At 68.3% G+C, this 57,198-nt stretch carries 48 protein-coding genes and 1 tRNA gene (2 of these 49 cut by a window edge); 18 read left to right on the top strand and 31 right to left on the bottom strand.

Translation table 11 applies throughout. The features are described 5' to 3' along the window. The 3 genes from MRBLWH12_RS02330 to rfbA all read right to left on the bottom strand — a co-directional run. A protein-coding gene (locus tag MRBLWH12_RS02330; protein ID WP_363545675.1) for an ABC transporter permease crosses the window boundary here: on the bottom strand, positions 1-464 show its 5' portion. 439 nt of this gene lie to the left of the window's left edge; only the first 464 of its 903 coding nucleotides appear in the window; it begins with the start codon at positions 462-464; its stop codon lies beyond the left edge, outside the window. Between the two features lie 118 nt (positions 465-582). Further along, positions 583-3,069: an FG-GAP repeat domain-containing protein gene (locus MRBLWH12_RS02325; RefSeq protein WP_363545672.1), complete on the bottom strand. Its 2,487-nt coding sequence runs from the start codon at positions 3,067-3,069 to the stop codon at positions 583-585. 76 nt (positions 3,070-3,145) lie between these two features. After that, positions 3,146-4,018 carry a glucose-1-phosphate thymidylyltransferase RfbA gene (rfbA, locus tag MRBLWH12_RS02320; RefSeq protein WP_363545669.1) on the bottom strand — a complete coding sequence of 291 codons (873 nt, stop codon included), beginning with the start codon at positions 4,016-4,018 and terminating at the stop codon, positions 3,146-3,148. A gap of 74 nt (positions 4,019-4,092) precedes the next feature. On the opposite strand from rfbA, the gene rfbB reads away from it, so the two are divergent. Further along, on the top strand, positions 4,093-5,091 hold the full coding sequence (rfbB, locus tag MRBLWH12_RS02315) for a dTDP-glucose 4,6-dehydratase (RefSeq protein ID WP_363545666.1): 999 nt from the start codon (positions 4,093-4,095) through the stop codon (positions 5,089-5,091). Continuing rightward, a complete protein-coding gene (locus MRBLWH12_RS02310; RefSeq protein ID WP_363545663.1) occupies positions 5,091-6,497 on the top strand; it encodes a bifunctional dTDP-4-dehydrorhamnose 3,5-epimerase family protein/NAD(P)-dependent oxidoreductase in 1,407 nt (468 codons plus the stop codon). The genes rfbB and MRBLWH12_RS02310 overlap by 1 nt, the downstream gene beginning before the upstream one ends. Positions 6,498-6,512: 15 nt before the next feature. Here MRBLWH12_RS02310 and MRBLWH12_RS02305 read toward each other — a convergent pair whose 3' ends face one another. The 8 genes from MRBLWH12_RS02305 to MRBLWH12_RS02270 form a co-directional block, all read right to left on the bottom strand. Then, positions 6,513-7,586 (bottom strand): glycosyltransferase, encoded by a 1,074-nt coding sequence (locus tag MRBLWH12_RS02305; RefSeq protein WP_363545660.1) that lies wholly within the window; start codon positions 7,584-7,586, stop codon positions 6,513-6,515. A gap of 89 nt (positions 7,587-7,675) precedes the next feature. Further along, positions 7,676-9,148: an LCP family protein gene (locus MRBLWH12_RS02300; protein WP_363545657.1), complete on the bottom strand. Its 1,473-nt coding sequence runs from the start codon at positions 9,146-9,148 to the stop codon at positions 7,676-7,678. Then, the gene (gene purE, locus MRBLWH12_RS02295) at positions 9,145-9,612 is read right to left on the bottom strand and encodes a 5-(carboxyamino)imidazole ribonucleotide mutase (RefSeq protein ID WP_363551281.1); all 468 of its coding nucleotides are present in this window, start codon (positions 9,610-9,612) and stop codon (positions 9,145-9,147) included. Before purE ends, MRBLWH12_RS02300 begins: the two co-directional genes overlap by 4 nt. 124 nt (positions 9,613-9,736) lie before the next feature. Further along, the gene (locus MRBLWH12_RS02290) at positions 9,737-10,861 is read right to left on the bottom strand and encodes a 5-(carboxyamino)imidazole ribonucleotide synthase (RefSeq protein WP_363545654.1); all 1,125 of its coding nucleotides are present in this window, start codon (positions 10,859-10,861) and stop codon (positions 9,737-9,739) included. Positions 10,862-10,973: 112 nt separating this feature from the next. Next, positions 10,974-11,528 (bottom strand): PH domain-containing protein, encoded by a 555-nt coding sequence (locus tag MRBLWH12_RS02285; protein WP_363545651.1) that lies wholly within the window; start codon positions 11,526-11,528, stop codon positions 10,974-10,976. A 57-nt stretch (positions 11,529-11,585) separates the two neighbouring features. Then, the gene (locus MRBLWH12_RS02280; RefSeq protein ID WP_363545648.1) at positions 11,586-12,380 is read right to left on the bottom strand and encodes a biotin--[acetyl-CoA-carboxylase] ligase; all 795 of its coding nucleotides are present in this window, start codon (positions 12,378-12,380) and stop codon (positions 11,586-11,588) included. A 10-nt stretch (positions 12,381-12,390) separates the two neighbouring features. Next, a complete protein-coding gene (locus tag MRBLWH12_RS02275; RefSeq protein ID WP_341975325.1) occupies positions 12,391-13,677 on the bottom strand; it encodes a CDP-glycerol glycerophosphotransferase family protein in 1,287 nt (428 codons plus the stop codon). 71 nt (positions 13,678-13,748) lie between these two features. Continuing rightward, positions 13,749-15,026, bottom strand: coding sequence for a CDP-glycerol glycerophosphotransferase family protein (locus tag MRBLWH12_RS02270; RefSeq protein WP_363545645.1), 1,278 nt, complete (start codon positions 15,024-15,026; stop codon positions 13,749-13,751). 51 nt (positions 15,027-15,077) lie between these two features. Between MRBLWH12_RS02270 and MRBLWH12_RS02265 the strand changes: the two genes are divergently transcribed. Further along, positions 15,078-16,148 (top strand): glycosyltransferase family 2 protein, encoded by a 1,071-nt coding sequence (locus MRBLWH12_RS02265; protein WP_363545642.1) that lies wholly within the window; start codon positions 15,078-15,080, stop codon positions 16,146-16,148. A gap of 12 nt (positions 16,149-16,160) precedes the next feature. Here MRBLWH12_RS02265 and MRBLWH12_RS02260 read toward each other — a convergent pair whose 3' ends face one another. The 3 genes from MRBLWH12_RS02260 to MRBLWH12_RS02250 are packed head-to-tail and all read right to left on the bottom strand — an operon-like array spanning position 16,161 to position 20,513. After that, positions 16,161-17,597: a CDP-glycerol glycerophosphotransferase family protein gene (locus MRBLWH12_RS02260; protein WP_363545639.1), complete on the bottom strand. Its 1,437-nt coding sequence runs from the start codon at positions 17,595-17,597 to the stop codon at positions 16,161-16,163. Next, positions 17,594-18,847, bottom strand: a complete 1,254-nt coding sequence (locus tag MRBLWH12_RS02255; protein ID WP_363545636.1) for a CDP-glycerol glycerophosphotransferase family protein — start codon at positions 18,845-18,847, stop codon at positions 17,594-17,596. Before MRBLWH12_RS02255 ends, MRBLWH12_RS02260 begins: the two co-directional genes overlap by 4 nt. 46 nt (positions 18,848-18,893) lie before the next feature. Beyond that, positions 18,894-20,513, bottom strand: a complete 1,620-nt coding sequence (locus MRBLWH12_RS02250) for a S1C family serine protease (RefSeq protein WP_341975330.1) — start codon at positions 20,511-20,513, stop codon at positions 18,894-18,896. A 100-nt stretch (positions 20,514-20,613) separates the two neighbouring features. Here MRBLWH12_RS02250 and MRBLWH12_RS02245 point away from each other — a divergent pair, with 100 nt between their 5' ends. After that, positions 20,614-21,816 (top strand): aminotransferase class I/II-fold pyridoxal phosphate-dependent enzyme, encoded by a 1,203-nt coding sequence (locus MRBLWH12_RS02245; protein ID WP_363545633.1) that lies wholly within the window; start codon positions 20,614-20,616, stop codon positions 21,814-21,816. Between the two features lie 155 nt (positions 21,817-21,971). Here MRBLWH12_RS02245 and MRBLWH12_RS02240 read toward each other — a convergent pair whose 3' ends face one another. Continuing rightward, on the bottom strand, positions 21,972-22,781 hold the full coding sequence (locus MRBLWH12_RS02240; protein WP_363545630.1) for a carbon-nitrogen hydrolase family protein: 810 nt from the start codon (positions 22,779-22,781) through the stop codon (positions 21,972-21,974). Between the two features lie 130 nt (positions 22,782-22,911). On the opposite strand from MRBLWH12_RS02240, the gene MRBLWH12_RS02235 reads away from it, so the two are divergent. Next, positions 22,912-22,985 (top strand) — tRNA-Met (locus MRBLWH12_RS02235). A gap of 35 nt (positions 22,986-23,020) precedes the next feature. Here the strand turns inward: MRBLWH12_RS02235 and MRBLWH12_RS02230 are convergent. The 3 genes from MRBLWH12_RS02230 to MRBLWH12_RS02220 all read right to left on the bottom strand — a co-directional run bounded on the left by MRBLWH12_RS02230 (position 23,021) and on the right by MRBLWH12_RS02220 (position 28,579). After that, positions 23,021-24,424, bottom strand: a complete 1,404-nt coding sequence (locus tag MRBLWH12_RS02230) for an FAD/NAD(P)-binding protein (RefSeq protein WP_363545627.1) — start codon at positions 24,422-24,424, stop codon at positions 23,021-23,023. A 111-nt stretch (positions 24,425-24,535) separates the two neighbouring features. Continuing rightward, positions 24,536-27,436 carry a UPF0182 family protein gene (locus MRBLWH12_RS02225; RefSeq protein WP_363545624.1) on the bottom strand — a complete coding sequence of 967 codons (2,901 nt, stop codon included), beginning with the start codon at positions 27,434-27,436 and terminating at the stop codon, positions 24,536-24,538. Between the two features lie 57 nt (positions 27,437-27,493). Then, positions 27,494-28,579 carry a YlbL family protein gene (locus MRBLWH12_RS02220; protein ID WP_363545621.1) on the bottom strand — a complete coding sequence of 362 codons (1,086 nt, stop codon included), beginning with the start codon at positions 28,577-28,579 and terminating at the stop codon, positions 27,494-27,496. A gap of 118 nt (positions 28,580-28,697) precedes the next feature. Here MRBLWH12_RS02220 and MRBLWH12_RS02215 point away from each other — a divergent pair, with 118 nt between their 5' ends. Further along, a complete protein-coding gene (locus MRBLWH12_RS02215) occupies positions 28,698-30,146 on the top strand; it encodes a zinc-dependent metalloprotease (RefSeq protein ID WP_363545619.1) in 1,449 nt (482 codons plus the stop codon). A gap of 808 nt (positions 30,147-30,954) precedes the next feature. On the opposite strand, the gene MRBLWH12_RS02210 is transcribed toward MRBLWH12_RS02215, so the two are convergent. After that, complete coding sequence (locus tag MRBLWH12_RS02210; protein WP_363545616.1) at positions 30,955-32,697, bottom strand: ATP-dependent helicase; 1,743 nt, start codon at positions 32,695-32,697, stop codon at positions 30,955-30,957. Beyond that, positions 32,694-33,653, bottom strand: coding sequence for an NAD(+) diphosphatase (gene nudC / locus MRBLWH12_RS02205; protein ID WP_363545613.1), 960 nt, complete (start codon positions 33,651-33,653; stop codon positions 32,694-32,696). Before nudC ends, MRBLWH12_RS02210 begins: the two co-directional genes overlap by 4 nt. A 64-nt stretch (positions 33,654-33,717) precedes the next feature. Here nudC and MRBLWH12_RS02200 point away from each other — a divergent pair, with 64 nt between their 5' ends. Next, positions 33,718-35,067 carry a hypothetical protein gene (locus MRBLWH12_RS02200; protein WP_363545610.1) on the top strand — a complete coding sequence of 450 codons (1,350 nt, stop codon included), beginning with the start codon at positions 33,718-33,720 and terminating at the stop codon, positions 35,065-35,067. Here MRBLWH12_RS02200 and MRBLWH12_RS02195 read toward each other — a convergent pair. Together MRBLWH12_RS02195 and MRBLWH12_RS02190 are read right to left on the bottom strand one after the other, a co-directional pair. Continuing rightward, positions 35,013-38,471, bottom strand: a complete 3,459-nt coding sequence (locus MRBLWH12_RS02195; RefSeq protein ID WP_363545607.1) for an ATP-dependent DNA helicase — start codon at positions 38,469-38,471, stop codon at positions 35,013-35,015. The two genes, MRBLWH12_RS02200 and MRBLWH12_RS02195, sit on opposite strands and share 55 nt — an antisense overlap. Continuing rightward, entirely contained in the window at positions 38,468-41,689 is a 3,222-nt protein-coding gene (locus MRBLWH12_RS02190; protein ID WP_363545604.1) for an ATP-dependent helicase, read from the bottom strand. The genes MRBLWH12_RS02195 and MRBLWH12_RS02190 overlap by 4 nt, the downstream gene beginning before the upstream one ends. Before the next feature lie 167 nt (positions 41,690-41,856). On the opposite strand from MRBLWH12_RS02190, the gene MRBLWH12_RS02185 reads away from it, so the two are divergent. The 3 genes from MRBLWH12_RS02185 to MRBLWH12_RS02175 are packed head-to-tail and all read left to right on the top strand — an operon-like array spanning position 41,857 to position 42,933. After that, entirely contained in the window at positions 41,857-42,081 is a 225-nt protein-coding gene (locus MRBLWH12_RS02185) for a DUF3107 domain-containing protein (protein ID WP_363545601.1), read from the top strand. A 7-nt stretch (positions 42,082-42,088) separates the two neighbouring features. Next, positions 42,089-42,376: a hypothetical protein gene (locus MRBLWH12_RS02180; RefSeq protein ID WP_363545597.1), complete on the top strand. Its 288-nt coding sequence runs from the start codon at positions 42,089-42,091 to the stop codon at positions 42,374-42,376. Positions 42,377-42,381: 5 nt separating this feature from the next. Continuing rightward, positions 42,382-42,933, top strand: a complete 552-nt coding sequence (locus MRBLWH12_RS02175; RefSeq protein WP_363545594.1) for a hypothetical protein — start codon at positions 42,382-42,384, stop codon at positions 42,931-42,933. On the opposite strand, the gene MRBLWH12_RS02170 is transcribed toward MRBLWH12_RS02175, so the two are convergent. Beyond that, positions 42,930-43,640 carry a ferritin-like fold-containing protein gene (locus MRBLWH12_RS02170; protein ID WP_341975345.1) on the bottom strand — a complete coding sequence of 237 codons (711 nt, stop codon included), beginning with the start codon at positions 43,638-43,640 and terminating at the stop codon, positions 42,930-42,932. The genes MRBLWH12_RS02175 and MRBLWH12_RS02170 overlap by 4 nt on opposite strands. Before the next feature lie 176 nt (positions 43,641-43,816). Between MRBLWH12_RS02170 and MRBLWH12_RS02165 the strand changes: the two genes are divergently transcribed. Then, on the top strand, positions 43,817-45,340 hold the full coding sequence (locus tag MRBLWH12_RS02165) for a DEAD/DEAH box helicase (protein WP_341975346.1): 1,524 nt from the start codon (positions 43,817-43,819) through the stop codon (positions 45,338-45,340). A gap of 42 nt (positions 45,341-45,382) precedes the next feature. Here MRBLWH12_RS02165 and MRBLWH12_RS02160 read toward each other — a convergent pair whose 3' ends face one another. Beyond that, complete coding sequence (locus tag MRBLWH12_RS02160; protein WP_363545590.1) at positions 45,383-46,258, bottom strand: PHP domain-containing protein; 876 nt, start codon at positions 46,256-46,258, stop codon at positions 45,383-45,385. 87 nt (positions 46,259-46,345) lie between these two features. Here MRBLWH12_RS02160 and MRBLWH12_RS02155 point away from each other — a divergent pair, with 87 nt between their 5' ends. The 3 genes from MRBLWH12_RS02155 to MRBLWH12_RS02145 all read left to right on the top strand — a co-directional run bounded on the left by MRBLWH12_RS02155 (position 46,346) and on the right by MRBLWH12_RS02145 (position 49,788). Then, a complete protein-coding gene (locus MRBLWH12_RS02155; RefSeq protein ID WP_363545587.1) occupies positions 46,346-47,368 on the top strand; it encodes an endonuclease/exonuclease/phosphatase family protein in 1,023 nt (340 codons plus the stop codon). Positions 47,369-47,404: 36 nt separating this feature from the next. Continuing rightward, positions 47,405-48,814 carry an aminopeptidase P family protein gene (locus MRBLWH12_RS02150; RefSeq protein ID WP_363545585.1) on the top strand — a complete coding sequence of 470 codons (1,410 nt, stop codon included), beginning with the start codon at positions 47,405-47,407 and terminating at the stop codon, positions 48,812-48,814. A gap of 65 nt (positions 48,815-48,879) precedes the next feature. Then, positions 48,880-49,788, top strand: coding sequence for a phosphotransferase (locus MRBLWH12_RS02145; protein WP_363545582.1), 909 nt, complete (start codon positions 48,880-48,882; stop codon positions 49,786-49,788). A 38-nt stretch (positions 49,789-49,826) separates the two neighbouring features. Here MRBLWH12_RS02145 and MRBLWH12_RS02140 read toward each other — a convergent pair whose 3' ends face one another. Genes MRBLWH12_RS02140 through MRBLWH12_RS02125 form a run of 4 tightly spaced genes read right to left on the bottom strand, consistent with a single transcriptional unit; the run spans position 49,827 to position 52,363 of the window. After that, a complete protein-coding gene (locus MRBLWH12_RS02140; protein WP_363545580.1) occupies positions 49,827-50,459 on the bottom strand; it encodes a hypothetical protein in 633 nt (210 codons plus the stop codon). Positions 50,460-50,479: 20 nt separating this feature from the next. Further along, a complete protein-coding gene (locus tag MRBLWH12_RS02135; protein ID WP_363551280.1) occupies positions 50,480-50,872 on the bottom strand; it encodes a VOC family protein in 393 nt (130 codons plus the stop codon). Positions 50,873-50,874: 2 nt separating this feature from the next. After that, entirely contained in the window at positions 50,875-51,537 is a 663-nt protein-coding gene (locus MRBLWH12_RS02130) for an alpha/beta family hydrolase (RefSeq protein WP_363545578.1), read from the bottom strand. 7 nt (positions 51,538-51,544) lie between these two features. Next, entirely contained in the window at positions 51,545-52,363 is an 819-nt protein-coding gene (locus tag MRBLWH12_RS02125; protein ID WP_363545575.1) for a general stress protein, read from the bottom strand. Between the two features lie 88 nt (positions 52,364-52,451). On the opposite strand from MRBLWH12_RS02125, the gene MRBLWH12_RS02120 reads away from it, so the two are divergent. The 3 genes from MRBLWH12_RS02120 to MRBLWH12_RS02110 are packed head-to-tail and all read left to right on the top strand — an operon-like array spanning position 52,452 to position 55,371. Next, on the top strand, positions 52,452-53,717 hold the full coding sequence (locus tag MRBLWH12_RS02120; protein WP_341975353.1) for a magnesium transporter: 1,266 nt from the start codon (positions 52,452-52,454) through the stop codon (positions 53,715-53,717). Continuing rightward, positions 53,717-54,253, top strand: coding sequence for a DUF1003 domain-containing protein (locus MRBLWH12_RS02115; protein WP_341975354.1), 537 nt, complete (start codon positions 53,717-53,719; stop codon positions 54,251-54,253). Before MRBLWH12_RS02120 ends, MRBLWH12_RS02115 begins: the two co-directional genes overlap by 1 nt. Then, the gene (locus MRBLWH12_RS02110; protein ID WP_363545570.1) at positions 54,250-55,371 is read left to right on the top strand and encodes an Mrp/NBP35 family ATP-binding protein; all 1,122 of its coding nucleotides are present in this window, start codon (positions 54,250-54,252) and stop codon (positions 55,369-55,371) included. The genes MRBLWH12_RS02115 and MRBLWH12_RS02110 overlap by 4 nt, the downstream gene beginning before the upstream one ends. Here the strand turns inward: MRBLWH12_RS02110 and MRBLWH12_RS02105 are convergent. Continuing rightward, positions 55,364-55,960: a hypothetical protein gene (locus MRBLWH12_RS02105; RefSeq protein ID WP_363545567.1), complete on the bottom strand. Its 597-nt coding sequence runs from the start codon at positions 55,958-55,960 to the stop codon at positions 55,364-55,366. The two genes, MRBLWH12_RS02110 and MRBLWH12_RS02105, sit on opposite strands and share 8 nt — an antisense overlap. 23 nt (positions 55,961-55,983) lie before the next feature. Further along, on the bottom strand, positions 55,984-56,376 hold the full coding sequence (locus MRBLWH12_RS02100) for a Sec-independent protein translocase TatB (RefSeq protein WP_363545564.1): 393 nt from the start codon (positions 56,374-56,376) through the stop codon (positions 55,984-55,986). A gap of 89 nt (positions 56,377-56,465) precedes the next feature. Here MRBLWH12_RS02100 and MRBLWH12_RS02095 point away from each other — a divergent pair, with 89 nt between their 5' ends. Next, positions 56,466-57,104 (top strand): O-methyltransferase, encoded by a 639-nt coding sequence (locus MRBLWH12_RS02095; RefSeq protein WP_341975358.1) that lies wholly within the window; start codon positions 56,466-56,468, stop codon positions 57,102-57,104. Between the two features lie 86 nt (positions 57,105-57,190). On the opposite strand, the gene MRBLWH12_RS02090 is transcribed toward MRBLWH12_RS02095, so the two are convergent. Continuing rightward, on the bottom strand, positions 57,191-57,198 hold the end of the coding sequence (locus tag MRBLWH12_RS02090) for a DUF3117 domain-containing protein (RefSeq protein ID WP_067122349.1). It continues 166 nt past the right edge of the window; only the last 8 of its 174 coding nucleotides appear in the window; its start codon lies beyond the right edge, outside the window; its stop codon occupies positions 57,191-57,193.

The raw sequence follows: 57,198 nt of genomic DNA, 5'->3' as shown, positions 1-57,198 counted from the left end.
CAGCCCATGAACAGGCAGACCACGAGCAGCAGGGCGAGCTGCGGGAGGAAGTGGATGAAGGCCACGACGACGGACGACACCGCGAACAGCTGACGCGGAAGGAAGACCTTGCGCACCAGAGGCGCGTTGTTCACGATCGAGGTCGTCGCGTTCTTGAAGGCCTCGGAGAAGAGGTTGATGACTACGATTCCGGAGAACAGATAGACCGGGTAGTTCTGGATGTCTCGGTTGAGGCTCAGGAAGAGCCCGAGCACGACCCAGAACACGAGGAACTGCGCCCCGGGCCGGACGTAGGACCAGGTCCATCCCAGGATCGAGTTGCGGTATCGCGTCGTGACGCCGGTCCGAACCAGGAGGTACAGCAGGTAACGCCAGCGCACGACATCGATCAGACCCCGGCTGGTGCCGGGAGTATCGAACTCGGAACGCGGGACGACGGCGAAAAGATCTCGGGTATCTGTCACTGGCCCACTCATTCAGCTGTGGTGGCGGTCGCCACGACGCATCCCAGTATCCTATGGCACCCCTGGAAGCAGGCCGAGGACACCCCGAAGGGTGCCCCCGCGCTGTCGGACACGTCGATCAGATGATCTGCCTCATGATCTGCCACCCCGCGTCGATGCGGGTCGCGCCCGCGGTCCAACCGCCGCGGCCATTGCCTCGGTATATGTACATGTCGCCCGTCGCCGTCACCGCGAGCACGTCGACGTTGCCGTCTCCGTTGAAGTCGCCCATGCTGGAGATCGATGTCATCCCGCCCCAGCCCTGGCCGATCGAACGGATGTTGCCCCAGTTGCCGTCGCCGGTCGTCGGGTAGAGCATGAGTATTCCGCCGGCGGTCCGGCCCATGAGGTCGGCCCTGCCGTCGCCGTCGAAGTCGCCCACGCTGAAGAGGTCGGTGAACCCGGCCCAACCCTGACCGATTGTGAGGCCCGTGCCGCTGGCCCATCCGCCCGCCCCGTTCCCTCGATAGAGCCGGAGATCGCCCCGGGCATCCACCGCGAGCACATCGGCCACCCGATTGCCATCGAAGTCGACGCCACCGGCGATGCGGGTGAACGACCCCCAGCCGTTACCGATGACGACGCGGGGGCCGAAGCCGCCGCCGCTCACGCCGGGGTGCAGATAGAAGATGCCTGCAGCATCCACCTGGCCGAGGTCGCTGAATCCGTCGCCGTTGAAATCGCCCATCGGGGTCAGCCGGTCCGTCGCCGCCCAGGTGCTGGCCGGGCGCAGGATGCCACCCCAGTTGCCGTTGCCGGTCGTGCCGTACACGCGCAACTCGCCCTTGTCCGTCAGCGCCACGAGGTCACGACCAGGCACGCCGTCGAGGTTACCGGCACCCGCCGGGAGGGCTCGGGGACCCCACACCGCCGGACCGGACGCGGACGCGTTGAAGGACTGCCATCCCATCCCGATCGCGATGTCCGCGCCCAGCGCCCCGCCGCCGGCACCGCGGTACAGGCGCAGCGTCCCAGCGGAGTTCACCGTGAGGAGGTCGGCTCGGCCGTCGCCGTTGAAGTCGCCGGTGTTGAAGATGTCGGTGAAGCCGAGCCAGCCGTTGCCGATCTGCTTCGACCCCTTCCACGACCCGTTTCCGTCACCGGAGTAAACATAGAGGCGGCCGGAGCCGTCGCGCGAGACGAGATCCGCACGGCCGTCCCCATCGAAGTCGCCGTTGCCCGTGATCATGTTCATCGAAGCCCAGCCGGTGCCGACGACGCGGGGGGCGAGGAAGCCGCCGCGGTTGTTACCCGCCCAAAGCATAAGTCGGCCGCCCGCGTCTGTCGTGAACAGATCGGGCACGCCGTCTCCGTTGAAGTCGCCGGCCGGGGTCGCGAGGACGACTCCTGACCAATCGCCCGCAAGGGCCGTCGGCGCCGGGAGTGTGGTGGTCCCGTTGCTCCGCACTACCTGAGCGGCACCGGACGTCTTGATCGCGATGAAGTCGCGCCGCCCGTCACCGTCGAGGTCTCCAACGCCGAAGAACTTCTTGATCCCGGTGAGACCGGCGCCCACCTTGACGCGATCGCCCCAGGCGCCGTTTAAGTACGGGTATCCGTAGACGTCCCCCGCCCCGTCGACCCCGAGCACGAACGAACTCATATCGATCGACGACAACACGGGGACCATCGCGGTCGGGGTCTGCGTCGAACCGAACCAGTCCGTGAAGTAGTTGTAGAAGTTCCTGTTGCCGTACGCCCCACATGGAGCTTCGCCCGAGCCCGCCGCCAGCGCCGCAGCATTTGGCTGATAGGGCGTGTAGTAGTACATCGCCGACGTCGCCTTATTCGCGATGTAGACGGGCGCGCTTCCGCACCGATTGACCCATGCGCCATCGATGTACTCCAGCGGGTGATAGAGGATGTTCCAGGTCTTCCCCGGTGCGAACCACGTGAAGTACTTGCCCTCCATGTAGACCTGCATCTGACGCGCGGCCCCATAGATCTGGTGGAAGAAGCCGATGAACGCAGGGTCGCAGGGCGCGTCATCCGGGCACCCCTGGCCCAGCGCGATGTCGTACCGCCGCGCATCCGGCCACGTGTGCGTGACCAGCCCCTGCTCCTTCTGGAGCATCACGATGAGCACCTGGGGATTGATGCCGCAAGACTGGGCGACCCGATGGATGATACGGGCAGCGGTCTCGTTCGCAGCTCCCGTGTATCCCTGGCAGTAACTGTCAGCCGGACGGTTGACCGACGTGATCCTGAAGTCCTTGAGACAGACGATCGGCCTGCCCTGCGAGTCCACTCCTCCGCGGCACGTCGTCACCTTGCTGTTGAAGAATGCCTGGATCTGCGCCTCAGTCATGGTGTTCTTGGCAGTGAACACTGCGTCGCTGATGAGGTTGCCCGGTGTGAAACCGGCCAGCGTGGCCTTTACTACGCCCGACTGCGCACTCGAACCGGACGACCGTGCGAAATCGACAACCGACCTTTCGGGCGCAGCCGCGGCAGTGGCGGCGGTGGGCACCACAGAGCCGAACATCACGGCAGCAGCAGCGAGGAGGCCGACGACCAGGCGGACCTTCGCCCGGGTGTGTCGAGGAAGCAGGGCACGTCGAGACATGTGACCAGTGTGACGGAAGTAGACGGAACGGCGCCGTTGTGACACAGATATGACCATCGTGTCGCGGTGCGGTAGGTCAGAAACGACCTCGCTCCAGCATCCGGAGTAGGTACTCGCCGTACCCGCTCTTCCGCAACGGCTCGGCGCGCTCACGGAGTTCGTCATCCGTGAGGAATCCCATCCTCCATGCGACCTCTTCGGGACATCCGATCGATTGCCCTTGCCGCTTCTCGACCGCGCGAATGAAGTCCGTGGCCTCTGCAAGTGAGTCGAAGGTGCCGGTGTCCAGCCAGGCGGTGCCGCGGGTGAGCAGTTGCACAGCGAGCTTCCCCTGCTTCAGATACTCGTTATTGACGTCGGTGATCTCGAGCTCGCCCCGCGGTGAAGGTCTGAGGCTCTTCGCGATCTCGATCACATCGTTGTCGTAGAAGTAGAGGCCGGGAATCGCGAAGTTGCTCTTCGGATTCGTGGGCTTCTCCTCCAGCGAGACGACTCTGCCCGCCTCATCGAACTCCACCACGCCGTATGCCCTCGGATCGTCGACCCAATAGCCGAAGATCACACCGCCCTCAACGTCCGAGAATCGTCGAAGTTGCGTGCCCATCCCCTGACCGTAGAAGAGGTTGTCACCGAGAACGAGGGACACCGATCCGCTCCCGATGTGCTCCTCGCCCAGCAGGAAGGCCTGGGCAAGACCGTCAGGAGACGGCTGCGTCTTGTAGGTGATCGAGACGCCGAACCGAGAGCCATCTCCGAGCAATCGGTGGAACGCTTCATCGTCGTGCGGAGTCGTGATCACGAGGACATCACGGATTCCGGCGAGGATCAGGGTCGACAGGGGGTAGTAGATCATCGGCTTGTCGTACACCGGCAGCAGCTGCTTCGAGACGCCGAGGGTTATCGGATGAAGCCGGGAACCCGTTCCTCCGGCGAGAATGATGCCACGCATGCGTCATAGTCTGGCCGACTCCCCGGCAACAAGCGAGACCAAGCTGAGGGTGCGTCAGCGCTACCCTGGTCCACATGCAGAGACTGCTTGTCACCGGCGGCGCAGGATTCATCGGATCCAACTTCGTCCACCACGTGATCGAGAACACCGACGCGCACGTCACCGTCCTCGACAAGCTTACGTATGCCGGCAATCTCGCCTCTCTCGAGGCTCTCCCAGCAGAGCGCTTCCGGTTCGTGCGGGGTGACATCGCGGACGCCGAGCTGGTCGACACCCTCTTCACCAACGTCGATGCGGTGGTCCACTACGCCGCCGAGTCACACAACGACAATTCCCTGCACGACCCGCGCCCGTTTCTCGACACAAACGTCATCGGCACGTACACCCTGCTCGAAGCGGCGCGCCGCCACGAGCGACGGTTCCACCACATCTCCACCGACGAGGTCTACGGCGACCTCGAGCTCGATGACCCGGATCGGTTCACCGAATCCACGCCGTACAACCCCTCTTCCCCGTATTCCTCGACCAAGGCCGGCAGCGACCTCCTGGTACGCGCATGGGTGCGCTCGTTCGGCGTTCAGGCGACGATCTCGAACTGCTCGAATAACTACGGCCCCTACCAGCACGTAGAGAAGTTCATCCCTCGTCAGATCACGAACGTGATCCGCGGCGTCCGGCCGAAGCTGTACGGCGCAGGACTCAATGTCCGCGACTGGATCCACGCAGACGATCACTCCTCGGCCGTGCTGACGATCCTCGACAAGGGCGACATCGGCGAGACGTACCTTATCGGCGCGGACGGCGAGAAGGACAACAAGTCCGTCATCGAGCTGATTCTCACGCAAATGGGTCAGTCCGCAGACGCGTACGACCACGTCACCGATCGGGCCGGCCACGATCTCCGCTACGCAATCGACTCGACGAAGCTGCGCACGCAACTCGGCTGGACTCCTCAGTTCAGTGACTTCGAGTCCGGCCTTACATCGACGATCGCCTGGTACCGGGACAACGAGGCATGGTGGGCGCCGTCCAAGGACGCCACCGAGTCCTTCTACGCCTCCAAGGGGCAGTGATGACGGAGTTCGGCAAGTCGCTCACGATCACCGAGACGCCCATCCCCGGTCTGCTCGTCGCAGAACTCCCCGTCCACGGCGACTCCCGCGGCTGGTTCAAGGAGAACTGGCAGCGCGAGAAGATGGTGGCTGCAGGACTCCCCGATTTCGGACCCGTGCAGAACAACGTGTCCTTCAACGACGGGATCGGCACGACGCGCGGCATTCACGCCGAACCCTGGGACAAATGGGTGTCGGTCGCGACCGGCCGTATCTTCGGCGCGTGGGTCGACCTGCGCGAAGGTCCGTCGTTCGGCACGGTGTTCACGACGGAGATCGATCCCTCCCGCGCGATCTTCGTGCCGCGCGGCGTCGGCAACTCCTACCAGACCCTCGAAGCGAACACGGCGTACACGTATCTCGTCAACGACCACTGGTCAGCCGACGCCGCCTACTCAAACCTGAACCTCGCCGACGAGACCGCCGCCATCGCCTGGCCGATCCCGCTCGCAGACGTCGAGATCTCTGCGAAAGACGTCGCCCACCCAAGACTCGCCGACATCACACCCGTCCCCCCGCAGAAGACCCTGATTATCGGGGCCAACGGGCAGCTCGGGCTCGCCCTGCGCGAACTCTTCGGAGATGCCGCACGCTACGAGTACGCAGCGCGCGATAGCCTCGACCTCGCGGATTCTGCCTTCGCGTCTGCTCGTCGCTGGCGTGACTACGACACGATCATCAATGCTGCCGCGTACACCGCCGTCGATGACGCGGAGACGCCAGACGGGCGCGCAACGGCCTGGGCGGCGAACGTGATCGGCGTCGCCGCACTCGCCCGAATCGCCACCGAGCACTGCATCACCCTCGTTCACGTCTCCAGCGACTATGTCTTCGACGGAACCAAGACCGGGGCGTACACCGAAAACGACACCCCACGCCCACTGGGCGTCTACGGCCAGACCAAAGCTGCAGGTGACGCCATCATCAGCACCGTGCCCCGCCACTACATCGTCCGCACCTCCTGGGTCATCGGAGAAGGCAAGAACTTCGTACGCACGATCGCCGCACTCGCCGACAAGGGCGTTTCTCCCCACGTCGTCGACGACCAGGTCGGGCGCTTGAGCTTCACCGAGGAGATCGCGGCGGGCATCCGCCACCTCCTCGACAGAGAGGCACCATTCGGGACCTACAACCTCACCGGCTCCGGCGACGCGATCTCCTGGGCAGAGATCGCGAAGCGGATCTTCGCTCTCACCGGACACGATCCTGCCCGCGTGTCTGGAGTGTCGACGTCAGAGTACTTCGCCTCGGCGAGCGGTCCGATCGCCCCCCGCCCGAAGAACAGCGAACTCGACATCAGTAAGATTCGCGCGAGCGGCTTTCAGCCGACCGACATGATCGACGCGCTCATCGCTTATCTTCACTGACGCGCGAGCTGCGATTCACAACTCCGCGTGCAGAGCCCACACCTTCTCGGCGGCGCTCGCCCACGAGAATGCCCGCGAGCGATCCGCGCCCAGTACCTTCAGTCGCGACGCACCTCGGCCTGCAGCCTCGACGACGGCCTCTGCCAGCTCGGAGGCATCCACGAGCATTCCGCCGTCGGCGACCACGTCGCGGTGCACCCCGCTGTCGACCGCGACCACGGGAACGCCCAGCGTCATCGCCTCGATCACGCGCCACGGCCAGGCCGTGAGCGCACTCGTCGCCACGAACGCCGCAGCACCGGCGAGCACACTTGCACGGTCCTGCGCTGACAGCACGCCCCGCATATGCGCACGCTGCTCAGGGAGGCCCGCGGCCGATGCGATCTCCGCCAGACGCGGCTCCGCCCCCTCGGAGACGTCGAGCACGACGGCGTCCAGCCCGGCGGCCGCCGCACCCCGAAACCCCTCCTCGAGGGAGCCGTGCGAGCCGATGAGCACGACGTACTGTGCAGGAAGTGCAAGGTCGGTACGGCGCTCGGGAGCATCAGACGGCTCCTGATAGCCCGCCGGGGCGGCGCCGGCGATCACGCGAACGCGCTCCCCCACCTTTGCGAGGTCGACGAGCCGTTCTGCGAACGCGTGCGAGGGCACGATCACGGCATCCGCGTGCTTCACCGCCCGGCGCAGCATTCCGCGCTGCCAGGCGACCGCCGTCTTCGACATCATGTCTGCCGCCTCCCAGGCGTGCAGATCCCACAGCGTCACGGTCGTCTGATCGTTGTCGTGCACCCGGTCATGCCGCACCAGCGGAGCCATGAGCGTCGGCGCGTGAATCAGCCCACCGCCCACCCCCGGTGCGATGCCGAGCTGCCAGGAAGCGGCAAGCTCGCGTCGCGCCAACGAGAGTCGGCGCACGCCGGCGAGGCCCACCATCTCGATCTCGGCACCTGCTGCGACGATCGCTTCGATCTCGCATCCGGATGGCGTCGTCGCGATGAGGCCCTTCATCAGGTCGACGGATGCCGCCGCCTGGTCGGCATCGACGACGTGCCCCAACTGATCCAGAACAACACGCAGCCGAGCACCCATGAGGAAAGGCTAGTCTCAGTCGCGATCGCTGCCAGGACAACGCGCGATCACGACGGCCAAGTGTCAGCGACTACACAGCTTCCGGGACGTCAGGGAGCCGGAGTCTCCGTCGGCGTCGGCGGATGCAGCGCCTGCTGGATCATGTCGTGTATATGCGCGTAGTCGGGCTCATGCTCATCGACACCGAACTCGGGGGTGAGTTCGATCGTCGCGACCTTCTGCTCCTTCGCCTTGAGCATCAGATCGAAGAACTCCGGCAGCTTGTCCTGCGGCAGGTCCGTGCTGATCAACGCCGTTCCGGCAGCCGCGACCTCATTGAAGCGGGTGAGCACGGTCTGCGGCGTGAACTGGGCGAGAATGGCTTCCTGCAGTTCGCGTTGCCGCTTCATCCGATCCCAGTCGCTCGTCGTGTACCGCGACCGCGCGTACCACTGCGCGGTGTCGCCGTTCATGTGCTGCTGGCCCGGTTCGATCCAGCCGATCGCCCAGGCATCGACGTCATAAGGGTCGACCCCGTCGGGTGGCCCTCCCATCGGGAGCCGCTCCGTGACGTTGATGTCCACACCGCCGAGCGCATCGATCAGCTGGGCGAACCCCTGCATGTCGACGAAGACGTAGTACGGGATCTCGATACCCAGCACACCCTCGGCCGCATCCTTCGTCGCCTCGATGCCGGGCTCCGAGCCGTGCGCCGCCGCGTCGGGGTACAGCGCGGATCCACCGTCTTCCCGGCAGGTCTGGGCAGCGTTTCGAACGTGGTTCATCCAGCCGTTCCAACCGCACGTCGAAGACGAGTGCCCCTCGAAGAAGTTGCGGTAATCGAACCCGACCAACTCCGGCTCGCGCATCGGGCTGTCTTCCGCGAACGGGAAGTTCGGCAGCTCGCGCGGAATGCCGGTGATCGTCACGGCACCCGTCGTCGCGTTCACCGACACCACCGAGATGCTGTCGAAGCGCATGGAGTCGCGGCCCTCGCCGCTGTCGGCGCCGAGCAGCAGGATGTTGTAGTAGCCGTCACTCGGCGGAAGACTCGGACCGCTGTTCCCGAACACGGCACCGAGCGTGTCGCGGACCGACCCGACTGCCGACGCCGCGTAAGCGGTGCCGCTGCCGATCAGACCGAACAGCAGCAGCGCGACCACCGGGATCGCGAAGCGAGAGGGGCCGGGCACCTTCACAAGGCGCACCAGGCGGAGCGTGTCGAGCGTGAGCACCAGCCAGAGCACGGCATAGCCGATCAGTGCCACCTGCACGACGGTGAGCAGCGCCGCGGAGAGCAGGCCCCCGCCGACGGTCAGCCACAGCAGCGCCGGGCGCGCGAAGAGCGCCAGCCCTGCACCAACGATCACGAGCAGCCAGGCGACAAGGGTGGCGCCGAGGCCGAAGCGACCGAGCTTGCGTCTGCCGGCGAGCACCTGCGCGGAACCGGGCACGAGCACGTTGATCAGCACCAGCCACCATCCGCGCTTCGCCATCAACCCGGCGTCGCCGGCATCCGGATGCCGGAGCGGACGCGTCTCGATCAGCGGCCGCCCCACGGTGCGCGGGGGCGCAAGGGTCACAGCGACTCCTTCAGCCGATCGTTCTTCTCCCCGACCTGCGCCTCGAGCTCACGCGCATAGTCCTCGACCCGGTCGGCGAGGGCGGTGTCAGCGGTACCCAGGATGCGCGCTGCAAGGATGCCGGCGTTGCGAGCCCCGCCGATCGAGACGGTGGCGACGGGGATGCCGGCCGGCATCTGCACGATCGAGAGCAGCGAATCCATCCCGTCGAGATAGGCCAGCGGCACGGGCACGCCGACCACGGGCAGCGCGGTCATCGAGGCGAGCATGCCGGGCAAGTGCGCTGCGCCGCCCGCACCCGCGATGATGACACGGATGCCGCGGCCCCGGGCCTCACGGGCATACCGCATGAGCTTGTCGGGTGTGCGGTGCGCGGAGACGACCTCTACCTCGTGCGGAATACCGAAGTCGGTGAGCGCCTGGGAGGCGTCGCTCATCACGCGCCAGTCGGAGTCCGATCCCATGACGACACCGACCAGCGGAGCCGGAGACGAGTGCAGGGGTGCTGCGGAGGAGTGCAGAGGCTCAGTCACGATCTCAGGCTACGGGCTGGGACTGTGAGATTCCCCGAACGGCGCGCGCCCTCGGTCAGTCGAAATGTGCCGCTGCCGCACGCGCGACGTACGCGACATCGTCGAGGTCGTCGCCTGCGACGTTCACGTGGCCGACCTTGCGGCCCGGCCGCGGAGCCTTGCCGTAGGTGTGGATCTTCGCGGCCGGCTGATCGTTCATCGCCGCCGCGAATCGCTCGTCCATCGTGCCTTCCGCTGGTCCGCCCAGGATGTTCACCATCACCGACCACGGCGCCCGTGGACTCACATCTCCCAGCGGCAGATCGGCGACCGCACGCAGGTGCTGCTCGAACTGGCTGGTGACCGCGCCGTCCTGGGTCCAGTGACCGCTGTTGTGCGGGCGCATCGCGAGCTCGTTCACGAGGATGCGCTCGTCATCGGTCTCGAACAGTTCCACGGCGAGCATGCCGGTGACACCCAGACCGTCGGCGATCTTCCGGCCGATCCCCTCAGCCACCTGCGCCAGCCGCTCCGGCGCGCCCGGAGCCGGAGCGATGACCTCGGCGCACACGCCGTCGCGCTGCACGGTCTCCACGACCGGATACGCGACGATCTGGCCGCTGGGGCGCCGCGCCACCTGCTGCGCGAGTTCGCGGACGAAGGAGACGAGTTCTTCGACGAGCAGGGCTTCACCGTCGCCGAGCGTCGCGAACCAGTCGTCCGCCTCGGAACCAGCGCGCACCACACGCACGCCCTTGCCGTCGTATCCGCCGCGCGGCGTCTTCACCACTCCTCGACCGCCATGCGCGTCGAGGAAGGCCTGCAACTCGTCGGCATCTCGGACCGCGGCCCACTCCGGCTGCGGGATGCCGAGCTCGGCCAGCCGCGCACGCATGACGAGCTTGTCCTGCGCGAACTGCAGCGCATCCGGTCCCGGGTGCACGGCGACGCCGTCGGCGACGAGGGCGCGCAGTACCTCCTGCGGCACGTGCTCATGATCGAAGGTGACGACGTCGACGTCGCGGACGAATGCGCGCACGGCTTCGAGATCGCGGTAGTCGCCGACTGCGGTCGCGGCGAGTTGCGCCGACATGCCCTCATCTTCAGCGAGGACCCGCAGGTCGATCCCGATCTCGACCGCCGGAGCGATCATCATCCTGGCCAGCTGTCCTCCGCCGATCACGCCCACACGCAGCGCCATGTGCCGCCTCCATTCGTCGGGTCCATTCTCCCGCACTGGTGCGGAAGAAAAGTACGAGGTCCCGCACTGGTGCGGAAGAAAAGTACGAGGTCCCGCACTGGTGCGGAAGAGCTCACTCCTCGACGAAGGAGTCGGAGCCGGCCTGCGCGTCGCGGTGCGCCAGGATCTGACTCACCTCGATCTGATCCGCCAGAGTCTCGTGCACGAGCGTGACGTTCGGCACGTTCGCGATTCGCAGCGGCGTGTCGACGCCGTTGGAGAGAGTGATCGTGCCGACGCCCCAGAGCCGCTGCAGGATGCCTCGACGCACGCCGATCGTGTACCCGCGCGCATGCGACATCTCGCGCCGCTGACTCGCACCCAGCCCCTGCTTGACGATCACGCGTCGCGTCGTCACCGTGCAGGTGCGCGACAGCCAGAGCGCGTACGGCACCACGACGACGAACAGCACGACGATGCCGGCCGCGGCGAGCAGCATCCAGTTCTCGAAAGGTGCCGGCAGATTGTCGAAGAAGTAGGCTGCCGCGCCGAACACTGCGATGAGCACGATCGCCGACCAGAACAGCCGCCGCGCGTGACCGCGGAATCGGGCGATGAGGAGTTCCTCCGCCGGCACACCGGGCGGCGGCATCATCGGCCTGCCTCCGAGCGTCACGGGCTGAGTCACACCTCTATTGTGCCTGTGGTCGGCGACATCGCAGGAGGCGCGCCGATCGTGTCAGCGTCAGAGTGCGCGAGCATGCACCACGTCACCGGCCGAGATCGTGCGCTCCACCTCGTCGGTGCGCACCACGAGGCGCCCGTCCGGATCCAGCCGCGTCGCGCGCCCCTCCACGAATTCGCCGCCGGGCAGCGACACCCGTACTTCGCGCCCCAGCGTGACGCACCGCGCGGTGACGGCTGCGTGCAATCCACTGCGCACAGCGCCATCCGCTGCGACGAGCGCCGCGAGGTGCGCGTCGAGAGCCCGCAGATACTCGGCCAGCAGGCGGTCCTCATCCGCACGGACGCCGAGCACGGCGAACGACGTCGCCGTCGGCACCGGAAGCTCGGCTTCCGTCATCGCAGTGTTCACGCCGGCCCCGACGATCACCGCGTCGCCCGTCGCCTCCGCCAGGATTCCGCAGATCTTGCGTGCGTCGGTCACCGTGCCGCCGGCCTCGACGTCGTCCACGAGGACGTCGTTCGGCCATTTCACCCCGACGTCGCGGCCGGGAAGCTGCGCAGCGACGGCATCCGCCATGGCCAACCCGGCGACGAGGGGAATCCAGCCTCGCGCCTCGGGCGATACCGGCAGACGACGGAGCAGCACGGACACGGCGAGCGATGCCCCGGCCGGTGCGGTCCAGACGCGATCGAGCCGTCCGCGCCCCGCCGTCTGATTCGCCGTCACCAGCGCCGACATATGCGGCCAGCCCACGAGATCGTCCGAGTGCGCCCTCAGGTCCGCGTTGGTCGACCCCGTCTCCGGCAGGACGTCGAGTCGGGCGGCGACGACGGCTGCACGGGGGACGTCCATGGTGGAGCTCCTAGATCTCTTCCTCGTCGGCTTCTTCGTCGTCATCGTCCTCGTCGGAGCGGATGCTGCCCATCTCGTGCTCGTGCCACTCATCCCACTCCTGCATGAGCCGCTCGATCGCACCGTGGAACTTCTCGGAAGCGACTCCTGGCGTGGTGTCGCCGAAGTAATGCTGCACCCACATCTGCAGGCGGGCGATGGCCTCCGCGTCAGCGCCGACCCTCTCCACCTCGGCGACGATGTCGGCAGCGGCATCCGTCGTCAACCATTCGCAGTCGGCGAGGTACCCGGTGGTGTCGACCGAAGCCCGCTCATCTGCGGGGCGGGTGATCATCAGCGGCTTTCCTGCCGCGAGCCGGTCGTAGACCATCGCCGAGATGTCGACGATGGCGACATCGGCGGAGGCGAGCTGCCAGCCGAGATCCGGGCCGTTGTCGTAGACGTGCTGGGCGGTGGCATCCGCGACATTCGCGGCAGCCACTGCCGCGATGATCCGACGATGAGCGGCCCCGTACTCCTCGTCGACCACCCCGCTGCGCGGGTGCGGGCGGTAGATAACCCGATGGGTCCCCGTGGACAGCAGTGCGGTCACCAGCGCTTCGCCGTGGGTCGCGATCGAGCCGTAGTGCGCGCTCGGGCGGTCGCCCTCCCAGGTCGGGGCGTAGAGCACCACGGTGCGCTCGTCGGGGGTGTACGGCAGCGTTCCCGAGTAGTGGTCGGCCTGCGGCCGGCCGATCTCGATCGTCCGCGCATCGATGTCGTAGTTCCACAGTGTGCGGGAGAGCCGGTCACGCGCAGCCTGCCCGGCCACGAAGGCGTAGTCGTAGGCCTTGTACTGGTTCGTGGTCATGTACATCTTGTCGGACTCGCCGTGATTGATGAACACGTGCCAGCGGCGTCCGTACCGGAACATCTGGAAGTTTCGGGTGTTCTGGTTCACGTACAGGACGACGCGGATGTCCTGCTTCGCGATGAACTTCTCCAGGTCGCGCACCGTCGGCACGAAGGTGATCGGCGGGGCGCCCTCCTCCTCGAGCAGCTTTTCCGCACCGGTCGCGTTGCGGGAGATCACGACGACCGGCCAGCGCTTGGCGAGCTCCGCGAGCGGGCGGTACCACTGACGCATCTGGTACATGTTCACCGCACCGTCGGCGAAGTACACCGCCACCTTGAAGTGGGCGACCGGGAGCGGCCCGTCCGTCTGCAGCCGACGCCGCACGCGTTGCACGGCGGATCGCGAGACCAGCGCTCGCCTGAGCAGGCGATATGCCTTCGTCGCATCGGAAACTGCACCCATCCTTCCAGGATACTGAGTCGCCGCCGCCGTCACGGCTCCGCGAGATCACGATGCGGCGGCGACCTCGGGCCTCAGATCTCCGGTTGATCGAGGGCGTCGTCCTCCCCCGCATCCGCCGACGGCTGCAGGAAGTCGCCGTCCAGAGCGTGCCAGCGCTCCCACTCGGCCATCAGCTGCTCGATGGCCGCATGGAACTTCGCCGTCGCGACGCCCTGGCTCGTATCGCCGAAGTAGTGCCGTACCCAGTGCCGCAGCCGCGCAGTGGCCTCTTCGTCAGCCCGGACACGGTCCACCTCGGCGACCACACCGGCGGCCGCATCCGCCGTCAGCCACTCGCAGTCCGAGAGGTAGCCCTCGTCATCGATCCGCGCGAGAGGGTCGACAGGACGAGTGATCAGCAGCGGCTTCCCGATGGCGAGGCGGTCATAGATCATCGCCGAGACGTCGACGATGGCCACGTCGGCCGCCGCAAGCTGCCAACCCACCTCCGGCCCGTCGTCGTGGACGTGGTTGGCGCCCGGATCGGCGGTGTTCGCGGCGGCGATCGCGGCGATGATGCGCGCGCTGGCCGCCCCGTACGCCGGCGCGATCACCCCGCTGCGAGGATGCGGACGGTAGATCACCCTGTGCCGGCCGGTGGCGAGCAGTTCCGCGACGAGTCGCTCACCGTGCGAGATCACGGATCCGTAGCTCATCGACGCACGATCTCCCTCCCACGTCGGGGCGTACAGCACGACGGTGCGCTCGTCCGTCGGGTACGGCGTCGCGGCGAGATAGTGATCGGCCTGTGGCCGCCCGATCTCGAGGGTGCGCTGATCGACGTCGTAGCCCCAGAGGGTGCGCGAGAGCCGATCGCGCGCCGCCTGACCGGCGACCAGCGCGTAGTCGTACGCCTTGAACTGGTTGCTGACCATGTAGACCTTGTCGGATTCGCCGTGGTTGATGAACACATGCCAGCGGCGCCCGTACCGGAACATCTGGAAATTGCGGGTGTTCTGATTCACGTACAGGACGATCCGAATGTCCTGATCGGCGATGTACCGTTCCAGATCGCGGATCTTCGGAACGTATGCGACCGGCAGGACACCGTCGTCGAGAAGCGCTTCGGCGCCGACGGCGGAACGCGAAAGCACGACGATCGGCCACCGTTCGGCCAGTTCCGTGAGGGGCCGGTACCACTGCCTGATCTGGTACATGTTCACGGCGGAATCGGCGAAATACACCGCGATCCGAAACTGATTCTCCTCCGGCGGTTCGACCCGGCTCCGCACCCGCTGGGCGGCCGCCCGCGACGCGACGGCGCGACGGATCAGACGGTAGGCCTTCTTCGAGTCTCTGATGACATGCATCCCTCGACGGTAATCAGCGAACCTCCGAGGTCCCCGTGACATGATCGACGGATGCATGACAACGAATCCGCAATGTCGCCGGCCGGCGTCTCGTTCGTCATGCCGGTTCTCAATGAACGCGCCTACCTCGAGCACGCCGTCGCATCCGTGCTCGCGCAGGAGCTCGACGGCCCGGCCGAGCTGGTGCTCGCCCTCGGGCCGTCCACCGACGGCACCACCGAACTCGCCCGAGAGCTCGCCGCCGATGACCATCGCATCCGGCTCGTCGACAACCCTGCCGCGCACATCCCGGTCGGGCTGAACGAGGCCATCCGAGCCAGTCGCTACGCGACGATCATCCGCGTGGATGCGCACTCGGAGCTCTCCCCCGGATACGCCGCTCGCGCACTGCTCACCCTGGAGCGGACCGGGGCGGCGAACGTCGGCGGCGTCATGCGCGCGGACGGCCGCACCCCGTTCCAGAAGGCCGTCGCCCGTCTGTACAACTCCCCCATCGGCCTCGGCGGCGGTGCCTACCACGGCGGCAGCCACGAGGGTGAAGCCGAATCCGCCTACCTCGGCGTGATGCGCCGGGAGGTGCTCGAAGAGGTCGGGCTGTTCGATGAAACCGTCCGTCGCGGCGAGGACTGGGAACTCAACCTGCGCATCCGGCAGGCAGGGCATCGCGTCTGGTTCGACCCGGCGCTGTCGGTCACCTACTGGCCTCGCGAGAGCTGGCTGCGCCTGGCGCGGCAGTTCAACGCTACGGGGGCATGGCGAGGCGAGCTGGTGCGGCGCTTCGGACGCCGTAACGGCATCCGCTACTTCGCCCCTCCCGCGCTGGTGGTCCTCATCGCCGTGGCACTGGTGGTCGCCGCGCTGCAGTTGATCGGCGTCATCACCGGTATCGCTTCGGTCATCGCGTCCCTCGTCTACCTACCCCTCGTCGCGTACGTGGTGCTGGTGCTGGGGGTCGCCCTCGCCCCCGGTGGCGGCGGTCTCCGTCAGCGATTGTGGACGCTGCTCGTGCTCCCCACGATGCACATCTCCTGGGGGCTCGGCTTCCTGGGTGGGGTGCTGCGCGGCGCGCGCGACACCGTCGACGCATCGCGCCTCGGAACCCGCAACACCCCGCTGCCGTAGTCACGGCGTAGGTCAGCGGGTCACGAACCCCTGATCGAGGATGCGGGCGACCACACGCTGTGCGGCATGGCCGTCGTCGCGTGTGTTGAACTGGGCGCGCCAGGCCGCGTAGCGGGACGCGTATGCCGCCTCATGCCCGGTATCGGCCAGAGCCGCCGTGAGTTCCTCCTGCGTGTGCACCAGCGGACCGGGCGCCCGGTCTGCGAGGTCGAAGTAGAACCCACGCAGCTCGCCGCGGTAGTGGTCGAGATCCGGCACCAGGAAGTACATCGGCTTGCCGGTGACGCTGAAGTCGAACATCACCGAGGAGTAGTCGGTGATCAGACCGTCGGCGGCGAGCAGCAGCCGCGCCGTCTCGGGATAGCCGGTGACGTCGATCACGCGTGCGCCCGCCCGGTCACGGCCCGGCTTCAGTGTGCGCGAGTGCCCGCGGACCAGGACGACCGCGTCGGCCTGCTGGGCAAGCAGCTCGAGGTCGACGAAATCCACGATTTCCGCGCGGTCGTCGCGCCAGGTCGGCGCGTAGAGGAGCACGCGTTCATCGGCCCCGATGCCGAGCGCCGTGCGGACGGCCGCCGCGTCGCCCGTGCGGAGCACGTCGTTGCGCGGATAGCCCTCGGTCCAGATCGGTCGCCCGAAGAAGGCGTATGCCTTCTTGAGAATACGAGCGGAGTAGGGGTTCTGCGCGAGCAGCACGTCCCACCGCCGCGCTTCTTTCACCACTGCCGCCATCCGCCGCGGGTCGAACCCGGGGCGATGCAGCGCCAGGCGCTTGAGCGGGGTACCGTGCCACGTCTGCAGCACTTTCTGGCCGGGCTTGCGGGCGAACCGGCGACGCAGCCAGTCGTTGACCACCAAGAGCCGCGCCGCGGCCCTCGCCTGCCACCATTCGGGGCTGCCCTCGACGACGGCGATGGCGCCCTCCGGAACAGCGACAGAGAGATCCGTCACACTCCAGTACCGGCGCACCCCCGGCGCCTGCACGGCGAGCTCCCGGTCGATCGCCTGCGGATTGCAGCCGACGCTCTGTCCGTAGAAGCTCTCGAAGAACACCGCGTTCTCGGTGCCGCCGGTCTGGGCGACATACCGCTCCTCCAGCGTCGACTGCCCGAGGGCGCTCTCGTACACCGGATCCAGCGGCGGCGCGATGCTCACGAGGTCGCCGTCGAGCGCGACCCGGAGCCGCGGAAGCAGGGTCGATGCGATGGACAACCCCTCGAGGGAGGCCCCGTCGACGCAGAGATCGTACTCGCCAGCGGGCAGGGGAAGTTCCGCTCCACCCCAGCGTGAAGCGCGCAGCGGGAAGGTCGCCTTCCACGTCTTGCCGCCGCCCGTGATCCTGGCGTCGACCCGCGCACGGGACCCGACCAGCTCGGCGTGCGTCGGACGCTCGCCTTCCCCGGCGATGATCAGCGTCTCCGCCTGCTCATCGATGCGGGCCGTTGTCATGATGCTCCCTTCGGCGCAGGGATACCCCGCGCACGGATTGCCTGGTACACCCGTCGGGTGTTGCGTCCGTCGCGGTACGCGTGCATCTCCGCGCTGAGCGTAGCGGAACGGTCAGACCTCGCGGTGAAGGCTTCCTCATCCGTGAGGAGGCGATCCAACTGCGTGCCCAGCTCGTCCCAGTCCACCGCGGCGTCGCCGCCTGCCACATCCTCGAAGCGTCCGTAGAAGCCCCGGGTGCGGGCGTACTCGGCAGCGTCAGGAGCGAGGAACAGTACCGGCATCGCCAGCAGGCCGACATCGAAGGCGAGCGACGAATAGTCGGTGATCAGCACGTCGACGGCGGCGAGCGCGGGAGTCACATCGGGCAGATCGCTGGAGCCCAGCAACCGCACCCGTCGACTGGGCAGCGGCGGCGTGTAGCCGCCTTCGCCGAGGGGGTGCGAACGGATCAGCAGCACGGCGTTGCGCTCCTCGAGCAGGCGGATGATCCGCACCCACTCCTCGGCCGTCGGCACCGCCGGGTCGGCCGCACCGTCACGCCAGGTGGGCGCGTACAAGGCCACGCGCGCGCCATCCGGCAGAGCACCGACAGTGTCGGCGAGCAGACGGGATGCCGCCGCGCGACGTTCTGCCTGCGGCCCGGCGGAGAGCACATCCACACGCGGCTCCCCCGTGACGACGATCCGTTCGTCACCGAGGCCGAAAGCCGACTCCAGTCGACCACGTGAGCGATGCGAGGCCGCAGGGAGAACGCGAATGCGCTGGGCCGCAGCCCGGTACAGCACGGCGACCAGGCGCTGCAGCAGCGCCGCTCCCGGTACTTGGGGCACCTGCGTCGTCGCCGGGGAATCGAGTCCGATGCGCTTGAGCGGGATGCCGTGCCACAGCTGCACCACGAATGCTCCGGCGACGGCGTAGCGGTTCACGTCACCGAGACCGTGGGTGACCACGAGGACGCCGGCGCGTGCCGTCTCCCACCAGCCCCGCAGACTCCCCTTGCGCGCCGTGCGGATGCCGAGTGCCTCCGCATCCTGCTCTTCACGCTCGGATGCGGTGAGCCAGAGCGTGTCGTGCCCCTCGGTGCGTGCAAGTCGTTGAAGGGCGAGTGCGCCGTCGCCGATTCCGGCTCCGCAGCCGAAGACCCAACGACTCCCGCGCGGGACCAGGAGCGTGCCTATGCGTCCCGCGGCATACACGGGGATCCGGAGCAGCTTGGCCGCATTGCCGGAGCCGAAAGAGAAGGACGCCACTCCGCGAGCCTATCGCGGGGTGGCGTCCTTCTCTGTGAACGGCGGGTCAGCCGGCGAGCTCTCCGAGAGTGACCTCGATCTCGTTCTCGCGACCGTCCCGGACGTAGGTGACGGTCGCTGTGCTCCCAGCGGCCGCTGCCCGTACCTGGGCCGTGAGGTCACTCGCGCTGGTGATCGGCACACCGTTGAAGGCGGTGACGATGTCGTCGGCCTTCAGGCCACCGGCAGCAGCCGCGCCGCCGCTCGTGACCTCGGCGATGAACGCACCGGCGACCTCTGCGTCCTCGACCGAGGCGGCATCACGCACCGAGGCACCCAGCAGGCCGTGGGTCGCTGAGCCATTGTCGATGAGCTCCTTCGACACACGATCGGCGATGTTCGACGGGATCGAGAATCCGAGTCCGATCGATCCGGACTCCTCGGAGTTGCCGGAACTGGCGATCGCGACGTTGATGCCGATCAGCTCGCCCTTGCTGTTGACGAGCGCACCACCCGAGTTGCCGTGGTTGATCGCGGCGTCCGTCTGGATGACGGCGATCGAGATCGACTCGGAGCTCTGCTGCTGACCGGAGCCGGGCATGTCGAACTGGAACGGTCCGCCTTCGCCCTCCTCCTCCGGCGCTTCCTCCTGAGGAGCGTCCTCGCTGGACGAGTCGGGAAGAGCGGATGAGGCGATCTGGATGCTGCGGTTCAGCGCACTGACGATGCCCGTCGTCACGGAGTTCGACAGCCCCAAGGGGGCGCCGAGGGCGACGGCGGTGTCTCCGACATTGAGTTTCGACGAGTCGGCGAATTCGATCGGCGTGAGGCCCTTCGCGCCCTCGAGCTTGATCACGGCGAGATCGTAGATCGGGTCGGTGCCGACGATCGTGGCGTCGTAGATGCGCCCGTCCGAGGTCGTGACGCGGATCGTCGGATCCGCTGCGGCACCGCCGAGCGTGACGACGTGAGTGTTCGTCAGAACGTAACCGTCGTCGCTGATGATCACACCGGAGCCGCTGCCGCCCTCGTCGGTGCCCGCCACCTCGATGGTGACGACCGACGGCAGGGCTTTCGCGGCGATCGCCGTCGTCTCGTTGACGGAACCGGGATTGTTCACCGTGACCGTCTCCGGACCGGAGGCGACTCCGCTGGGCGGCGGAGTTCCGACGGCGCTCCAGATCGCACCGCCGCCGAATCCGGCGACGCCGCCGACGAGGGCTGCCGCGACGACGAGGGCTGCGACCTTCACGCCGCTGCGCGGCTTCTGGCCTGTGCCCTTCGCAGTATCTGCGACCGGAACGCCGGAGGACGCGTTTCCCGGGACGTCGACGAAGCCGAGCGGCGCAGTGCTCCCCAGCGGCAGCGTCGGCTGCGAGGCACCGACGGGCGTCACCGGGAGTCCGAAGGCCGCACCAGCGGCCGGAGCCGTGTACGGACCTGCAGCCGGGGCGCCAGGTGGCACGACCGGAGCCCCAGGAGGCGTGGCCGACGCGAACGCCGACGGCATTTCGTGTCCCTGGCTCGGCTGTGCCGGTGCAGCGAACGCCGGCACCTCTGCGATCGGCGCGGGGGCGACCGTGGCTTCTCCGGGCGCGGCGCTCCCTGTGGGGTTCGCGGCAGCATCTGCGGCCTGGGCCGGCGGCACAACGGGTGCCGTGTGGTCGTGGGTGTTGTCTTCGTTCATGGTGTGTGCTCCTTCAACAACGCCCCTTCAGAATGAACCCCGTATCTGTGCGTTTCGTATGCTCGGGATGAGTTTCCGCTATGGCCTTAGCCTGTTCTTCATGAGTGACATTCCCGGTGCGTGGCGACGCACGGCAGCAGGGGCCGGCCTGCTCTCGGCCGATGGCGCTGTCGCGCCCACCATCTTCGCAGAGATGTCGGCCGCTGCGGCGAGAACCGGCGCGATCAACCTGGGGCAGGGCTTCCCCGATGAGGACGGCCCGGCTGAGGTGCTGGATGCCGCGCGAGAGGCGATCGCGCGCGGTGCGAATCAGTACCCGCCCGGGCGCGGCATCCCCGACCTGCTGGCCGCGATCAGCGAGCACCAGCAGCGCTTCTACGGGTTGAGTGTGGACCCGGAGCGCGAGGTCATCGTGACGGCAGGCGCGACAGAGGCGCTGACCGCGACGCTGCTCGCGCTCATCGACGGGCCGGACGACGAGGTCGTCGTGTTCGAGCCGTACTACGACTCCTACGCCGCCGCCGTTGCGCTGGCCGGTGCGCGGCTGCGCACGGTGCCGCTACGCACTCCCGACTTCCAGCCGGATCTGGGTGAGCTCGCAGCATCCGTCAACGACCGCACCCGGATCATCCTGGTGAACGACCCGCACAACCCGACCGGAGCCGTCTTCGGCCCGGAGGTGCTGGCCGAGATCGTGCGCCTCGCCGTGCTGCACGACGCGACCATCGTCACCGACGAGGTCTACGAGCATCTCGCCTTCCACGCGCCGCATACGCCGATCGCGACGCTGCCCGGTGCCGCGGAGCGCACGCTGACGATCTCGTCCGCCGGGAAGACGTTCAACACGACCGGCTGGAAGATCGGGTGGGTGCACGGCCCCGCCGAGCTCATCACCGCTGTGCTCACCGTGAAGCAGTACCTCACGTACGTGAACGGCTCGCCGTTCCAACCCGCGATCGCCGTGGGGCTGCGTCTGCCGGATTCGTACTTCGCGGATGCGGCCGCAGCTCTCACCCGCAAGCACGAGATCCTCGGTGCAGGTCTCCGCGCCGCCGGGTTCTCGGTGCATCCCCCGCGCGGCGGTTACTTCACCGTCGCCGATGCCACTGCGCTCGGCGGGTCGGATGCCGCCGCGTTCTGCCGCGCCCTCCCCGAGCGCGCCGGGGTCGTCGCGATTCCACTCACCTCGTTCGTGTCGGCCCAGCACCAGGCTGATTACGCCGGTTTGGTGCGGTTCGCCGCGTGCAAGCGGGTCGAGGTGCTCGAGGAGGCCGCCTCTCGGCTGGTTGCCTTCGGCGCCTGACACCGTCTTTGGGAGGGTCGCTGCGTCTACCCGCGTGCCAGTTGCATGACCGATGCACACATGCAGGTCTGCAGTTCGGCGTGTCGCCCTGCAGGTGTGTTTTCGTCATGCAGGTTGAACGCGATGACCATGTCGGCGCATGATCCGCCGCGGGCTCAGCGCGGGATGACCGTGTAGCGGCGCACCCGCAAGGACGGGTTCACGGCGCGCACGCGTTCGATCGCGGCGCGCTCCACGACAGCCACAGCGATGCCGTCGCCGGTGCCGATCCCGGCGAGCACGACGCCCTGCGGGTCGATGATCTGCGAGTGACCGACGCCGATCGGGGTGGGGTGGTCGGCCGCGACGACGTAGGCCGTGTTCTCGATGGCGCGGGCGGCGAGCAGCGTCGTCCAGTGGTGCTCCTTGAGCGGGCCACGGACCCACTCCGCCGGCACGACCAGCACGTCGGCACCGGCATCCACCAGGGTGCGCGCCACCTCAGGGAAGCGCAGATCATAGCAGGTCATCAGCCCGAACCGCAGTCCCCCGACGTCGAATGTCGACGCCTCCCCTACGTCGCCCGCCTCGATCCAGTCCGATTCCCGCTGCCCGAAAGCGTCGTACAGGTGCTGCTTGCGGTAGACCGCGAGGATGCCGTCTCCCCGCACGGCCACGACGGCATTGCGCACATGCTGCTCGTCGGCCGCCCGTTCGGCGAGACCCGCGACGATGACCACGGCGTACTCGGCCGCAAGCGCGATCAGCGCGGTCACGAACTCGCCGTCGAGCGGTTCGGCATTCTCGAGGAGGGTGGCGTCCATCGGGTCGACGAAATAGCTGGAGTACTCCGGGACCACCACCAGCTTCGCTCCGCGCGCGGCGGCATCTGCCGTCAGCGCGGCGATCCGCTCGAGGTTGTCGGCGCGGGATGCCGTCGGCGCGAACTGGCAGACGGCAACGGGCAGTGCGGATGTCTCGGACATGCCCCCATCCTCCCAGCATCCGCCCGCGCTTCAATGTCGATTCAGCCGGCGTTGGCGCTTCTGAGACACGCCCGGGGGGTCGCGCTCGATTCGCCGACCCCCGGAATCCGTGATAAGTTACTTCTTGTGCCGCGGGGTGGAGCAGTTCGGTAGCTCGCCGGGCTCATAACCCGGAGGTCGCAGGTTCAAATCCTGTCCCCGCAACAAAAGAAGGCCCGGATCCGCAAGGATCTGGGCCTTCATCTTTCTCTGGAAGCCTCGCCCCGAGCGCGGTCGCTCAGCAGCCCCAGAGCCTGCAGACCCGGCTCCCGGTGCTGTTTCAGTCGGGCTTTCACGGCATCCAGTTCCGCTGACTCGCCGTATCCGGCGGGCACGCGCGCCGGATTCAGCGCCACCCGGTTCGCCCACTCCGAGATGTCGGGTTCCGCCCCGAACGCCTTCGCAGAGCGCGTGCCGAGGATCGTCATCTCGACCCAGTCCGCGAGGGTGCTCGAGTACGGCGAGGGGAGGCAGACGCGGTTCTTCTCGCCGTCGTCGTCACGAGTCGCCTCGACGTAGCCGATCATCGCGGCACCGAAGCACGGGAACCCGGTGCGAGTCGGCTGCGGTCTGATGGCGTCGCCGCCCCAGATCGGCACCAGTGGCCGTCTTCGCAGCCCCTCAGCCGCGCAGTGCACGACGACCGCCTCCCGCTGGACCGCCTCCGTCCCGTCGTTGAACGTCAGCCGCCCCGGTTCAACCCGCCGCAGGTGCCCTCGGCGCACGACATGCTCGACCGTACGTAGCAGAGCCAGCTCCCACAGGGCCAGGGTGGGTGTCCGCGCCATCGTGGGCAAGACGGAACGATCGATCCGCAGCAGCACCTCGGCCTCCTCCAGACGGAGGAACAGATCGTCGAGTGACGTCGCCAGGCGCGCCGCCTCCATCGTGTCGGCCGCCATCCCCAGCAGGATCGCGGGATCGGGCTGAACCTTCGCTCGATTGAGCATCCACGGATCCCGTGGGCGCACCCAGCAGATCGCTCCGGGGGCGACGCCGCGGCCGAGCAACCACACGATCGAATCCGTGGCGGTCTTGCCCGAACCGACGATGACGTACTGGCGCTGTGGATGCTCCAGTTCGGGCAGCTCATTGACCGGGATCACCCGGGCGCCCTCCGCGACCACGAACGGCGGCGGCACCATCGCGGGGATCTTGGGCGCCAGGTAGGTCGCATCCACAATCCGGCAGCGAGACGTCACGGCGAACCCGGGTCCCCCGCCGCCGGAGGAGACTCGGCCGTCGCCGAGGTACGTGCAGCCTCCGAAGAACTCGACTTTGCCGGATGCGAGCATCCGCTCCGCGAGAACGGATGCGTAGTACGCGCAGATCTGATCGCGGTCGGCTCGCTCCTGCAGCCCGGCCTCGGGGCCTTGCGTCTGCAGCCTTCCGCCGCCGAGCAGCGTGGATGCCACGCCGTAGAACATCGAGGCCTGGTGGAGGCGGACGAATGGGTACGCGTCCAGCCAGTGGCCGCCCGGGGCGTCCCGCTGGTCGACGAGCGCCACCCGCACGTCGGCGCGGTCGATCAGCGCGTCGGTGAACGCCATGCCGGCCGCTCCGGCGCCCACCACGAGGTAGTCGACATCCAGCGTCCTGGGCATCTTTCCAGTGAAGCACCGGCCGGGTGGCGCGTCCAGGGCATGCGAGACGCGAGTGCAGGACGCAGAATGGGCGCCCCCGGAGGGGCGCCCATTTCGTCCGTCAGTCGCGGACTACTTCGCCGCGGCGTCCAGTTCGAGCAGCTTGTTCACTGCAGCTGTGAGGCGCTTGTCGGCCTCCGCGAACTTGGTGAGGTCGCCCGCCTTCAGCGCGGCCTCACGGTCAAGCAGCGCCTGCTGAGCCGCAGCCAGTGCGTCAGCCTCGGCATCGGTCGGCGTCGTCGGCACCTCGCCGGCATCCGGATCCGTCGGCTCCTCGGTGCCCGGATCTGTGGGCTCGACCTGATCGTCGCCGCCGTCGGCTCCGGCATCGCCACCGAACAGCTTGTCCAGCGCCGCCGTCAGTGTGTCCTCGAACGCGACCTCGTCGCCGAAGGCGACCAGCACCTTCTGCAGGCGAGGCAGCTTGGTGCCCTCGGAGGACTGCACGTACACCGGTTGCACGTAGAGCAGTCCGCCACCGACCGGCAGGGTCAGCAGGTTGCCGTAGAGAACCTCAGACTCACCCTGCTGCAGCAGGTTCAGCTGCGGCACCACTGCGGTGTCGGAGTTGTACGTGTTCTGCACCTGGCCTGGACCGGGCACCGTGGTGTCGGTGTCGATCTCGAGCATCCGCAACTGTCCGTAGCCCTCGGCCTTCACACCGGCCTCGGCCCCGGCATCCGAGTCGACCGCGAGATAGCCCATGAGCACGTCACGGTTGCTCCCGCCCTGCGCCGAAGGGATGAATGTCGAGAACATCGAGAAGCGCGGCGAATCCTGGCCGGGCATCTGCATCGTCAGGTAGTACGGCGGCTGCAGCTGCGATTCGCTGCGCGGATCGTTCGGCGTCTGCCAGCGGTTGTCCTGCTGGGCGAAGGAACCGGCCTTGTCGATGTGATAGATCCCGAGGATGTCCCGCTGGATCTTGAACAGATCGGTGGGATACCGCACGTGGCTCATCAGATCTCCGGACATCTCGCTGATCGGCTCGACTGTCGACGGGTAGATCTTCTGCCAGGTCTTGAGGATCGGGTCCTCGGTATCCCAGGCGTAGAGCGTGACCGAGCCGTCGTAGGCGTCGACCGTGGCCTTGACCGAGTTGCGGACGTAGTTGATCTCGTCGATCGCGAGCGTCGGCGTCGGGACGTTGGAGTCGGCGATCGCGTCCGAGAGGCTCACCTTGGACGAATACGGGTACGTCGAGCTCGTCGTGTAGCCGTCCACGATCCAGACGATCCGGCCGTCGACGACGCTCGGGTACGGGTCACTGTCCAGCTCGAGATACGGTGCCACCTTCTGCACGCGGGTCGTCGGGTCGCGGTCGTAGAGGATCTGCGATTCCTCGTTCACGAGGTTCGAGAACAGGATCTGCTCGGACTGGAACTTGAGCGCGTAGAGGAGCTTGGTGAAGGTGTTGCCGATGCTCGGCCCTCCGTCACCCTCGAAGGTCGTCTTCGTCTCGTTGGAGCCGTCCTTGCCCCGCGGGTAGTCGATCTCGACCGGGTTGTCGCCGTCGGGCGCTCCGACGATCGAGTACTCCGGCGAGGACTCGCCGAAGTAGACGCGCGGCTCGAACTTCTCGGAGTCCGTGAGGAATCCGGCCGAAGGGATACCCCGCTCGAGGAAGACCGGCTCGCCATCGGAGGTGCGCTGGTTGCCTGCCGCCGCGACGAGGCCGTAGCCGTGCGTGTACACCGCCGCACTGTTGTTCCAGTTGCCGACGTCGACACCCTCCATGTCGAGGTCGCGCACCGAGACCACGGTGTCCTGCATGACACCGTCGATCTCGTAGCGGTCGACGTCGAGCGTCTCCTGGAACTGGTAGTAGCCGCGGTACTGCTCGAGCTGACGCACGGTGGGGCTGATGACCTCGGGGTCGACGATGCGGATGGATGCCGTGGTCGCGGCGTCTTCGCGCAGCTGACCGGCCTCGGCATTCGTCTCAGCCGTGAACGGCGTCTTCTCGAGATCGGCGACGCCGTAGGCCTCTTTGGTGCCGTCGATGTTGCGCTGGTAGAACTCGGCCTGCAGCTCGTTCTGGTTCGGCCCCACCTGGAAGGTGTCGACAGCCCACGGGTAGCCGACGCCGACGACGAGAGATGCCACGATGAGCAGCGCGGTCGCCGCCAGCGGGAACCGCCAGCGGCCGATGATCGCGGTCACGAAGAACAGCACGGCGACGAGGGCCGCGAGGATCGCGAGGATCGCCAGGCCCGGAATGGTCGCGTTCGCGCCGGTGTACGCGGCGCCGATGATGCGGTCGTCTTCTGCGACGAGAGTCTGGTAGCGGTCGAGCCAGAGACTCACAGCCTGCACCAGCAGGTAGAGGCCGGCGAGCACCGCCAGCTGGATGCGAGCGGCCTTCGAGATGCGCAACTCGCCCTGGCCGATGCGAACCGAGCCGTAGAGGTACGACACCAGCGCCGTCACGAGGAGGCAGAGCAGCACCACTGCCGAGACGAATGCCAGCAGGATCGAATAGAACGGCATCGCGAACATGTAGAAGCCCGTGTCGAGACCGAACTGCGGATCGACGGTGTCGGTGGCGACGCCGTTGGCCCACAGCCAGACCGTCTTCCACTGCGCCGCGGCCGAGAATCCGGCGAACAGACCGAAGAAGATCGGCATGCCCCACATGGCGAGACGGCGCAGCGGCTCGATGACCTCCTGGTAGCGGTCGAGCTGCGAGCTCAGCCGCACGTAGACCGGCCGCAGTCGGTAGGCGAGCTGAATCGTCACGAACAGGGGCACGGCCATTCCGAGGAAGCCCAGTGCGAACATCAACGCGGTGGCGACCCACTGCGTGGTCAGCACATTCGCGAAACCGACCTGGTCGAACCAGAGGAACTCGGTGTAGAGCGAGGCGAAGACGAAGAATGCCGCGATCAGCGCGGCGATGATCACCATCGAGATGGTGATGATCCGTCGGGACGTTCGGGGCGTGGCCGGATTCGGCGCGGAGGTCGTGGTCACCGTCCCATCCTAGGCACGCCTGGCTATGAGCGGGGTCCCAAGCCGATCACGGCGCGGTCACGGAGCGACGCAGGTGGGAAGCGATTCCACATCGCCGTCGCTTGCGATCACCTCGAGCGCGTCCAGGGACTCATCGAGAGTCGCGGTGCGGATGACCTGCAATCCGTCCGGGACGTGGCCGATGACGTCTGCACAGTTCGCCTCTGGTGCGAGGAAGTACTCGGCTCCGGCATCCCGCGCGCCGTACAGCTTCTGCCGGATGCCGCCGATCGGCCCCACCGTGCCATCGGCCTCGATGGTTCCGGTTCCGGCGATGCCCGCTCCCCCGTTGAGCTCGCCAGGGGTCAGCGTGTCGATGATGCCGAGCGCGAACATCATGCCGGCGCTCGGACCGCCGACGTTGTCGAGCTGGATCGCGACCTCGAACGGGAAGTCGTACTCGGTCTTCAGGGAGATCCCGATCAGCCAGGTCGTCTCGTCGCCCTCGGTGCGCTTCTCGGGCGTGAGCGATACCGTCTGCTCATCACCGCCGCGGAGCACCGTGAGCTCGACGGGGTCGCCCTCGGCATCCTGAATCGCCTGCCGCAGCACCTTCGCTGAGGAGACCGCCTCGCCGCCGATGGCGGTGATCACGTCGCCCGCCTCGAGCAGCCCGTCCGCCGGCGCGCCCTCGATCGCTTCGACGACATGCACCCGCGCACCGGTGTCGTAGCCGAGCTCCCCGAGGGCCGCGGCCGTCGCCTCATGCTGCGAGTCGACCATCAGCACCGCGTTGTGCTCGTCGCGCTGCTCACTGCTGACGCCTTCGGGAAACACCGAGTCCAGCGGCACGACAGCGCGCGAGGAGTCGGTCCACGCCAGCGCCAGTTCGAACCAGCTGGGGGTGCGCTCCCGATTGCCGATGACCTGGACCGTCGTGAGGTCGAGGGTTCCCGCGGTCTTGAAGGTCTCGGCGCCCTCGATCCGGATCAGCGGAACCTGCTCGCCGTCCTTGCCTGCAGCGGTTCCGAGCGTGTCGTACACGGGGCCGGGGCGCTGGATCACGTACGGCGTGGGCAGGAAGGTCAGCACGACGAGCGCGACGAGCGCGACGATCAGCGCCCAGACACCCAGTCCGGGCTTGGCAGACCGGAATCTGTCCACAGTGATCCTCCGTCGTTCGCGGGCGGCGTACAGCGATCTGCCCGCTTCGGGGTCACGTGCAGAAACCTGCAACTAGCGTAGATGCCACGGCTATCGGCGTGCTGAGAGGGCGAGCGACATGGCAGACAACGACCCCACCCCTGAAGACTTCCAGGAGTTCCTGCGACGGATGCTGTCCGGCCAGGGCGCCGGCGACATCGACCCGGAGGCGCTGCAGGGCGCCCTCGCCGGCATGGAGGGCCTGCAGCTCGACCCGGCGATGATGTCGACGATCATGTCGCAGCTGCAGGGCGCCTTCGGCGGAGACGCATGGGAGAACGCGCTGCGGCAGGCGCTGCACATCGCGAACCGCGACGGCCAGAGCATCACCGACGGCTCCCGCGGCTCGCTCGTCGACGCGTTCACCTTGGCGAACCTGTGGCTCAGCGAGGCGACGACGATCTCGGAGCTCGCCGAAGCACCGAAGGCGATGACCCGCGGCGAATGGGTGGAGGCGACCCTGCCTGTGTGGAAGGAGATCGCCGACCCGGTGTCGACGAGCATCGCCGACGCCCTCACCAGCGCGCTCGACACGCAGGTCCCCGAGGAGATGCGCGGACTCGTGCAGGGGGCGGGCAAGCTCATGCGCGGACTCGGCGGCTCGGTGTTCGCCGCCCAGTTCGGTCAGGTGCTCGGCAACCTGTCGCTCGAGGTGGTCTCCGGCGGCGACGTCGGCATTCCGGTGCTGCCGGCCGGTACCGCCGCGGTGATCCCGCAGAACCTCACCGCGTTCGGCGAAGGACTCGAGATCCCCGAGGACCAGATCGCGCTGTACCTCGCAACGCGCGAACTCGCCCACGCCCGTCTGTATCGCCACGCCAAGTGGCTGCACCTGCACGTGATGGCCCAGATCACCGACTTCGCCCGCGGGGTCACCGTCGACGTCGATGCCCTGGAGGACGTCGCTAGTCGACTCGACCCGTCGAACCCCGAGGAGCTGCGAGCCGCCATCGAGGGCGGCGCACTTCTTCCGACGCAGACCGAGGCGCAGCGCGAGGCTCTGACCAGGCTCGAGAACCTCGTCGCGACGATCGACGGATGGGTCGACGTGGTCACCGCTCAGGCCACCTCGCGGCTGCCCGACGGCGCACGCCTCGCCGAGGCTGCTCGTCGCCGTCGTGCTGTCGGCGGGCCGGCCGAGGATGCCCTCGGCGCGCTGGTCGGGTTGAAGCTGCGCCCCCGACGGATGCGCGAAGCCGTCGCCATGTGGCAGGCGGTGACGGACGCCGTCGGAACGGCCGCCCGCGACGCGCTGTGGGACTACCCCGACCTCATGCCGACGGCCGAGGACATCGACGATCCCAGCGCGCTGGTGGCCCGCCTGCAGGCGGTCGCCCGCGGCGACGAACCGGTGGCCGACGAGTTCGATGAAGCGCTCGCGCGCCTCCTGGACGGCGATGACTTCACCGGGGGCACGGAAGCGGAGCCGGTATCGGACAGCGGACCGCACTCGGACGCGCCGGATGGCGACGCGGACACGGACGCGCCGGAAGACGAACACGGCACCGGGGGCGACCGACCGGTCTGAGCGGAGCATCCACTCCTCCTCCCCAACGGGAGATATCCGGAAGTTGTCCACGGATAGCCTTCGAGTGCCCCGCGCGCTCTCGGTAGTCGTGAGAATCGGGGCATGTCTCCGCTCTCGTCCAAGACGATCACCCGGCTCGACCCGGCCGCTCCCCTGCTCTGGCGCGACGAGCAGACGCTGCAGCTCGGCGTCGACGGAAGTGTGCGCATCGAGGTCGTCGGCGTCTGGGTCGAGGCCCTGCTGGTCCGGATGTGCGCCGGCTTCCAGCGCCGAGGCTTCGACGTCATCGCTCACGCGTCCGGGGCGCCTCGCGATGAGGCGCGGATGCTGCTGCGACGTCTCCAGCCGTTGCTCGTCGACGACCCGCCTCCGCCGCCCGCGGTCTGGGTGGAGGGTGTCAACATCACAGACGCGCGTTGCGAGTACCGGATGCGGGACGCTCTCGCCGACGAGGGACTCTCCTCGGGCGCACGCACGGATCCAGATGCCATCGGCGTGATCCTCGTGCAGGGCGCGGCGGCGGCCCTTCAGCTCGCCCCGTACCTCAGCAGAGACATCCCACACCTCCCGGTGGCCTTCGAAACCGGACGTGTCACGGTCGGCCCGCTCGTCGTCCCCGGGATCACCCCGTGCCTCTCCTGCCGCGACGGACATGAGCGCGATCGCGACCCGGCATGGCCTCGGCTGCATGCCCAGCTGATCGCTCGCCATTCCGGCCCCATCGCGGCCGTGCACGTGGCAGAGGCCGCTGCCCTCGCCGCCCGCATCCTGTCGGCACCGGAGAGCGACGCATCAGCGATCGCTCAGCTCACTGCAGACGGCGCCCGCGCGTGGCGCTCGGTGACGTTTCACGCAGAATGCCGGTGCCGCGAGCAGTCGTTCCCATCTCAGCGAGAAAGCGCGACGGTGCCCGCTCCCCTCGTCCTGCCGCGCGCGACCACGACAGCGACAGCGTTCGCGCAGCCCGCGTGACGCCGACATACGCGAGACGACGTTCCTCGTCCACGGCCTCGAATGTCGTCGCGTACGAGATCGGCAACGCGCCTTCGGCCCACCCTGCCAGATGCACGTGCGGCCACTCCAGACCCTTCGCAGCATGCAGCGTCGACAGCGTCACCGTGCGCATGGTCGGCTCGTGCTGGTCCTTCGCCCGCGCCATGAGCGCGTCGCTGAACGAGCGCAGCGTGGCGTCGGAGCCCGCTTCCTCCGCGAGCCGAAGAATCGCCCGCCGCGCCTCCCAGCCGTCCCGCTGAGCACCGCCGGCCTCGGGCGGCTCCTCGGTCAGGCCAAGCTCGCGGAGTACTTTCTCCACGTTCCCGAGGAAATCCCGCTCAGTCGGCGCGACCGCGGCGCCACGGAGCGCGAGAATGGCCTGCCGCACCTCCGGCATGGCGAAGAACCGGGTTCCGCCGAGCACAGTGGTCGGAATACCCGCCGCCCCGAGCGCCTGCTGCAGGGCTGCGGACTGGGCGTGCGCCCGGTAGAGCACGGCGATGTCGGCCGGCGATGCACCCGCAGCGATGCGTGCGGTGACGGCTGCGGCGACCCCGGCGGCCTCCTCCGTCTCAGTGTCGTAGGCCGTGACCGTCGGAGTGTCGGCGGTGAACGAATCGCGCGCCGGAACAAGCTCCAAGGCTCCTGGTCGGCCTCGCATCAGCGCGTTCGCCGCGGTGAGGATCGGTGGCTGGGAGCGGTAGTTGGTCTCCAGGCGCACCACGGTGGCATCGGGGTAGCGACGCTCGAACTCCAGGAGGAAGCGCTGTTCGGCACCGGCGAAGGAGTAGATCGTCTGGCTCGCGTCGCCGACGACGCAGAGGTCGCGTCGGTCGCCCAGCCACAGCTCCAGCAGCCGGTTCTGCAGCGGCGAGACGTCCTGGTACTCGTCGATGGTGAAGTGGCGGTACTGCTCGTGGACGGATGCGGCGACCCGCGGCTCCGCCTCCAGCATCCCCGCGCACGCCAGGAGCACATCCTCGAAGTCGAGCTGACGTCGCTCATCCTTCAACGCCTCGTATGCGCGCTGCAGTTCGGACAGCTGCGTGGCGTCCACGCCGTTCACCGTGCGGCCGAGAGCCGCGTGCTGGTCGATGGACAGCATCGAGACCTTGCGCCACTCGATCGCGGAGGCGATGTCCCTGAGGGTGGCGGTGTTCGGCCTCATCCGAAGACCGTCGGCCGCCTGTCCGAGCAGACGCACCTTGTTGTCGATGATCGAGGGGGCGGGTGAGCCCGCCAGCGTCGGCCAGAAGAAGTTCAGCTGTGCGAGCGCTGCGGCGTGGAACGTGCGGGCGGCGACCCCTTCGACGCCGAGAGCGCGCAACCTGCCGCGCAACTCTCCGGCGGCCTTCGCCGTGAATGTGACGGCCATCACCCGGGAGGGCGAGTAGGTACCGGTGTCGACGCCGTGCGCGATCCGGTGCGTGATCACGCGGGTCTTGCCTGTTCCGGCACCGGCGAGCACGGCGACGGGCCCGCGCAGCACGGAGGCGGCCTCGCGCTGGCGGTCGTCGAGAGCCGCCAACGCTCCCCCGACGGTGTCCGGTGCGCTCATGCTCGATCCTCGTACCAGTCGCGGATCAGCGCCCTGGCGATCGAGGCGGATCCGGGAAGACCGACGGGCCCTTCGCCGTCGAGAGCGGTGCCGATCTCGGCACGCGTGAACCAGCGGACGTCGATGATCTCTTCGCCGTCTGCGCGGGCCGCGGACTCGTCCTCGACGACCGCGCGGAAGCCGATCATCAGCGAGCGCGGGTACGGCCACGGTTGCGATGAGATGTAGCGGATCGCGGTGAGGCGCACGCCTGCCTCTTCTTCGATCTCCCGGTGCACGACCTGCTCCAGGGATTCACCGGCCTCGGCGAAACCGGCGAAGCAGGAGTACATCCGGCCTCCCCAGTTCGCGTTCGCTCCGAGCAGCAGCCGTTGACCGTCGACGCTCTCCACGGCGACGATGACCGCCGGATCGGTGCGCGGGAAATGTTCACGACCGCAGGAGAGGCAGCGCCGCGACCAACCGGCCTGGCGCACTTCCGTGCCGCCGCCGCACACGGCGCAGAACGGCGCATCGCGCAGCCAGACGGCGAGCGCGATCGCTTCGACGAGAAGCTCGGCATCGAGCGCACCGAGGCGTGCTCCGACGTCGCGGAGCCCCAACCACGTCTCTTCGGGAGCGGCGTCGATGGCCTCGGCGGCGTCTGCGACCGCCGCGAGCAGGATCGCCGCGCCCGCAGCATCGCGCCCGAGCAGGGCCCAGGTGGCGTCGCCGACCTCCGTCGGCGCGACCATGATGAGGGCGATCGCCGGGGTTTCGGCGCCGGTTCGATGCGTTTCGTCTCGCTCCCCGACCGGCGCGCGGGGCTCGTCCGGAACAGCCGCCAGGTCCACTCGAACCCGGCCGTTGCGCACCATGACGACTCGCGTTGTCGCATCCTCACGGAAGCGATCGACGACGCCCACCTCGGTGCGGAGTTCGGCCGCGCGGTCGAGAGTTGGACGCTTGATGGTCATCGACTCCCTCTCTCACGGGCGTGGCGAGGGCGGGACCGCCCCTGCACCGACCTACCCTGGGGGCATGGCACGCTCTCCTTTCACTCTAGCCGCGGCGGTGACGGCCGCGTTGCCCGGGGCGGACGTGACGGGCGCGCGCCCGCTGACCGCCGACGGTGACGCCCGTTTCGACTCGGCCGTCGTCACCCTCGCCGACCGCCGCGAACTCGCGATCCGCGTGGCGGACGACGATGAAACGGCGCGCGAACTCGCCGCCGAAGCGCTGGCCTTGCGCGCGCTCACCGCGGGCGCACGCGCCATGCTGCCCTTCCGCGCGCCGGAGTACATCGGCGAGACGCGCCTCGGCGATGGCCGGGCGCTCGTCACCGAACTGCTTCCGGGCTTCCAGATCGAGGCGCCCCTGGTTCCGGCAGGACCAGGTGCTGCCGAGTCGATGGGCGCCGCGATCGCCGCGGTGCACGGGATGCCGATCTCCGTCGTCCGCGGCGCCGGTCTCTCCACGCGTTCCGCCCAGGAGGGCCGCGACGAGGTGCGTCGGCTGGTGGACACCGCGGCCGCGACCGGCCGGGTTCCCGCGCGGCTCACCGTGCGCTGGCGTGAGGCCGTCGCCGATGACGACCTCTGGCGTTTCGAGGCCACGGTCGTGCTGGGCGGCGTGCAGGCGACCTCCTTCCTGTTCGATGACGACCCGGAACTCGGGCCGCAGGTCATCGGCCTGGTCGGCTGGCACGGCCTGTCGGTCGGCGACCCTGCCGTCGATCTCGCCTGGCTGTCGGCCGCACCGGATGCGGCGCCCGATGTCCATGCCTCGTATGCGCGGGCGGCGGGGCGGGTGCCGGATGCCGCACTCGAGGTGCGTGCCCGACTGCTCGCCGAACTGGAGTTCGCCCGGTGGTTGGTGCACGGGGACTCGCTGCGCCGCACAGATATCGTCGACGACGCGGCCGCTCTCCTGGAGGCTCTCGCCGCCGGGCTTCGTGACGACGACAGGAATGTGATCGCAGCGCGGAGCGAGGGCGTCGACTCGGCCCTCGACGCGCTGGATCGCGTGCCGGCCTCAGCTGCTGTCGCGGTCGACACCTCCATGCAGACCGACGCCTACAATCCCGACGACCTGTGGCACGACGCGGATGCGACGGGATCCGTCCCCTCGCTCGACCGGGCGTCGCACGCCCGCGATGACGAGCCCGATGCATCGGTGGACCGCCGCGCCGCGATGACGAACGTGGAGACCGAAGATCTCTCCGGCATCGTCGAGTCGGGGCTCTTTCCGCTGGAAGACGTCGAGCAGACGGCGAACGCGTCCGATCAGGGGGTCGACGATGACCGCAGCGCTGCGGCGGGAGACTCAGACGAGGCTCAACGCGCAGCGCGGGCGGCGCTCCAGCGCTGGAAGAGTTCCGCCTCCGAGTAGATCCGCTCTCCTCGGATGACGAGGTCGTCGGCCACGTAGTACAGCGCGACGTCGATCTCCTCCAGCGGCACCCCGAATCGGCGGTGGTAGGCCAGGCGATAGAGGGCGAGCTGGAGCATCCGCTCCTCGCGTTCCTCAGCGGTGCGCGGTGCCTTACCCGTCTTCCAGTCCACGATCTCGATCCGACCTCCACGGTCGTCCCGCCGATAGACGGCGTCGAGCTTGCAGATGACGATGTGCCCTGACTCGTCGGAGTCAGCGCCCGACGACAGCCCCGCTCCGAGGGCGAAGTCGATCTCGATCTCGACGGCGATCGGCTTGAGCGCACCCCATTCGCTGCGTTCGAAGGTGTCGCGCAATCGGGCCAGGGCAGCTTCGTCGGCCCTGGCGACGTCGTCGAGCTGGGCCTCGTCGTCGTCGATCTCCCACAGTCCGTCATCGAGCGAGGAATCGGCGCCGACCAGGCCGGAGCGGTGCTCCACCCAGGAGTGGAACAGGGTCCCGATCCGGGTCTGCGTGTACGGGCGCTCCGGCATCGGGCGGGCGATCGTGCGGGCGGTCCCGGCGAAGTCGCCGATGTAGTCCTTGAATCGCGACGCCGGAACCCTGGTCGGCACGTGGGCGATCGCGCCGCGCTGGCGCTCGGCGCGCTCCGCGAGGAGCCGATCGAGTTCTCGTGTCGCCTGCGGCGATGCGGTGGACGTCATCGCGGCACGCACCTCCTCGGCCGCACGCGAAACGACGCCTCGGCGTCCGCCGAGCGGGTCACGGGGCCACGCGGCGGTGCGCGATGCGCCCTCATAGGGGTTCTCATCCGGGTCGACGCCGTCGATGGCGTCGAGACCGAGGATCTCGATCGCCTCCAGGAGGTAGGGACTGGGCGTGCGCGGCTTCTTCTGCCCTGCCCAATGCGCACCGCTGAGCAGCAGGTGGGTACGGGCTCTGGTGAAGGCCACGTAGGCCAGTCGTCGTTCCTCCTGCTGCTGGTAGTCGCGGTACTCGGACTTGAACCGCTCCAGCGCGCCTCCGGCAGGGTAGGCCTTGGTCCGGCCGCTGCCCAGGGCATCCAGAGCGGCCTTGTGGCGCTTCTTCGGATCGTCGCCGGCCGCAGCCATCTCCGCGACCGGATCCCAGGAGAACACCGGCAGGGCAGTGCGATCGCCGCGGAGCGCGAACGGAAGCATCCCGAATCCGAACCAGCCGGCGGTCTCCTTCGGTGTGCCTGGCAGCTCATCGTCGACCAGGCGCACCACCGCCACGGCGTCCCACTCCAGCCCCTTCGACCCGTGGATGGTGAGCAACTGCACGACCCCGGGCTCCGGCGGCTCCGTCCGCGGCATCAGCTCGTCGGTGCGCTCGGCCTTGTCGAGCCACGCGAGCAGGTTCCCGATCGTTCCGCGTTCGTCGGCCGTGAGGAAGGCGCGCACCTCGTCCGTGAACGCGCGCAGCTGTGTCGACGCCGTACGCGCCGGGCCCCTGGTCTCGTTCGTCGCGAGTTCGATGTCGAGGCGCAGCTCGGTCTCGATCAGGCGGATCAGCTCGGGGATGGGCTGCGTGGAGGCACGGCGCAGCCGCTCGAGCATCTCGCCGGCCTCGCGCAGACGCGCACGCCCCGTCGGGGTGATCGCCTCGAGCATCCGGTAGCCGTCGTCGATGCCGCGCACGAAGTCGACGGCGTCGACGATCGAAACAGCTTCGTCCGCACCCTGCGAGGAGCGCAGCCGCGTCTGCACCTCGTCCGGGAGCGGGGTGAGCGATCCGTCTCGTTTGGCGAGGGTCATCGCGAGGTCGTACAGCGCTGCCATATCGGCGACGCCGACCGCGAAGCGAGGGCCGACGAGCAGGCGGATCAGCGCGGATCCTGCCGTCGGATCGTGGATCACCCGCAGCGCCGAGACGACGTCGACGACCTCGGGCGTCGACAGCAGCCCGCCCAGTCCGAGGATGCGATGCGGGATGCCCCTCCGGCCGAGGGCCGAGGCGAAGGTCTGCATGTGCTTCTTTGACCGGAAAAGGACGGCGCCGCTCGATGCTCCCGCCGCCATGTCACGACGATCGGCGAACCACGCCGCGACGTCGTCGGCCTCATCCTCGACGGTGAGCGCGAATCGCACGTCGACAGCGCCCTCGCCCGCTCCCGGCCGTGGCTCCAGCTCGGGCACACTGAGCTCGGCGCGCTGCAGCGGCAGCAGCACGCGGTTGGCGACATCGAGGATGGTGCGGTCGTTGCGCCAGCTCGTCATCAGGCTGTAGTTCGCCGCCGGTTGCGTACGGGCGAACTCGCGGCCGAACGCGTAGAGGTTGTCGGCACTCGCGCCACGCCATCCGTAGATCGACTGGTGCGGGTCGCCGACGGCCATCACCGCGGTGTCGTGGAACAGCGCAGCGAGGAACCGGGTCTGGATGACGGAGGTGTCCTGGTACTCGTCGAGCAGCACCACCCGGTACTGCTCCCGCAGTGCCTCGCGCACATCGGCCGAGCCCTCCACGATGTCGAAGGCGCCGCTGACCTGGTCGGCGAAGTCGAGCACGCCACGACGGGACTTCTCGGCGACGTACTCGGAGACGAGCCGGGTGAGGACCGGCATGTTCTCGAGGTTCGACGCCGCCGTCTCCACGATCGCGCGTTCCCGGTACGGCCCGAAAGCCTCCGCCTGCGCGCCGGCGATCCTCTCGATGTCCGCGATGGGGGCTCGATGATCGAGGGCGTCGCCGGCGAGACGCTGCACCGCATCGATCACCCCCGACGGCGATCGCTCGATCTCCTCGAGGTCGGGATCCTGCGAACGATGCACGACGGTGCGGGCGAGAAGCCACGACGCAGACTGGCTGAGCATCGCGGCATCCGGGTCGCGGCCGATCCGCGCCGCGTGCTCACGCACCAGCGAGTCGGCGAACGCGTTGTACGTCGACACCCGCGGACGGATCATGATCTCCTCCGCCGGGCGCGGAGCCGACGGGTCCCAGCCCGTACCGAAGCGCAGGGAGAGCTCGTCGAGCACCGTCGAGCGCACCAGCTCGCGCTGACGACCGGCGGATGCCGCTTCGACCCGCTCCAGCGCTCCGCTGCGCACGATCTCGGTGAGGTGCGGAAACAGACCGCGTCGCCCGTACTCGTCGACCAGTGCGAGCCGCGCACCGATGCGCTCGGCGAGCTCACCGGCCGCTTTGCGGGTGAAGGTCAGCCCGAGGACCTCGTCGCGGCGGACATGGCCGTTCGCGACGAGCCAGACCACCCGCCCCGACATCGTCTCCGTCTTGCCCGATCCGGCACCGGCGACCACCAGGGCAGGTCCGGGCGGCGCCTCGATGACGCGCTGCTGTGCGGCCGTGGGCGGCGGCTGGCCGAGAGCGGCGGCGATGTCGATGGCCGTGAGCGCCAGTTCGCCCGTCCATGCCGTCACGAGCTCACCGCCTCGACGGTGTGGATGCGGCACGGTTTGACGTACACCTGCGTATCCTCGCAGTGCGCCTGCACCTGGGCGGTGAAGCTGCTCGCCGCCATCCCTCTGCCCGCGTCCGCGACCCGGTGCAGGAAAGCCGTGCGCTGCTCGTCGCCGAGCGTGTGCTGATGCGCCACCCGATAATCGCTCTTCCCGACTGTCTTCGACACGATCACCAGACGCGCCCCGACCAGGGCGTCGGCGTTCGCGCCGTCGACCAGCCCCTCCTGCACCGCCACCTGGTAGGCGGCGAGCTGCGCGTGCTCGAGCACCGCCGACTCGGTGTCCGGCTCGTACTTCCCGCTCTTCAGGTCGACCACGACGACGCGCTCGCCTCCGGCGCCCTGCGCCATCTCGGTCCAGCGTTGGCCCCGCGCAGGTCGGTGCTCGCCGGCGCCCGAGGCGTAGACCTCGATGCGGTCGATCACGCCGCTCACCAGCGCCCGCCCCGCGGGAGCCGTGCCCTCCACAGGCTCGACCGTGACCTCGTCGAGGTCGTCGGACAGCCCGACGGCGAAACGGAACTCCGCCTCCGATCCGACGACACGCCCGCCGTCACGGGACACCTCGCTCAAGTACGCCTGCATCCGGTCGACGTAGAGGTCGGCTCGGCGCCGTTCCTTGCGCCCGATCCAGGCGGTCTCGAAGTCGAGCTCGGGCCATCGCTCGGCGACGATCTCGCGCAGCTGCTCGATCCCGCCCTCGGGGACGCGCTCCATCGCGGCATGCAGGATCGTACCGATTCCCGCCGAGGGCGCCACCACCGTGTCGCCGCCGAGCGCTGACACCACCCAGCCGAGGCCGCACTCCTCGAAGGCCTCGAGGCGCGACGGGGAGACGCGGACGCCGGCGTTGTCGAGATCGCGCAGCGGCGCGGTGCTGGACGGCTCGCGCATCCCGTACCAGGTGGACGGGTCGGCACCGGGCACGCCCGCCTCGGCGAGCAAACGCAGTTGACCGGCGGCCTCGGCACGGGCATGCGCGTCATCGGAACTGGTGAGCGTGCGACGGTGCCGCGCGACGAGGCCGCGCAGCGTGAGCGGATGTGCCAGACGATCACCGGCGTCGGGGCGCGGTTCCGGAAGGAAGCCGAATAGGGCGCTCGGCGACGAATCGTCGTCGTCGACGGCGGTGACGAGCAGCAGCCGGCGGGCTCTGGACAGTGCGCGCACGAACAGGCGCAGCTCGTCGTGCAGCACCGTGCGACGGCGGCCCTGGGTGTCCGGCTCGTCCAGCGGATGGCCGTTCCGGGCCGCCGTGATCGTGTCGGCGAGGCGCCAGGTGTCGAGCATCCCGCCGCGCAGCCGGACATTGGGCCAGACGCCGTCCTGAACCCCCGCGATGACGACGGCGTCGAACTCGGTGCCGAGAGCCGTGGCCGGGGTCAGCAGCGTCACCGTTCCCGGGCGTTCAGGAGACGAGAGCGTGTCTTCGGGCACCTCGCTGTCGATGATGTCGGAGATGAAGCGAGCCGGTCCCCCCTCCTGCACGCGCTCCACCGAGCGCTTGGCGGCGTCGAACAGGGCGACGAGCGCATCGAGTCGACGTCCGGCCTCTGCGCCTCCCGGCGCCTCCGACGCCTCGCGCCAGGCCTCGTCGAGACGACGCCCGCCCGGAGCTCTGGCCGCATCCCACACCCGCCAGAGCAGCTCGTGGATGGTCTCCCCCGTCGCTGCCGCATCGGAGACCTTCTGCAGCAGCGAGCCGAATCGCGCTGCCGTCCGTGCCTCAGGCGTGTCGAGCAGGTCGAGAGTCGCCGGCTCTGCCAGCGCCACCCGGAGCAGCTCGCGCGCGGGTGCCGAGCCCCCGTTCTCCAGCTCACGATGCCGGAGGCCGGCCCGGAGCCTGCGGAGTCCGACGCCGTCGAGGCCGCCGAAGGGCGTGCGCAGCGCCTCGGCAAGAGCATCCGCCTCGCGGTCGGCCACGCGCGTCATGGCGAGGCGGACGATGCCGAGGATGTCGCGCACGACCTGCTCGCTGCCCAGCGGTCGCTGCACACCCGCGGAGCGAGTCGGCACCTCTCGCGCAGCCAGCTCGACGTCGAAGTTCACCACCTGCCGGGTGTCGTGCGCCAGCACCGCCATCCGGTCCCACGCGATGCCCTGCTCGAGGTGCCACTCACGCAGGACGGCCGCGATGCGGTCGATCTCCTCGTGGGGCGACGGGGCGAGGAAGGTCGTGATGCCGGCGTCCTGCGCCTGCTCGTCGCGCGGCGCCGGGGCTCGCCGGTGCTCGACCCGGCCGGCGACTCCGATCGCCTGGGTCACCCGGCGGGTCAGATCGGTGAGAGCGGGTGTCTGCCGGTGCGGCTCGTCGAGGACGAACACGTCGCCGAGCACGGCGGCCAGTCGGGCGAACAGCTCGGGGCTCGCGCCGCGGAACGCACCGGACGAGATGTCGGGATCTCCGAAGGCGAGCACCGCGATCCCGCGATCGCGCAGGGCCTGCACGATCGCGATGCCGCCGGAGGTGAGCTCCTGGGCGTCGTCGATGAGCACCGCTCGCAGTTCACCGAGGGCTCCGAGCGACGCCGTGTCGGCCGTGCGCAGCAGAACGGCGGCCTCGCTGAGCAGATCAGCGGCATCACGATGCGCGGAGCGGAACTGGTCGAGCACGCCGCGGTACTCGATGAGGAAGGCCGCGACGGCGCGCCAGGCGTCGCGGTCGGATGCCCGCAGCTCTGCCGGCGACACCCCGAGCTCGGCGCACTCGGCGATGAACGCGCGCAGCTCCGAACGGAAGTCCTTCGAGGAGCGGACCATGGCGCTGAGCTGTGCCGGCCAGCGCTCGACACCATCCTCTTCATCACTCTCGTGACCGGCGAGGAGCTCGGCGATGATGCGGTCCTGATCGGCCCCGGTGAGCAGCGCCGGAGACTCGTCGCCCTGCTGCACCATCGCACCGCGCACCAGCTGGAAGGCGAAGGAGCCGAGGGATCGGGCCAGCGGCCCGGGAGTCGCCTGGTCGATGCGCACGCCGATGCGATCGCGCAGCATCGTCGCCGCCTTCCGGTTGGGCGTCAGCACCAGCACCTCGGCAGGCCGGATTCCGGAGCCGAGCAGATGCACGACACGGTCGGTGAGAGTGCGCGTCTTTCCCGTTCCCGGTGCTCCGATGATCACGCCGGATGCGGTCGCAGGGGCGCCGACGACGGCTCGCTGCGCAGCATCCGGGGTCATGTTCTCCACGCTAGCGGGGTGCGCGGACATCACTCCCCGCCGCGGCCCGTCGCCCTGTGCGCTCAGGGCGAAACCAGCAGCGACGACCGATCCGCGCCGACACCACCGGGGTAGAGTTGGGCGCAGTCCCCGACGAGAACGTCGTCACTGAATCGCGAGGAGCACGCGTGGAAATCCGCATCGGCATCATCAACACCGGCCGCGAGCTGAGCTTCGACACCGGAGCCTCCGCCGACGAGGTCCGCACCCAGGTCGCCACTGCTCTCGAGCAGGGTACGACGCACCTGAACTTCGCCGATGTGAAGGGCAACTCCTACCTGGTCCCGACCGCGAACCTCGCCTACATCGAACTGGGCACCGAGGAATCACGCCGCGTCGGCTTCGTCGCCTGACCCCACGATGTACATCCTTCTCGCACTCGTCGCCGCGTGCGCGCTCGGCATCGGTGCGCATTTCCTGGTCAGTGGCCGTGAATTGCGCGGCGTCGCCCTCACCCCGGCGATCGCGACCGTGGCGGCCGGGGTCATCTACACGGCCATGCAGTGGGCGGGCGTCGGCCAGGACAGCATCTGGCTGTGGCTCGCGAGCATCATCGGCTCCGTTCTGATCGCCGTCATCGCGACCCTCGCGATCGTCGCGATCCGTCGTCGCAGGGATGCCGAGACGAAGGCCGCGCTGGGAATCTGAACGCGATGTCGTCGAGCGATTCGGAGCCGAGCGCGGCCCGCACGCTGTTCTGGATCCGCGTCTGCATCTGGATCCTCATCATCGGGCTGATTCTCAGCGGAATCACCGCGTTCCCGCTCCGGATCGAACTGGCATTCGCCAGCGACGTCCTGCACGACTCCCCCGCCGTGGGCTGGTTCCCGGATGCGGTCGCCTGGGTCGATCGGGTCGCGGATGCCCTGGCTGACGTCGACACCCGCTACCCGTTCATCGCCTACGGCACGGATTGGCTCGCCTTCGCGCACCTCGTACTCGCCGTGGTGTTCGTGGGGCCCTTGATCGATCCGGTGCGAAACATCTGGGTGACGCAGTTCGGGGTGATCGCCTGCGTCGGGATCATCCCGCTCGCGCTCATCGCCGGCGGCATCCGTGGAATTCCGCTCGGCTGGCAGCTGATCGACATGTCGTTCGGCGTGATCGGTGCGATCCCGCTGATCATCGCGTGGAGGCTGACAAGGCAGCTGGAACGGATGCAGCGCGCCGATGCGACCACTCCCCGGACGGCGGAGATCCGCTAGGACGCGAGTCCCATCGCATCCATCCGACGGGCGTGCGCTCCCATGAGCTCGGTGTAGACCGGCTCGACGCGTTCCTCGTCCATCGCGAGGCGTTCGGGACGCAAGGCCGCGCGGCATACGAGCAGCGCGTCGCCGACGAGTCGGCGTGCCCACATCGAGAGCAGGGAACGCCACTCCTCGTCGCTCTCGATCGTGAGCTGGATGATCGCCACGATCTCCTGACGGCCGTCATCCTGCCGGAGGATGTCAGCCACCCGGCGACCGGTGTCGCCATAGCTGGAGGCGAGCGCGAGATAGAAGTCGTCGAGCATTCCGGCGGTGATGTAGACAGCCAGAAGGGTCTCACGCGGGCGCGCGCCGATCGTCTTCCGGCGGAACGCGTCGAGGTGCTCACGGAACGGCAGCATCAACTGCGTCGGATCGTCGCCGCGAGATGCGATCAGATCGACGATCGCACGATGCTTGCTGAGGGCCGCGCCGGCCGCTCGCGACAGCGCTTCCTTCTCGGAGAGCTCCGGGGTGGCGCGGATCAGTCGCGTGAGCGTCTCGAAGTAGCCGAGCTGCAGGTACGCGGCCTGACCGAGGAAGCGATTGAGTTCAGGGGCGAGTTCGGCGAAGTCGACCCTCGTCGCATCACCCTGATCGCCTCGACTGCGAAGCGTCAGTGTGCGCCGCGGAGCCTTGCGCTTCCAGAACCAGTCGACCATGCGCCCAGACTACCCAAGCTCACCGCTGATCCCCGGTGTTCCGACCCCCTCGGGTAGGCTGGTCACGTCCCGCCAGTGGAGTGGGGCCCCGCGCCTGTGGCAGAAGAGACGGCGTGGATCCGTTTTCGTGGCGATCACTGCGCTCTGCAAGGCTCGCCGGACAGGCATCTGAAGAATTGACTACTTTCGCTGATCTCGGCGTCGATCAGGACATCGTCGAAGCGCTCGCTTCCAAGGGCATCATCGACGCGTTCCCCATCCAGGAGCAGACCATCCCCCTCGGCCTTCCCGGCCAGGACATCATTGGCCAGGCCAAGACGGGCACCGGCAAGACCTTCGGCTTCGGCATCCCGGTCGTGCAGCGCCTCGGCCTGAACCCGTCGCACGGCGTCAAGGCGCTCATCGTCGTGCCGACCCGCGAACTCGCGGTGCAGGTCTACGAAGACATGGACCTGCTCACCAGCAACCGCGCAACCAGCGTCGTCGCAATCTACGGCGGCAAGGCCTACGAGGGACAGATCGACCAGCTGAAGGCCGGCGCGCAGATCGTCGTCGGCACGCCCGGTCGTCTGATCGACCTCGCCGGTCAGCGTCTGCTCGACCTGTCGAACGCGACTCAGGTCGTGCTCGACGAGGCCGACAAGATGCTCGACCTCGGCTTCCTCGCCGATATCGAGAAGATCTTCCAGAAGGTGCCGGCGGTCCGCCACACGCAGCTGTTCTCGGCGACCATGCCTGGCCCGATCGTGGCACTCGCCCGTCGGTTCATGAGCAACCCGATCCACATCCGCGCGACCGATCCCGACGAGGGTCTCACGCAGGCGAACATCAAGCACCTCGTGTACCGGGCGCACTCGATGGACAAGGACGAGGTCATCGGTCGCATCCTGCAGGCAGAGGGCCGCGGCAAGACCGTGATCTTCACCCGCACGAAGCGTGCGGCGCAGCGGCTGGTCGACGAGCTGGGCGACCGCGGCTTCAACGTCGGCGGCGTCCACGGCGACATGGGCCAGGAGCAGCGCGAGCGCTCGATGGCCGCATTCAAGGCCGGCAAGCGGGACGTGCTGGTCGCCACCGACGTCGCCGCGCGCGGCATCGATGTCGATGACGTCACGCACGTGATCAACCACACCATCCCGGACGAGGACAAGACGTACCTGCACCGCGCCGGTCGCACCGGCCGCGCCGGCAAGACCGGCATCGCGGTCACCTTCGTCGACTGGGAGGACATGCACAAGTGGGCCCTCATCAACCGCGCTCTCGAGTTCGGCCAGCCTGAGCCTGTCGAGACCTACTCGTCGAGCCCGCACCTCTTCGAAGACCTCGACATCCCCGCGGGGACGAAGGGCCGGCTGACGACGGCACCGAAGGCTGAGGCTCCGAAGACCCAGCGCACCCCGCGACCGGAGCGCGCAGTGGATGCCGCCGAGCAGGGCACCGACGAGGGCGGGACGCGCCGTCGCCGTCGCCGTCGCGGCGGTGCCGAGAAGGTCGGGTCCACCTTCGCCGAAGGCACGGAATCCGGCTCGTCCGCGAGCTCGTCCGATGACGCAGGCGTCGCCGCGCATGAGGCTGCTGAGCCCGGCGCCGGCACCCACGACGGTGCAGGCAAGGAACACCACGACGGCAAGCCGGCTCCCGCTCGCCGCCGTCGCCGTCGCCGCGGCGGCACTGGTGCCGGAGCACCGACCGGCGCCTGAACGACATGACCTGAGGGGCGGATGCTGTGCAGCATCCGCCCCTCAGGCGTATCGCGGCGCCGAGCCCGTCGCCCGATCGATGAGCCGAGCCACCATGTCTTCGGACGTGGTGTTCTCGCCAGGCCGATTCGGTTTGCCGGTGCCGTGGTAATCACTTGATCCCGTGATGATGAGGTCGTGCTTCGCTGCGATCTCGTGCAGCATCTTCTTGCCGGCGGCGGTGTTCTCCCGGTGGTCGATCTCGAAGCCGCCGAGACCCGCCGCGATCAGCTTCTCGATGAACGGCACCGGCATCATCCTGTCGCGACCAGACGTCACGGGATGCGCGATGATCGCCACTCCCCCGGCTTCGGTGATCAGTCGCACCGCCGTGAGCGGGTCGGGTGCGTAGTGCGGCTCGTAGTATCCCTCGCGCGGATGCAGGATGCCGTCGAAAGCCTCGGTCCGGTCGCGGACGATACCTCGGGCCACCAGCGCATCTGCGATGTGCGGGCGCCCCACCGTCGCATCCAGCATCGTCTGCGCGAGGACGTCATCCCAGTGCAGGTCGTAGTCGCGTGAGATGTTGCGGACGATCCGTTCGGCCCGCCCGATCCGGTCGCCGCGGATGCGGTCGGTCTCGACGCGCAGCGCGGCATCGTCCGGATCGAAGAGGTAGCCGAGCACGTGCACACTGCGCCACTCGTGCTTCGCAGAGAGCTCCATCCCGGGGATGAAGGTCATGTTCAGCTCGCCCGCGGCCGTCGCCGCCTCGTCCCACCCGGTGGTGCGATCGTGATCGGTGAGGGCTGCGGTGCGGACGCCGTACGCATGCGCCTGACGCATCACTTCGGCCGGCGCCTCGGTCCCGTCGGAGTGGTTGGAGTGCAGATGCAGGTCGGCGGGACCCGCGAATCGATGCGACGGATCAGCGGCCATCCTCTGAGCGTAGCGAGCGCGGACGACACCGGGCGCGACCGGCGCCGCGGCAGGGACTTCACAGGCTCTCCTCCTAGGCTTGAGGGGATGTTTCGTCTCCTCGGGATCCTCCTCACGCTGCTTCTCGCGATCGCGACTGCGATCGTGGTCTGGCCGCAGTTCTTCCGTCTCGAGCAGACGTACCCGTTCGCGCAGCTCGTCGCAGCGCGAGGACTGGTGCTGGGCGGATTCCTGGCGGTCGCCGTGCTCTCGCTGCTGCTGCTCCTCGTGCGCCCGCTGCGCGGCTTCGCCGCTTCGGTGTTGATCGTCGCCCTGCTCGGCGCCGGCGCAACCGGGATCATCGGCGCGACCCGCGGCTTCGGCGACTCCTCACTCCCGGAGAAGACCGATTCCAGCATCCGGGTGCTGACCTGGAACACCGCAGGAGAAGCAGTATCTGCCGACGAGATCGCCACGCAGATCCTCGCGCAGAGCGCCGACATCGTCTCGTTGCCGGAGACCTCGCAGTCCGTCGGTGAGAGCATCGCAATCCTGCTGCGCGATCAGGGGTATCCGATGTGGGTGCATCACGTGCAGTACCGACCGGACGTACCCGACGGGCCGCAGTCCTGGCAGACGACCGTGCTCGTCTCCCCGGAACTGGGCGATTACTCCGTGATCCAGTCGTCCGAAGACGGTTCGAGCAACACCGGCTCGGTGCCGAGCGCCGTGCTGATGCCTGTCGATGGGGAAGGTCCGACGATCGTCGCCGTCCACGCGGTCGCACCCCGGCTCGAGGAGATGGATCTTTGGCGATCCGATCTGCAGTGGATCGCCGACCAGTGCCCGCAGGGAGACGTCATCCTCGCCGGCGACTTCAACGCGACGGTCGACCACATGGCCCCATTCGGCGTCGGTGGCGGCGACATGGGCTATTGCCGCGACGTGGCATCGCGCACCGGCAATGGCCTGGTCGGCACATGGCCGAGCTCGCTCCCCGCACTCGCCGGAGCGCCGATCGATCATGTGATGGCCTCGCCGAACTGGCGTCCCACCGGCTCTCTCATCTTCGAGGACGCCGGCGGCAGCGATCACCGCGGGATGGTCGTCCAACTCGAGCCTGTGGGCTGACTCCCACGATCGTCCGGCAGGTGAGAGACTGGTCGGATGAGCACTGGAGAGCGCGACACGATCGCAGAGCCCACCGCCGAGACCAACACCACGAACCGCAAGCAGCCGTTCCCCCGGGGCTTCCTCGACACCATCTCCACCGGATGGGCTGAACGCCCGGAGTCGTTGCCGACACCGCGCGCGCAGGCGCCGTACGCCGCCGCACGTCGCGCTGTGGTGTCCGCCGCGTTCCCCGGAAAGCGCCTGGTCATCCCGGCCGGATCGCTCAAGCAGCGCAGCAACGACACCGACTACGTCTTCCGTGCGCACTCCGCGTTCGCGCACCTGACCGGGTGGGCGTCGGATGCCGAGCCCGATTCCGTCCTCGTCTTCGAGCCGTCCGCCGACGGCCACGACGTGACGCTGTACTTCCGCGAGCGGGCTGACCGCACGACGACGGAGTTCTACGCCGACGCCACGGTCGGCGAATTCTGGATCGGCCCCCGCCCGTCGCTCGCCGGCGTCGCCGCGGATCTCGACGTCGCCACCGCGCACCTCGACGAGTTCTCGTCCGTCGAGGGCGAACTGGTGCTCGATTCGGATGCCGCGCTGGACAGCTTCGTCTCCGAACTGCGCCTGGTCAAGGACGACTTCGAAATCGCGGAGATGCGCCGGGCGGTCGACATCACCGCACGTGGCTTCGATGACATCATCGCTGCGCTCCCCGAAGCATCGGTGCATGCCCGCGGCGAACGCGTCGTCGAGGGTGTCTTCCACCGCCGCGCTCGACAAGAGGGCAACGGCGAGGGATACGACACGATCGCCGCATCCGGTCCGCACGCCTGCTACCTGCACTGGACGCGCAATGACGGCACGGTGGTCCCCGGCGATCTGATCCTCGTCGATGCCGGCGTCGAGGCCGACAGCCTGTACACAGCCGACATCACGAGGACCCTGCCGGTATCGGGCACGTTCACAGATGTGCAGCGCCGGGTGTACGACGCCGTCGTGGAAGCCGCCGATGCGGCGTTCGCGGCCGCGCGCAACGGCGTTCGGTTCCGCACGGTGCACGAGGCCGCGATGCAGGTGATCGCTGCACGCGTCGCCGAGTGGGGACTGCTTCCGGTGAGCGCCGAGGAGGCGCTGGATGCGGATGCGGGAGGCCAGCACCGCCGCTACATGGTGCACGGCACGTCGCATCATCTCGGAATCGATGTGCACGACTGCGCGCAGGCACGCCGCGAGATGTACTACGACGGAATCCTCGAGCCGGGCATGGTCTTCACGATCGAGCCGGGACTCTACTTCCAGATCGACGACCTGACGGTACCGGCCGAACTGCGTGGAATCGGCGTGCGCATCGAGGACGACATCCTGATGACCGAAGACGGCCCGGTGAACCTGTCGGCAGAGATTCCGCGTACTGCCGACGACGTGGAGGCGTGGATCAAGCGGTTGCAGGCATGATGAGCGGGTTGTCGGGGTGAGCAAGTCGTTCATTCAGCAGCAAGCCGGACGTTGAGCAGCAACCGATGCACGAGAATCAACTCGACGTCGACGAGGATCTCGCCCGTCGGCTGATCGCCGCGCAGTTCCCGTCGTTGGCTGCGCTGCCGGTGCGACGTGTGCGCACGGCCGGAACCGTGAACACGATCATGCGCATCGGCGAGGATCTCGTCGCACGTTTCCCGTTGCAGGCCACTGCGCCGGCGGAGCTGGTCGCGGTAGCAGCGGCGCTGACGGAGTTCTCGAGCGCGAGTGCGTTCCCGTCGCCACAGCCGTTCGGCGCCGGCGAGGCGACTGCGGAGTACCCGTCCGCCTGGTCGGTGCAGACCTGGGTACCGGGTGAGGTCGCTCGGCCCGACCGGCACGCGTCATCGGCATCGCTGGCCGAGGACGTCGCAACCCTCGTCACCTCGCTGCGCAGGCTCGACCCGGGTGGCCGAGTCTTCGACGGTCGGGGTCGGGGCGGATCTCTGCGCGACCACGACGAATGGATGGTGCACTGCTTCGCGCAGAGCGCGCACCTGATCGACGTGCCGCACGCGGAGCGGTTGTGGGCGGTGCTGCACGACCTGCCGCGATCGGGCTCGGATGTGATGAGCCACCGCGACCTGACCCCGCCGAATCTGCTCGTCTCCGATAGCACCGGCGCCGATCGACTCGCCGGCGTGCTGGACGGCGGGGCCTTCGGCCCCACGGACCCCGGACTCGACCTCGTCGCCGCATGGCACCTCTTCGACGGTCCAGCGCGACGCGTGGTGCGTGAACGTGTCGGCGCCGGGAACACCGAGTGGTTCCGCGGAGCCGCGTGGGCGCTGCAGCAGGCGATGGGCCTGGTCTGGTACTACGAGGAGTCGAATCCGGAGATGAGCGCTCTCGGCTTGTCGACGCTGCGCCGGCTGCTCGAGGATGCGGAGCTGGGCGCGCTGGTTGTGTGAGCGCGGTCAGCCGCGGGCTGGAGAGCTCACTGCGCGAACTACTCAGGTGCCGACGACGGAAAGACGGTTACCGTCCCTGTTCGTGAACGGCTGGAGAGCATGATCGCCAGGATGCCGAGCCCCAGAGTCGCGGTCAGGAAGGCGAGGGTTCCGAGTGCAGCGAGAACGCCGGACATCTCCATGAAAGCAGTCGGCGAAGCGACGCCGATCAGCTGCGGCAGGACCCACATCAACGTCTGGGCGCCGAGCGCCCACAGCGGGGCCCAGTTCCACGGAGTCGGCACGACCCGGGTTCGGGCTACCTGCACTCCCGCGATCAGCCCGACCATCAGCGGCAGCACCATCGACAGGTATGACCACGGTAGCCAGGCCTCTGCCTGCTCGGGATTCATCGGTCCGGCGAACAGCCCAACGAGAGTGTCGGTCAAGGGCCACAGGGCCACGGCGGCTGAGGATGCTACTCCGAGCGGCTTTCGCGCGACGACGCTGCCCTCGCGGCTCAAGCCGAAGGCCAAGATGAGGACGGCACCTGCCCACAACACATCCGCAAGAAGGGTGAGGGTGGTAGTCGCACCCGGTGCTCCGAGGACCGAGCCACGGATGATGCCGACGACACCGCAAGCGATGAGACCGATGCCGCCCACCGACCATGAGAGTCTGCGCCTGTGCATGACTCCACGCTAGCGGCGACTCAACTCCCCGCTGCCACCACTTCGACTTTGAACCCGGCGGTGTTCTCCAGCCAACCGGCATAGTGATCCGGGCCACCGGCATGCGGATAACGCTCCTGGTACAGCGCCCGCCACCCGTGCGCCGAGGCGTCGGACATGGTCGCATCGACCTCCGCACGAGAGCCGCCCCAAAACGCGAGGTGATTCACCCCGGGCCGGCGGCGGTCATGATCGGGCGAGGAGAGATTCGGCGACGTCGTCAGGGTCAGGTAAGCGCCGCCGGCATCCCAGGTCCGCCCCTCCGGCCACTCCGCGATGCACTCGAACCCGAGCGCGGACAGCAGCCAGCCCCACGACGGCGCGGCCTCCTCGATATCGCCGACCCAGATCTCGACATGATGAAGCCCTTTCAGACTCATCGACCGCTCCCGGCGAAGTCCGCCACGAGCGGCGCGAGCGATGCCCCGATATCGGATGCCGGGCGCTTGCGCCCCTTCACCTCGAAGGTGTGCCCGCCGCCGTCGATCCACACCACTCGCGCGTCCTGGCAGCTCTCGACGACCTCTTCGAACTGCGTCAGCGGCTGGATGAACGGGTCGTTGGTCCCCTCGATGAACAACTGCGGCACACTGATCGCGGGAAGATGCTCGGCGCGCGGCTTCTCCGGTTTGCCTGGTGCATGCAGCGGATACCCCAGATAGACAAGACCATCCACGGCAAGCCCTTCGGCGACGGCCATCGAGGCCATCCGACCGCCGTAGGATTTGCCGGTCGCCCACAACGACTCCTGCGGACCCCGATCGCGTGCACAGGCCACCGCGGCGTTCCAGGTCGCGATCGCGTGCGCGGCCGGACCCGGCATCCGTCGCCCCAGTTCCACGTAAGGGAAGTTGAAGCGCAACGTCGAGAATCCGAGCTCACCGAGTGCCGAAGCGTATCCAGTGAGGAAAGGATGGTCCATTCCGGTGCCCGCGCCGTGGGCGATCAGCACCGTGCCGCGGCCGGTTCCCTCGCCCCACACCGCCGACACCTCGACCGCGCCCGTGGGCAGCGTCACGTCGAAGCGGAACGGATTCATCGGGAGGTCAGGAGTCCGCTGCGCTCTCACGCCCGGCCGGACGAGGGCTCTCGCTCTCGGGAGCCGCGGCTTCCTCCGCTGCCGGCGCGGACGAAGTCTCGACCGCAGCGGTCGGAACCGCCGGGGCCGCTTCTGCTGGAGCCGGTGCGGGTGCGGGTGCGGGTGCGGGTGCCGGAGCTTCCGTCGAGGCAGGCACCACTCGTTCGCCGTACATCGGAGCCGCCGGACGCGGGGGGACGACGTACCCCTCGGCGCCGGGATCGGTTCCGGGCGACGGCGCCACCGGAGTCGCGCCGGGTACAACACGCTCGCCGTAGCGAGGCGGCTCGTCGAGATTCACCGGCGGACGCGTCGTCTGCGGCGTGACGGCACCCAGCACCTGACGGGCCTTCGCGAGAGACGACGGCATCACCGTCACCTCGTAGTGATCTGCGGCGAACTGGGTGATGCTCGCGAAGTCGCGGCGACGACGCACGATCGCGTAGGTGATGAGGCTCAGCAGCATGCCGACGGCGACACCGATGAGGACGAAACCGACGAAGAGCTGGATCGGCACCTCGGGCTGGCCGATCACCAGGATCGCGGCGAGGAAGAGTCCGATGAGCACGCCGTTGATCGCCCCCGAACGAGCGGCGGCCGCGTAGCCCAGTCGCCCGGTCACCCGCTCGACCGTCCTCACGCTCTGCCCGATGATCGCGATGTCCCTCGCGGGCACCTCCCCCGCGATCAGCTTGGACACCGTCTTCTGGGCGGCCTCGTATTCGCGCATCGAGGCGACGGTCTCGCCGGTATCGGTGCCGTTGGCCGGACGGTTCAGCATGCTCATTGGTCCATTCTTCCACGCCCGCTGATGGGCGTACTGGGAACCGTCGATCCGGCCGCGCGCCGAAGGCACGCGCACTACGCTGGGAACCGTGAGCACACAACGGGTTTTTGCCGCGCGCCTGGCCGGGTGCGCTGTCTTCGACCCCGCTGGCGACCGGCTCGGCAAAGTCCGTGACGTCGTCATCGTGTACCGAAGTACCGGCGCCCCCCGTGTGATCGGTCTCGTCGTGGAGATCCCGGGAAGACGACACGTCTTCCTCTCCATCGGACGAGTCACCTCCATCCGTTCCGGCCAGGTGATCAGCACCGGCCTCATCAACGTGCGCAGGTTCCAGCCGCGGGCAGGTGAAGTACGCGTGCTCGCGGAGATGCTCGGCCGCAGAGTATCTTTCGCCGACGGCAGCGGCAACGCCGTCATCGAAGACGTCGCGATCGAACCGAACCGCCTCGGCGAATGGGCCGTCAGCCAGCTCTTCCTGCGCCGCCCGAAGACCAGCGCTTCTCCGTTCGCGAAGGGACCGACGACCTTCGCCGCGTGGAGCGAAGTGGCCGAGGAACGCGCCCCCGGCGAATCGCAGTCGGCCGAGCAGCTCGTCGCCTCGTACTCCGAACTCCATGCTGCCGACCTCGCCAACACCCTCCTCGACTTGCCGGAGAAGCGCATGCTCGAGGTCGCCGAGGAGCTCTCCGACGACCGTCTCGCCGATGCGCTCGAAGAGATGCCGGAAGACGAGCAGGTGCACATCCTCGACCAGCTCGGAGACGAGCGCGCTGCCGACATCCTCGACCAGATGGATCCGGATGACGCGGCCGACCTGCTGGCTCAGCTTCCCTCCAGCCGACTCGAGCAGCTGCTCGAGCTGATGGAGCCGGAGGAGGCCGAGGACGTCAGGATGCTGCTCCGGTACGGCCCGGATACGGCGGGTGGTCTGATGACCCCCGAGCCGATCATCCTGTCCGCCGACGCGACCGTCGCCGAAGCGCTTGCGCTGATCCGCCGACACGAACTGCACCCGGCTCTCGCCGCCGCGGTGTTCGTGACGCTGCCGCCATTCGAGACGCCCACGGGACGACTCCTCGGCGTCGTGCACTTCCAGCGGATGCTGCGCTACCCGCCGCACGAGCGGCTGGGCGCGATCATGGACGACAGCCTGGAGACGGTATCGGTCACGGCATCCGCCATGGAGGTCGCCCGCATGCTCGCGAGCTACGACCTCGTCTCGCTGCCGGTGATCGACGCGGCGCACCGTCTCGTCGGTGCGATCAGCATCGACGACATGCTCGACTACCTGCTGCCGGACGACTGGCGCAGCCACGACACCGATGAGAAGACCGAAGCAAAGGAGACGCGCTGATGGCTCGCTCCGCGCGCCTCGATGCGCCTCTCGGCCGCGGCACACCCCTCGGCCGCAGCACCACACGGCAGCGGCCCACTTCACGCGACCGCTTCGGCCGGTTCACCGAGTGGGTGGCACGCGCGATGGGCACGCCCGCCTTCCTGGTGATGCTGTCGCTGTTCTGCGTGCTGTGGATCATCTGGAACACACTGACGCCCGAGAACTGGCGCTTCGATGCCGCTGCGAACGGCTTCACCGCCCTCACGCTGATGCTCTCTCTGCAGGCGTCTTACGCTGCCCCGCTGATCCTGCTGGCGCAGAACCGTCAGGACGACCGCGACCGCGTGCAGATCGAACAGGATCGCCAGCGCGCGGAGCGGAATCTCGCCGACACCGAGTACCTCGCCCGCGAGATCGTGGCTCTGCGGATGTCGCTCGAGGAGCGCAACTCGCAGACCGTGACCCGTGACGTGCTGCGCCAGGAGCTGAAGGCGCTGCTGGCGGAACTCGAGGATTCCGATCCGAAGGCACCGTCCGGCGGTACCCCGTCATGACGGCGGCCGATCGGGTCAGGGCAGCCGTCGCCGCGGTCACCGATCCGGAGCTCCGCCGTCCGATCGGCGACCTCGACATGGTGCGGGAGATCGCGGTGGACGGCGACCGCGCGCATGTGGGGATCGTGCTGACGATCGCAGGATGCCCCGCAGCGCAGCGCATCGAATCGGATGTACATCGGGCCGCGGCATCCGTTCCCGGGATCGCAGAGGTCATCGTCGAGGTCGGCGTGATGACGCCGGTCGAGCGGAAGGCGCTGACCGAGAAGCTGCGCGACGGGCGTCCGGCCAGGCAGATGCCGTTCGGCCCTGACTCGCTCACTCGTGTGATCCTGGTCTCCAGCGGCAAAGGCGGCGTGGGCAAGTCCACGGTCACCGCCAATCTCGCCGTCGCACTCGCCGAACAGGGATTGGCCGTCGGTCTCGTGGATGCCGATGTGCACGGCTTCTCGATCCCGGGGCTCCTCGGCATCCCAACCGGAACCCAGCCGACCCGCATCGACGATCTCATGCTGCCGCCGGTCGCTTATGGCGTGAAGACGATCTCGATCGGGATGTTCTTGCGCGACGGCGAAGCCGTCGTCGCCTGGCGCGGACCGATGCTGCACCGCACCGTCACGCAGTTCCTCACCGACGTGTTCTTCGGAGACCTCGACGTTCTCCTCATCGACATGCCGCCCGGTACCGGCGACATCGCGATCTCGATCGGTCAGCTGCTCCCGCACGCCGAGGTGCTCGTCGTGACGACGCCCCAGACCGCCGCATCCGAGGTGGCGATCCGCAGTGGACTAGTGGCCAGGCAGACCGGCCAGCGGGTCATCGGCGTCGTGGAGAACATGGCCGCCTTCGCGCTGCCCGACGGCACCGTCATCGATCTGTTCGGATCCGGCGGCGGCGCCGCGGTCGCCGAGGCGCTCTCCGAGCCGGGTGCTCCTGTCCCCCTGCTCGCGTCGATTCCGCTCAGCCCGGCTCTGCGCACGGGCGGTGACGCCGGCATCCCGGTGGTCACGGCCGACCCGACGGATGCCGCTGCGGGCGCGATTCTCAACCTCGCGAGGACGCTTTCCGCGCAGGGCCGTGGCCTCGCCGGTCGCTCTCTTCCGATGTCTCTCAGCTGAGGGCGGTCCGACGCCTTGAGGCACGGCGGGTGAACGCCACTCTGAGGCCGATCACCAACGGGAGCAGCACCGAGAACAACGGCAGGACGACGGCGCAGAACGCCAGCACCGTCCCGATCGCGAAACCGTTCGATCCCGTACGGCCGAGACCGAGCTCCCCGCCGCCGAACGTGTCCCCTGCAACAAGGAACTCGCCGTCGTACGTGCCGAGCGAATCCACGCACGTCACGTCGTGAACTCCGGAGACGGACGCCGTGAACTGCACGACCTGCTCGAACCCCCGCCGCGGAGTCATCCACCACAGCGTGTCGTCCCAGGTCAGAGACGGCGCACCACGCAACGGCAACTCGACGCCGTCCGGTGCGATCACGGTGCAGCGGGTCGAGCCCAGCGCAGGGGAGATTCCACTGGCCCAGACTCCGGACCGCGCACCCTCGTCAAGATCGACGAGCATGGTGCGCCCGAGGGGACTCGACGGGGCCTCCTCGACGGAAGACACGATCGGCAGCACCCACAGCGTCCAGATCAGGATCCCGGCGAGCAGCGCGACGACCGCAGCGCCGAGCGCCACATAATCCCGATCGGTCAACCCGGATCTGTGAGCGGATGGGCTCACGTGGCCTCGACGTCGAACGGCGGTGGATTGCCGCCGGTGAAGGCAGGGCTGATCTGCGAACGACGGGGAGCCACCGGCTCAGGCACGGGCTCCGCGATGGCGACTGTGGTTGCGGCCGCAGCCGGCTTCGAGTCGTCCTCGAGCAGGGCGTCCCTGATGATGCGGCGAGGATCATACTGACGTGGATCGAGCTTGCGCCAGTCGACGTCGTCGATGTCCGGACCCATCTCCTCGCGCACCTTGGACTTCGTGTCGCGCAGGAAGAGACCGGCGCGCCGCACGAACTTGGAGAAGTTCTCAGCGACCCTGGGGAGGCGCTCAGGACCGATGATCATCACCGCGATCAGACCGATCAGCAGGAGCTTCTCGAAGGTGAGCCCGAATGTCATATGCCCAGGCTACCGCCGCGCCTGCCCTCGCCGCACACACCGTGCACATACCCTGGAAACAGGATGACGATCAACGGGAGAATCAGGCCATGAGCGAGCACGACGCGAACGCACGTTTCATCCGTGAATCCATCGTCGAACCGGACGCGATCGCCCGTGCGCGCGCCCACGCCGTGGAACTGGGCGCGTCCCCGATCAGTGCGGCCGTCGGTGCGCAGATCGCCGTGCTGGCCGCAGCCACCGGCGCTCGATCGATCGTCGAGATCGGCACCGGAGCCGGAGTGTCCGGACTGTGGCTGATGCGCGGTGCGCCGCAGGCGGTGCTGACCTCGATCGACAACGAGCCGGAGCATCTCGCCGCGGCGCGCCAGGCGTTCGCCGACGCGAAGGTCCCCTCGACCAGAGCACGATTCATCACCGGCCGTGCCGCCGATGTGCTGCCGCGGATGAACGAGGCCTCCTATGACATCGTGCTCGTCGACGCGGATGCCGAGAACGTGATCGAGTACGTCGAGCACGGCCTGCGCCTGGCGCGCAACGGCGGACTGGTGCTCGTCCCCCGTGTCCTCGCCGGCGGCCGCGTCGCCGACCCCGTGCAGCGCGACGCCGTCACCGCCGCCTATCGCTCGCTCATCCAGGAGACTCAGGAGTCCTCGGCCGTGCTCGCGGCGGTATCACCCGCGGGCGAAGGACTGCTCCAGCTGGTCAGCATCGGCGACCGCACCTGACCACCGGCGAACCACACGCACAGAAGGGGCAGCGGATCATTGATCCGCTGCCCCTTCTGCATCCGCTCGCGCGGATGGGGATTTCGTCAGGCCG

This window comes from Microbacterium sp. LWH12-1.2 (genome assembly GCF_040675825.1).
Lineage (GTDB): Bacteria > Actinomycetota > Actinomycetes > Actinomycetales > Microbacteriaceae > Microbacterium.
The sequence above is the reverse complement of the archived record's forward strand: the minus strand, read 5'-3'. Positions and strand labels throughout refer to the sequence as shown.

Excerpts from the sequence above, each read along its gene's own strand:
- MRBLWH12_RS02325 (WP_363545672.1), bottom strand. The coding sequence starts at position 3,069 with ATGTCTCGACGTGCCCTGCTTCCTCGACACACCCGGGCGAAGGTCCGC.
- rfbA (WP_363545669.1), bottom strand. The coding sequence starts at position 4,018 with ATGCGTGGCATCATTCTCGCCGGAGGAACGGGTTCCCGGCTTCATCCG.
- rfbB (WP_363545666.1), top strand. The coding sequence starts at position 4,093 with ATGCAGAGACTGCTTGTCACCGGCGGCGCAGGATTCATCGGATCCAAC.
- MRBLWH12_RS02310 (WP_363545663.1), top strand. The coding sequence starts at position 5,091 with ATGACGGAGTTCGGCAAGTCGCTCACGATCACCGAGACGCCCATCCCC.
- MRBLWH12_RS02305 (WP_363545660.1), bottom strand. The coding sequence starts at position 7,586 with ATGGGTGCTCGGCTGCGTGTTGTTCTGGATCAGTTGGGGCACGTCGTC.
- purE (WP_363551281.1), bottom strand. The coding sequence starts at position 9,612 with ATGGGATCGGACTCCGACTGGCGCGTGATGAGCGACGCCTCCCAGGCG.
- MRBLWH12_RS02290 (WP_363545654.1), bottom strand. The coding sequence starts at position 10,861 with ATGGCGCTGCGTGTGGGCGTGATCGGCGGAGGACAGCTGGCCAGGATG.
- MRBLWH12_RS02280 (WP_363545648.1), bottom strand. The coding sequence starts at position 12,380 with ATGGACGTCCCCCGTGCAGCCGTCGTCGCCGCCCGACTCGACGTCCTG.
- MRBLWH12_RS02275 (WP_341975325.1), bottom strand. The coding sequence starts at position 13,677 with ATGGGTGCAGTTTCCGATGCGACGAAGGCATATCGCCTGCTCAGGCGA.
- MRBLWH12_RS02270 (WP_363545645.1), bottom strand. The coding sequence starts at position 15,026 with ATGCATGTCATCAGAGACTCGAAGAAGGCCTACCGTCTGATCCGTCGC.
- MRBLWH12_RS02265 (WP_363545642.1), top strand. The coding sequence starts at position 15,078 with ATGCATGACAACGAATCCGCAATGTCGCCGGCCGGCGTCTCGTTCGTC.
- MRBLWH12_RS02260 (WP_363545639.1), bottom strand. The coding sequence starts at position 17,597 with ATGACAACGGCCCGCATCGATGAGCAGGCGGAGACGCTGATCATCGCC.
- MRBLWH12_RS02250 (WP_341975330.1), bottom strand. The coding sequence starts at position 20,513 with ATGAACGAAGACAACACCCACGACCACACGGCACCCGTTGTGCCGCCG.
- MRBLWH12_RS02245 (WP_363545633.1), top strand. The coding sequence starts at position 20,614 with ATGAGTGACATTCCCGGTGCGTGGCGACGCACGGCAGCAGGGGCCGGC.
- MRBLWH12_RS02240 (WP_363545630.1), bottom strand. The coding sequence starts at position 22,781 with ATGTCCGAGACATCCGCACTGCCCGTTGCCGTCTGCCAGTTCGCGCCG.
- MRBLWH12_RS02230 (WP_363545627.1), bottom strand. The coding sequence starts at position 24,424 with ATGCCCAGGACGCTGGATGTCGACTACCTCGTGGTGGGCGCCGGAGCG.
- MRBLWH12_RS02215 (WP_363545619.1), top strand. The coding sequence starts at position 28,698 with ATGGCAGACAACGACCCCACCCCTGAAGACTTCCAGGAGTTCCTGCGA.
- MRBLWH12_RS02210 (WP_363545616.1), bottom strand. The coding sequence starts at position 32,697 with ATGAGCGCACCGGACACCGTCGGGGGAGCGTTGGCGGCTCTCGACGAC.
- nudC (WP_363545613.1), bottom strand. The coding sequence starts at position 33,653 with ATGACCATCAAGCGTCCAACTCTCGACCGCGCGGCCGAACTCCGCACC.
- MRBLWH12_RS02200 (WP_363545610.1), top strand. The coding sequence starts at position 33,718 with ATGGCACGCTCTCCTTTCACTCTAGCCGCGGCGGTGACGGCCGCGTTG.
- MRBLWH12_RS02190 (WP_363545604.1), bottom strand. The coding sequence starts at position 41,689 with ATGACCCCGGATGCTGCGCAGCGAGCCGTCGTCGGCGCCCCTGCGACC.
- MRBLWH12_RS02180 (WP_363545597.1), top strand. The coding sequence starts at position 42,089 with ATGTACATCCTTCTCGCACTCGTCGCCGCGTGCGCGCTCGGCATCGGT.
- MRBLWH12_RS02175 (WP_363545594.1), top strand. The coding sequence starts at position 42,382 with ATGTCGTCGAGCGATTCGGAGCCGAGCGCGGCCCGCACGCTGTTCTGG.
- MRBLWH12_RS02170 (WP_341975345.1), bottom strand. The coding sequence starts at position 43,640 with ATGGTCGACTGGTTCTGGAAGCGCAAGGCTCCGCGGCGCACACTGACG.
- MRBLWH12_RS02160 (WP_363545590.1), bottom strand. The coding sequence starts at position 46,258 with ATGGCCGCTGATCCGTCGCATCGATTCGCGGGTCCCGCCGACCTGCAT.
- MRBLWH12_RS02155 (WP_363545587.1), top strand. The coding sequence starts at position 46,346 with ATGTTTCGTCTCCTCGGGATCCTCCTCACGCTGCTTCTCGCGATCGCG.
- MRBLWH12_RS02150 (WP_363545585.1), top strand. The coding sequence starts at position 47,405 with ATGAGCACTGGAGAGCGCGACACGATCGCAGAGCCCACCGCCGAGACC.
- MRBLWH12_RS02145 (WP_363545582.1), top strand. The coding sequence starts at position 48,880 with ATGCACGAGAATCAACTCGACGTCGACGAGGATCTCGCCCGTCGGCTG.
- MRBLWH12_RS02140 (WP_363545580.1), bottom strand. The coding sequence starts at position 50,459 with ATGCACAGGCGCAGACTCTCATGGTCGGTGGGCGGCATCGGTCTCATC.
- MRBLWH12_RS02130 (WP_363545578.1), bottom strand. The coding sequence starts at position 51,537 with ATGAATCCGTTCCGCTTCGACGTGACGCTGCCCACGGGCGCGGTCGAG.
- MRBLWH12_RS02125 (WP_363545575.1), bottom strand. The coding sequence starts at position 52,363 with ATGAGCATGCTGAACCGTCCGGCCAACGGCACCGATACCGGCGAGACC.
- MRBLWH12_RS02115 (WP_341975354.1), top strand. The coding sequence starts at position 53,717 with ATGGCTCGCTCCGCGCGCCTCGATGCGCCTCTCGGCCGCGGCACACCC.
- MRBLWH12_RS02110 (WP_363545570.1), top strand. The coding sequence starts at position 54,250 with ATGACGGCGGCCGATCGGGTCAGGGCAGCCGTCGCCGCGGTCACCGAT.
- MRBLWH12_RS02100 (WP_363545564.1), bottom strand. The coding sequence starts at position 56,376 with ATGACATTCGGGCTCACCTTCGAGAAGCTCCTGCTGATCGGTCTGATC.
- MRBLWH12_RS02095 (WP_341975358.1), top strand. The coding sequence starts at position 56,466 with ATGAGCGAGCACGACGCGAACGCACGTTTCATCCGTGAATCCATCGTC.